The organism is Kitasatospora sp. NPDC101108, from assembly GCF_055584725.1.
Genome location: NZ_JBVJLM010000017.1, coordinates 1 through 54,857, shown reverse-complemented (window position 1 = coordinate 54,857; position 54,857 = coordinate 1). Strand labels below are relative to the sequence as shown.

Annotated in this window: 49 protein-coding genes and 2 pseudogenes (1 of these 51 running past the window's edge); 21 read left to right on the top strand and 30 right to left on the bottom strand. The window is 72.7% G+C overall.

What is annotated here, in order from left to right; translation table 11 throughout:
* On the bottom strand, window positions 1-212 hold the start of the coding sequence (locus tag ACZ6Z8_RS29210; protein WP_465613016.1) for an HIT family protein. The gene continues 214 nt to the left of window position 1, outside the view; the window shows 212 of its 426 coding nt (coding positions 1-212); the start codon lies at window positions 210-212; the stop codon falls past the left edge of the window.
* Window positions 213-498: 286 nt separating this feature from the next.
* On the opposite strand from ACZ6Z8_RS29210, the gene ACZ6Z8_RS29205 reads away from it, so the two are divergent.
* Window positions 499-1,035 (top strand): hypothetical protein, encoded by a 537-nt coding sequence (locus ACZ6Z8_RS29205; protein ID WP_465613015.1) that lies wholly within the window; start codon window positions 499-501, stop codon window positions 1,033-1,035.
* Between the two features lie 76 nt (window positions 1,036-1,111).
* Here the strand turns inward: ACZ6Z8_RS29205 and ACZ6Z8_RS29200 are convergent, their stop codons facing one another.
* The 4 genes from ACZ6Z8_RS29200 to ACZ6Z8_RS29185 all read right to left on the bottom strand — a co-directional run bounded on the left by ACZ6Z8_RS29200 (window position 1,112) and on the right by ACZ6Z8_RS29185 (window position 5,790).
* Window positions 1,112-1,516, bottom strand: a complete 405-nt coding sequence (locus ACZ6Z8_RS29200; protein ID WP_030556097.1) for a DUF6009 family protein — start codon at window positions 1,514-1,516, stop codon at window positions 1,112-1,114.
* The gene (locus tag ACZ6Z8_RS29195; RefSeq protein WP_465613014.1) at window positions 1,513-3,213 is read right to left on the bottom strand and encodes a DNA primase family protein; all 1,701 of its coding nucleotides are present in this window, start codon (window positions 3,211-3,213) and stop codon (window positions 1,513-1,515) included. The genes ACZ6Z8_RS29200 and ACZ6Z8_RS29195 overlap by 4 nt, the downstream gene beginning before the upstream one ends.
* Complete coding sequence (locus ACZ6Z8_RS29190) at window positions 3,210-4,313, bottom strand: bifunctional DNA primase/polymerase (protein ID WP_465613013.1); 1,104 nt, start codon at window positions 4,311-4,313, stop codon at window positions 3,210-3,212. Before ACZ6Z8_RS29190 ends, ACZ6Z8_RS29195 begins: the two co-directional genes overlap by 4 nt.
* An 889-nt stretch (window positions 4,314-5,202) precedes the next feature.
* Window positions 5,203-5,790 carry an SMI1/KNR4 family protein gene (locus ACZ6Z8_RS29185; protein WP_465613012.1) on the bottom strand — a complete coding sequence of 196 codons (588 nt, stop codon included), beginning with the start codon at window positions 5,788-5,790 and terminating at the stop codon, window positions 5,203-5,205.
* A gap of 221 nt (window positions 5,791-6,011) precedes the next feature.
* Here ACZ6Z8_RS29185 and ACZ6Z8_RS29180 point away from each other — a divergent pair, with 221 nt between their 5' ends.
* Both ACZ6Z8_RS29180 and ACZ6Z8_RS29175 read left to right on the top strand, forming a co-directional pair.
* Window positions 6,012-6,164 carry a hypothetical protein gene (locus ACZ6Z8_RS29180; protein WP_465613011.1) on the top strand — a complete coding sequence of 51 codons (153 nt, stop codon included), beginning with the start codon at window positions 6,012-6,014 and terminating at the stop codon, window positions 6,162-6,164.
* Window positions 6,161-6,532, top strand: coding sequence for a fic family toxin-antitoxin system, toxin component (locus tag ACZ6Z8_RS29175; RefSeq protein ID WP_465613010.1), 372 nt, complete (start codon window positions 6,161-6,163; stop codon window positions 6,530-6,532). The genes ACZ6Z8_RS29180 and ACZ6Z8_RS29175 overlap by 4 nt, the downstream gene beginning before the upstream one ends.
* Window positions 6,533-6,543: 11 nt before the next feature.
* On the opposite strand, the gene ACZ6Z8_RS29170 is transcribed toward ACZ6Z8_RS29175, so the two are convergent.
* Window positions 6,544-7,503 (bottom strand): alpha/beta hydrolase, encoded by a 960-nt coding sequence (locus tag ACZ6Z8_RS29170; protein WP_465613009.1) that lies wholly within the window; start codon window positions 7,501-7,503, stop codon window positions 6,544-6,546.
* Window positions 7,504-8,022: 519 nt separating this feature from the next.
* Here ACZ6Z8_RS29170 and ACZ6Z8_RS29165 point away from each other — a divergent pair.
* Together ACZ6Z8_RS29165 and ACZ6Z8_RS29160 are read left to right on the top strand one after the other, a co-directional pair.
* The gene (locus ACZ6Z8_RS29165; RefSeq protein WP_465613008.1) at window positions 8,023-10,464 is read left to right on the top strand and encodes a helicase-associated domain-containing protein; all 2,442 of its coding nucleotides are present in this window, start codon (window positions 8,023-8,025) and stop codon (window positions 10,462-10,464) included.
* Window positions 10,465-10,866: 402 nt separating this feature from the next.
* Window positions 10,867-11,433: a carbonic anhydrase gene (locus ACZ6Z8_RS29160; protein WP_465613007.1), complete on the top strand. Its 567-nt coding sequence runs from the start codon at window positions 10,867-10,869 to the stop codon at window positions 11,431-11,433.
* A 27-nt stretch (window positions 11,434-11,460) separates the two neighbouring features.
* Here the strand turns inward: ACZ6Z8_RS29160 and ACZ6Z8_RS29155 are convergent, their stop codons facing one another.
* Window positions 11,461-12,249: an MBL fold metallo-hydrolase gene (locus ACZ6Z8_RS29155; RefSeq protein WP_465613006.1), complete on the bottom strand. Its 789-nt coding sequence runs from the start codon at window positions 12,247-12,249 to the stop codon at window positions 11,461-11,463.
* Between the two features lie 320 nt (window positions 12,250-12,569).
* On the opposite strand from ACZ6Z8_RS29155, the gene ACZ6Z8_RS29150 reads away from it, so the two are divergent.
* Both ACZ6Z8_RS29150 and ACZ6Z8_RS29145 read left to right on the top strand, forming a co-directional pair.
* Window positions 12,570-13,295, top strand: coding sequence for an SDR family oxidoreductase (locus ACZ6Z8_RS29150; RefSeq protein WP_465613005.1), 726 nt, complete (start codon window positions 12,570-12,572; stop codon window positions 13,293-13,295).
* 117 nt (window positions 13,296-13,412) lie between these two features.
* Window positions 13,413-13,703, top strand: coding sequence for a hypothetical protein (locus tag ACZ6Z8_RS29145; protein ID WP_465613004.1), 291 nt, complete (start codon window positions 13,413-13,415; stop codon window positions 13,701-13,703).
* A 151-nt stretch (window positions 13,704-13,854) separates the two neighbouring features.
* On the opposite strand, the gene ACZ6Z8_RS29140 is transcribed toward ACZ6Z8_RS29145, so the two are convergent.
* Window positions 13,855-14,706, bottom strand: a complete 852-nt coding sequence (locus ACZ6Z8_RS29140) for a LysR family transcriptional regulator (RefSeq protein ID WP_465613003.1) — start codon at window positions 14,704-14,706, stop codon at window positions 13,855-13,857.
* A gap of 80 nt (window positions 14,707-14,786) precedes the next feature.
* On the opposite strand from ACZ6Z8_RS29140, the gene ACZ6Z8_RS29135 reads away from it, so the two are divergent.
* The 3 genes and pseudogenes from ACZ6Z8_RS29135 to ACZ6Z8_RS29125 all read left to right on the top strand — a co-directional run bounded on the left by ACZ6Z8_RS29135 (window position 14,787) and on the right by ACZ6Z8_RS29125 (window position 16,281).
* Window positions 14,787-15,281, top strand: coding sequence for a cupin domain-containing protein (locus ACZ6Z8_RS29135; RefSeq protein WP_465613002.1), 495 nt, complete (start codon window positions 14,787-14,789; stop codon window positions 15,279-15,281).
* A gap of 58 nt (window positions 15,282-15,339) precedes the next feature.
* Window positions 15,340-15,486 (top strand): annotated as a pseudogene (locus ACZ6Z8_RS29130) (DoxX family protein); the annotation flags it as partial.
* A gap of 228 nt (window positions 15,487-15,714) precedes the next feature.
* Window positions 15,715-16,281: a restriction endonuclease gene (locus tag ACZ6Z8_RS29125; RefSeq protein WP_465613001.1), complete on the top strand. Its 567-nt coding sequence runs from the start codon at window positions 15,715-15,717 to the stop codon at window positions 16,279-16,281.
* Between the two features lie 211 nt (window positions 16,282-16,492).
* Here ACZ6Z8_RS29125 and ACZ6Z8_RS29120 read toward each other — a convergent pair whose 3' ends face one another.
* The 4 genes from ACZ6Z8_RS29120 to ACZ6Z8_RS29105 all read right to left on the bottom strand — a co-directional run bounded on the left by ACZ6Z8_RS29120 (window position 16,493) and on the right by ACZ6Z8_RS29105 (window position 20,307).
* Window positions 16,493-17,896 (bottom strand): aldehyde dehydrogenase family protein, encoded by a 1,404-nt coding sequence (locus ACZ6Z8_RS29120; RefSeq protein ID WP_465613111.1) that lies wholly within the window; start codon window positions 17,894-17,896, stop codon window positions 16,493-16,495.
* A gap of 78 nt (window positions 17,897-17,974) precedes the next feature.
* Window positions 17,975-18,988 carry an NADP-dependent oxidoreductase gene (locus ACZ6Z8_RS29115; protein ID WP_465613000.1) on the bottom strand — a complete coding sequence of 338 codons (1,014 nt, stop codon included), beginning with the start codon at window positions 18,986-18,988 and terminating at the stop codon, window positions 17,975-17,977.
* Between the two features lie 42 nt (window positions 18,989-19,030).
* Complete coding sequence (locus tag ACZ6Z8_RS29110; protein WP_465612999.1) at window positions 19,031-19,606, bottom strand: TetR/AcrR family transcriptional regulator; 576 nt, start codon at window positions 19,604-19,606, stop codon at window positions 19,031-19,033.
* 5 nt (window positions 19,607-19,611) lie between these two features.
* Window positions 19,612-20,307 carry a type 1 glutamine amidotransferase domain-containing protein gene (locus ACZ6Z8_RS29105; RefSeq protein ID WP_465612998.1) on the bottom strand — a complete coding sequence of 232 codons (696 nt, stop codon included), beginning with the start codon at window positions 20,305-20,307 and terminating at the stop codon, window positions 19,612-19,614.
* Between the two features lie 196 nt (window positions 20,308-20,503).
* On the opposite strand from ACZ6Z8_RS29105, the gene ACZ6Z8_RS29100 reads away from it, so the two are divergent.
* Window positions 20,504-21,421, top strand: a complete 918-nt coding sequence (locus ACZ6Z8_RS29100) for a LysR family transcriptional regulator (protein ID WP_465612997.1) — start codon at window positions 20,504-20,506, stop codon at window positions 21,419-21,421.
* A 166-nt stretch (window positions 21,422-21,587) separates the two neighbouring features.
* Complete coding sequence (locus ACZ6Z8_RS29095; protein ID WP_465612996.1) at window positions 21,588-22,028, top strand: hypothetical protein; 441 nt, start codon at window positions 21,588-21,590, stop codon at window positions 22,026-22,028.
* Between the two features lie 156 nt (window positions 22,029-22,184).
* On the opposite strand, the gene ACZ6Z8_RS29090 is transcribed toward ACZ6Z8_RS29095, so the two are convergent.
* The 7 genes from ACZ6Z8_RS29090 to ACZ6Z8_RS29060 form a co-directional block, all read right to left on the bottom strand.
* Window positions 22,185-22,787: a GNAT family N-acetyltransferase gene (locus tag ACZ6Z8_RS29090; protein WP_465612995.1), complete on the bottom strand. Its 603-nt coding sequence runs from the start codon at window positions 22,785-22,787 to the stop codon at window positions 22,185-22,187.
* The gene (locus ACZ6Z8_RS29085; protein ID WP_465612994.1) at window positions 22,780-23,397 is read right to left on the bottom strand and encodes a hypothetical protein; all 618 of its coding nucleotides are present in this window, start codon (window positions 23,395-23,397) and stop codon (window positions 22,780-22,782) included. The genes ACZ6Z8_RS29090 and ACZ6Z8_RS29085 overlap by 8 nt, the downstream gene beginning before the upstream one ends.
* Entirely contained in the window at window positions 23,387-24,019 is a 633-nt protein-coding gene (locus ACZ6Z8_RS29080) for a TetR/AcrR family transcriptional regulator (protein WP_465612993.1), read from the bottom strand. Before ACZ6Z8_RS29080 ends, ACZ6Z8_RS29085 begins: the two co-directional genes overlap by 11 nt.
* Window positions 24,020-24,253: 234 nt before the next feature.
* Window positions 24,254-25,456 (bottom strand): ParB/RepB/Spo0J family partition protein, encoded by a 1,203-nt coding sequence (locus ACZ6Z8_RS29075; RefSeq protein ID WP_465612992.1) that lies wholly within the window; start codon window positions 25,454-25,456, stop codon window positions 24,254-24,256.
* Entirely contained in the window at window positions 25,453-26,607 is a 1,155-nt protein-coding gene (locus tag ACZ6Z8_RS29070; RefSeq protein ID WP_465612991.1) for a ParA family protein, read from the bottom strand. Before ACZ6Z8_RS29070 ends, ACZ6Z8_RS29075 begins: the two co-directional genes overlap by 4 nt.
* A gap of 234 nt (window positions 26,608-26,841) precedes the next feature.
* Complete coding sequence (locus tag ACZ6Z8_RS29065; protein WP_465612990.1) at window positions 26,842-28,299, bottom strand: hypothetical protein; 1,458 nt, start codon at window positions 28,297-28,299, stop codon at window positions 26,842-26,844.
* 917 nt (window positions 28,300-29,216) lie between these two features.
* Window positions 29,217-29,939 (bottom strand): hypothetical protein, encoded by a 723-nt coding sequence (locus tag ACZ6Z8_RS29060; protein ID WP_465612989.1) that lies wholly within the window; start codon window positions 29,937-29,939, stop codon window positions 29,217-29,219.
* Between the two features lie 56 nt (window positions 29,940-29,995).
* On the opposite strand from ACZ6Z8_RS29060, the gene ACZ6Z8_RS29055 reads away from it, so the two are divergent.
* Entirely contained in the window at window positions 29,996-30,229 is a 234-nt protein-coding gene (locus tag ACZ6Z8_RS29055; protein WP_465612988.1) for a hypothetical protein, read from the top strand.
* A gap of 216 nt (window positions 30,230-30,445) precedes the next feature.
* On the opposite strand, the gene ACZ6Z8_RS29050 is transcribed toward ACZ6Z8_RS29055, so the two are convergent.
* From ACZ6Z8_RS29050 to ACZ6Z8_RS29030, 5 genes are all read right to left on the bottom strand, one after another.
* A complete protein-coding gene (locus tag ACZ6Z8_RS29050; RefSeq protein ID WP_465612987.1) occupies window positions 30,446-32,380 on the bottom strand; it encodes an ABC transporter ATP-binding protein in 1,935 nt (644 codons plus the stop codon).
* 667 nt (window positions 32,381-33,047) lie between these two features.
* Entirely contained in the window at window positions 33,048-34,145 is a 1,098-nt protein-coding gene (locus ACZ6Z8_RS29045) for a CU044_5270 family protein (RefSeq protein ID WP_465612985.1), read from the bottom strand.
* The gene (locus tag ACZ6Z8_RS29040; RefSeq protein ID WP_465612984.1) at window positions 34,142-34,780 is read right to left on the bottom strand and encodes an RNA polymerase sigma factor; all 639 of its coding nucleotides are present in this window, start codon (window positions 34,778-34,780) and stop codon (window positions 34,142-34,144) included. Before ACZ6Z8_RS29040 ends, ACZ6Z8_RS29045 begins: the two co-directional genes overlap by 4 nt.
* 351 nt (window positions 34,781-35,131) lie before the next feature.
* On the bottom strand, window positions 35,132-37,801 hold the full coding sequence (locus ACZ6Z8_RS29035; RefSeq protein ID WP_465612983.1) for an RICIN domain-containing protein: 2,670 nt from the start codon (window positions 37,799-37,801) through the stop codon (window positions 35,132-35,134).
* Window positions 37,802-38,176: 375 nt separating this feature from the next.
* Window positions 38,177-39,343 carry a sensor histidine kinase gene (locus ACZ6Z8_RS29030; protein WP_465612982.1) on the bottom strand — a complete coding sequence of 389 codons (1,167 nt, stop codon included), beginning with the start codon at window positions 39,341-39,343 and terminating at the stop codon, window positions 38,177-38,179.
* Window positions 39,344-39,613: 270 nt separating this feature from the next.
* On the opposite strand from ACZ6Z8_RS29030, the gene ACZ6Z8_RS29025 reads away from it, so the two are divergent.
* From ACZ6Z8_RS29025 to ACZ6Z8_RS29015, 3 genes are all read left to right on the top strand, one after another.
* Complete coding sequence (locus ACZ6Z8_RS29025; protein WP_465612981.1) at window positions 39,614-41,845, top strand: MMPL family transporter; 2,232 nt, start codon at window positions 39,614-39,616, stop codon at window positions 41,843-41,845.
* 142 nt (window positions 41,846-41,987) lie between these two features.
* A complete protein-coding gene (locus ACZ6Z8_RS29020; protein WP_465612980.1) occupies window positions 41,988-42,728 on the top strand; it encodes a response regulator transcription factor in 741 nt (246 codons plus the stop codon).
* The gene (locus tag ACZ6Z8_RS29015; RefSeq protein WP_465612979.1) at window positions 42,728-43,447 is read left to right on the top strand and encodes a rhomboid-like protein; all 720 of its coding nucleotides are present in this window, start codon (window positions 42,728-42,730) and stop codon (window positions 43,445-43,447) included. Before ACZ6Z8_RS29020 ends, ACZ6Z8_RS29015 begins: the two co-directional genes overlap by 1 nt.
* Window positions 43,448-43,504: 57 nt before the next feature.
* Here ACZ6Z8_RS29015 and ACZ6Z8_RS29010 read toward each other — a convergent pair whose 3' ends face one another.
* Complete coding sequence (locus ACZ6Z8_RS29010) at window positions 43,505-44,002, bottom strand: phosphoribosyltransferase (RefSeq protein ID WP_465612978.1); 498 nt, start codon at window positions 44,000-44,002, stop codon at window positions 43,505-43,507.
* Between the two features lie 255 nt (window positions 44,003-44,257).
* Between ACZ6Z8_RS29010 and ACZ6Z8_RS29005 the strand changes: the two genes are divergently transcribed.
* Both ACZ6Z8_RS29005 and ACZ6Z8_RS29000 read left to right on the top strand, forming a co-directional pair.
* Window positions 44,258-45,004, top strand: coding sequence for a hypothetical protein (locus tag ACZ6Z8_RS29005; RefSeq protein WP_465612977.1), 747 nt, complete (start codon window positions 44,258-44,260; stop codon window positions 45,002-45,004).
* Window positions 45,001-46,371 carry a nucleotidyl transferase AbiEii/AbiGii toxin family protein gene (locus tag ACZ6Z8_RS29000; RefSeq protein WP_465612976.1) on the top strand — a complete coding sequence of 457 codons (1,371 nt, stop codon included), beginning with the start codon at window positions 45,001-45,003 and terminating at the stop codon, window positions 46,369-46,371. Before ACZ6Z8_RS29005 ends, ACZ6Z8_RS29000 begins: the two co-directional genes overlap by 4 nt.
* 89 nt (window positions 46,372-46,460) lie before the next feature.
* Here the strand turns inward: ACZ6Z8_RS29000 and ACZ6Z8_RS28995 are convergent, their stop codons facing one another.
* A complete protein-coding gene (locus ACZ6Z8_RS28995; RefSeq protein ID WP_465612975.1) occupies window positions 46,461-47,288 on the bottom strand; it encodes a helix-turn-helix transcriptional regulator in 828 nt (275 codons plus the stop codon).
* A 280-nt stretch (window positions 47,289-47,568) separates the two neighbouring features.
* Here ACZ6Z8_RS28995 and ACZ6Z8_RS28990 point away from each other — a divergent pair, with 280 nt between their 5' ends.
* The gene (locus ACZ6Z8_RS28990; protein WP_465612974.1) at window positions 47,569-48,426 is read left to right on the top strand and encodes a polysaccharide deacetylase family protein; all 858 of its coding nucleotides are present in this window, start codon (window positions 47,569-47,571) and stop codon (window positions 48,424-48,426) included.
* A gap of 430 nt (window positions 48,427-48,856) precedes the next feature.
* On the opposite strand, the gene ACZ6Z8_RS28985 is transcribed toward ACZ6Z8_RS28990, so the two are convergent.
* Complete coding sequence (locus ACZ6Z8_RS28985) at window positions 48,857-49,528, bottom strand: hypothetical protein (RefSeq protein ID WP_465612973.1); 672 nt, start codon at window positions 49,526-49,528, stop codon at window positions 48,857-48,859.
* 145 nt (window positions 49,529-49,673) lie between these two features.
* Between ACZ6Z8_RS28985 and ACZ6Z8_RS28980 the strand changes: the two genes are divergently transcribed.
* Window positions 49,674-50,816 carry a hypothetical protein gene (locus tag ACZ6Z8_RS28980; protein WP_465612972.1) on the top strand — a complete coding sequence of 381 codons (1,143 nt, stop codon included), beginning with the start codon at window positions 49,674-49,676 and terminating at the stop codon, window positions 50,814-50,816.
* A gap of 101 nt (window positions 50,817-50,917) precedes the next feature.
* On the opposite strand, the gene ACZ6Z8_RS28975 is transcribed toward ACZ6Z8_RS28980, so the two are convergent.
* The 3 genes from ACZ6Z8_RS28975 to ACZ6Z8_RS28965 form a co-directional block, all read right to left on the bottom strand.
* A complete protein-coding gene (locus tag ACZ6Z8_RS28975; RefSeq protein ID WP_465612971.1) occupies window positions 50,918-52,126 on the bottom strand; it encodes a ParB/RepB/Spo0J family partition protein in 1,209 nt (402 codons plus the stop codon).
* On the bottom strand, window positions 52,126-52,692 hold the full coding sequence (locus ACZ6Z8_RS28970) for a ParA family protein (protein ID WP_380421610.1): 567 nt from the start codon (window positions 52,690-52,692) through the stop codon (window positions 52,126-52,128). Before ACZ6Z8_RS28970 ends, ACZ6Z8_RS28975 begins: the two co-directional genes overlap by 1 nt.
* A 352-nt stretch (window positions 52,693-53,044) precedes the next feature.
* Window positions 53,045-54,070, bottom strand: a complete 1,026-nt coding sequence (locus ACZ6Z8_RS28965) for a saccharopine dehydrogenase family protein (protein ID WP_465612970.1) — start codon at window positions 54,068-54,070, stop codon at window positions 53,045-53,047.
* A gap of 104 nt (window positions 54,071-54,174) precedes the next feature.
* Here ACZ6Z8_RS28965 and ACZ6Z8_RS28960 point away from each other — a divergent pair.
* Window positions 54,175-54,780, top strand: a pseudogene (locus ACZ6Z8_RS28960) (DJ-1/PfpI family protein); the annotation flags it as partial.
* Window positions 54,781-54,857: the final 77 nt, after the last annotated feature.

The window sequence follows — 54,857 nt, the reverse complement described above, 5'->3', positions numbered from 1 at the left end:
CGCATGGCGCCTGCCACGCGCTGAACCAGGTCGACGGTCTCGGCCAGCACGTCGGTGGGGGTGTCGAAGACATCGGCGTGGTGAGCCGTCGGCACCACCAGGGTGTGCCCTGGGGCGAGCGGGTCGAGAGGGGTGAACGCGCAGGTGGACGGTCCCCGGGCCACCCAGTGGGCGGTGTCCTCTCGGATGATCCGGCAGAAGGGGCACGACATCCGGATGACTCTGCCACAGGTGGAGAACGCGACTGCCGGGCGCCCGGGAAGGGGCTGGCGACCTACGGTTCTGCGGACAACGAAGCGGCCGGGGCTGACCAGTGCCCGGCGTTCCAGTCCGGGGCACAGCTCAGGACGTTCACGGCCTGTTGGCTTCGCCGGACGGTGCGGCGGTTCCTCGTCGGCGACGCGGAGGTACCGGACGGCCGTGGGGCCGGGGGAGGGGCCCGGATAGGCTGGAACAGCACGTCAGAGGGCTGTGAACGGCCGGGGAGGGTCCTGGAGCATGGGGAAGAAGAGCGAGTTGGACGACCTGCGGGCGCGCCTGGAGACGCTGGAGGCGGAGGTCCGTCGGCTTCGCGGTGCGGCTGCGCCGACGGGTACGGCGGTGGGTACTGCGGTGGGTACGACGCCGGGCACGGCGGCAGCAGTGACGGTCGAGGAGCAGCCCGGGCAGCCCCAGTCGATGACCCGTATCGCCGATGCCCTCGGTGTCATGGTCTCGGGCCGGGCCGAGGCACGGCCCGAGGAGCATCCCAAGGAACGGACCGAGGAACGGACCGAGAGGCGGGCGGAGGAACGGACCGAAGCGCGGACCCAGGTCCTGCGGACCCGCCCCGAGCCCTCGCAGCCCTCGCAGCCCTCGCAGCCCTCGAAGCCCTCGCAGCCCTCGAAGCCCTCGCAGCCCTCGCAGCCCTCGAAGCCCTCGAAGCCCTCGCAGCCCTCGAAGCCCTCGAAGCCCCGGAGCGTCCCCGTCCCCGAGCGCAGCGGCGGCCAGTTCCTGGAGAGCCTCCTGTCCGGCCGACCGGCACTCCAGAAGTAGCCGCGCCGCCGACGACGGGGCACCTGTGCGGGGGCGACCAGGACTCCCTGGTCGCCCCTGCACGGTTCCGGGGCCCTCAGGCCTTCGGCAGCGTTATCCCCAGTTCGAGCATGGCCGGTGAGGCCGGCCCGCCCTCCGAGCGCTCGGTCTTGTAGCCCTTGACGCCCGGGGCGACGGTGCGCGGGTCCACGGCCTCGGAGGGGGCGCCGGTGGTGTAGAGGCCGTCCGGGTCCTGGTCACGGTCGTGGGGCAGCAGCCAGAAGACGCGGCGGCGGAAGGTGCCGGAGGCGCGGGAGGACTTGGCGTCGGGGCCGAGGATCGCGTAGCCGACCATGCGGCCGTCGCGGTGGTAGGCCGGGCGGCCGCGCCGGGTGGTGAGACGGTCGAGCGACTGGCGCACGTAGTCGAGGTCGGTGGTGTCCTCAAGCCAGACGAGGTCGGTTTCGTGGGCGAGCTCGGCCGGGTCGATCAGCGCGCTCACGCGTTCTGCTCCTCTGTGTCGTCGGTGATCAGGCCGATGCCCGGGTAGTACTTGCGGCTGTTGGACAGGACCATCTCCTTGGGAGAGGTCATACCCAGTGTCTCGCGGACTCGTGCGGCGAACGCGCGGCCGGATACGGGATTGGCTCCCTCGAAGCCGCACCAACGGGTGTAGGCGCCGAAGAGCTGGGACTGTTCGGCACGCATGCCCTCCCCGGTGACGCAGGCCTCCTTGAGGAAGCGGCCGACGTGGTCCTCGGTCTCGGCGTACGCCGTGGTGGCGGTCTGAACGGCCTGGGGCCCGGCCAGGTCCTTCTCACCGGCGAAGTAGCGGCGGGCGCCGTCGATGAGCCAGGCGAGGATACCGGGGCCCTCCTCGGCGACGAGGACGTGGGCCAGGTTGTCGATCTTGCGTTCCTCGGGGACGACCCGTTCGAACGGGATCAGGCGCATGCGGCGCCAGAAGGCGAAGCCGCCGGTGCCGACCTCGGGGCGGTGGTTGCCGAGCAGCCAGAGCTTGTGGGTGGGCTCGAAGGAGAAGAAGTCCTGGCGCATCCGGCGGGCCTTGATCTTGTCGCCGCCGGTGAGGAGCTTGACCCGGGCCTCGTCGAAGCGGTCGCCGGGCTTGAGCTCGGAGCAGACGATGATGCGCCGGCCGTGGAGTTCGGCGAGGTCGGTGGGGTGGCCGTCGAAGGTCTTGGCCATCAGGAAGCCGGGCGGGGCCGCGTCCGCATAGTCGCCGAGCAGCTGGATCATGACGTCCAGGAGGACGGACTTGCCGTTCTTTCCCTGGCCGTAGAGGAAGGGCATGACCTGGGCGCCGACGTCGCCGCTGATCGAGTAGCCGAGCAGCAGGTGGAGGAAGTCGCGGGTCTGGCGGCCTTCCTTGTCGTCGCCGAAGGTGTCGGTGAGGAAGCGGTCCCAGCGCGGGGTGGGCATCCGGGCGGGGGCGAGCGTGGTGGAGCGCGAGTGGTGGTGGACCTTGGGGTCGGGCGGGACGATGGCGCCGGTGCGCAGGTCGACGACGCCGCCGGGGGTGCACAGGGCGTAGGCGTCGGCGTCGAGCAGAGCGGCGTTGAGCACCATGCCGGGGGCGGACTTGGCCTGGGCGAGCATGGCGTTCATGCCGGAGGTGGACAGGGCGCGGCGGCGGTGCCGGCGCAGGTCGGTGTTGGTGTAGAAGCCGCGGGCGTCGTGGGTGGCGATGCTCTCGGCCATCTCGCCGGCGGCCCACAGGACGGTGTCGTCCTCGTCGAGCTGCCAGCGGTGGGTGGCCCAGCGGTACCAGCCGATGCCGGGGACGTGGCGGTAGTCGCGCCCGTAGAGGTGGACGAAGAGCTTGGCGTTGCCACGGTCGGAGAGGGAGTCGGGCAGGAGGCCGTGCTGGCTCGCCTGTGGGCCGGCTTTGGAGCCCGCCTGGACCGGAGCGGTCAGCGGTTCCTGGGCGCCGCCGTGGAACGGCTGGACCGGCCCCTGCGGAGCCAGGCCGGGGCCCGCGCCGGGACCGGGACCCACGCCAGGACCGGGACCGGGGGCAGCGGCGGGGGAGGGCGCGACGGGCGCGTCGAGGAGGCTCTCCTGGACGGCCGTACCGTGCCAGGGAGCCTGCGCGGGCCCGGGGACGGGCGGGTACTCCAGGATCTGCTGGGCAGCGGCCACGGGATCGAAGACCGTCCTCTTGCGGGGGCTGTCGCTCATCCTCGCGCCCTCCCGATGTGCAGGGGCTGCCGGCCCCCGGCGGCGAGGCCTGAGCGGATGACGGCGGAGTTCTGCCGGTCCTGGGAGGGACGGGCGGTGCGGGCGGCGTCGGTCAGCAGCTGCTCGGCGGCGGCGTGGGTGAGGTGTCCGGCGGAGACGAGGCCGCCGACGGTGTAGGCGGCGCGGTTGAGCTTGCCGGTGAACCCGGCTCCCTCGGGGGTGGTGGCGCAGTCGGTGACGTCCTGGAGGACGGTGTCGAGGACCTTCTCGGCGCCGCGCCGCCCGCCGCCCGCCGCGACCACGGCCTGACGGGCCCGGTCGGGGACGGCCGGCAGCGGGCTGCCGGACTGCTGGGGGCGGTCCTTGAGGTGGCCGGTGCGGACGAGTTCCTCGGCGAGCCACCGGGGGAGCGGGGCCGGGACGGTGGCACCGGGCAGCGGCGTGTAGGTGCCGCTGGTGGTGACGGTGCTGGGCGCGACGATGTAGCCGCCGTGGGCGCGGACGTCGACCTGCCAGGCGAGGGCCCGGCCGGTGGAGGAGCCGGTGGAGCAGGTGAAGCGGTGGTGGGCGTCGTCGCGGTACCAGATGTGCAGACCACCGGAGGGGGTGCGCACACGCAGGGTTCCGGTGTCCGTGCAGGGGTCGGGGGCCTTGCGCAGGGCGGCCAGCAGGGCGAGCGTGTGGTAGCCGTTCTCCAGGCCGTCGAGGTCGACCCGGTCGTGGATCGGGATCCCGGGCAGGATCCGGTCCCGGGCGGGGACGTCGGCCGGGTGGCTGTCCACGTCGATGACCACCAGGCCGGCCGGGCCGCAGGCGACTCCGGTGCCGAAGCCGGGGTTGACCCGCCACCAGGCGCCGATGACGTCCTGGTCGGTGGTGGCGGCGTGGAAGCCGTGGCACCAGCGACCGACCCGGGGGCACGGGCAGTCGGCGGGGGAGTGGGGGAAGTCCTGGCAGGGCTGGCAGTTCGCCGGCGGGGTCTTACGCCCGGGTGCCAGCGGATGGACGGGCCACCCCTGGGCGGCACACCAGCGCGCGACCGCAAGCGCGTCCGGCTGACGCTCCGTTCGGTCGCTCCCCACGGCCTTCGGCGCCGTCACGCTGGTCCCTTCCCCTTAGTTCGGTAGCTGCTGCAGCTCCCACTCAGCTTCTTCGGTAGCTGAGTAGCTGCCCGGATTCGAGTCGCTCGTTCAGTCGCTGACGGCAAAAAGCCAGGTCAGGGCACTGGAGGGTGCCAGATCAGCGACTGAAGCGACCGAAGTCCAGAAGATAGCTCACACAGACTAGCCGAGCGAGCACATACGGTCCCGGACTGCCGGTACTTGCGGGGAAACTGAGCGACCGAACGCCACGGCAGCGACCGAGTCGCTTCGGTCGCTGTTTTCGGTCCAGCGGCGTTTCCCCAGGTCGGAGCCGATTTTCCCAGCAAACAGCGACTGAAGCGACTGAAGCCCGGGTCTATAACGCGCACACGCACACGGGAATGTCTTCATATACCCGACCTTGAGTCGCTTGGGTCGCTGTTTGGGTGAGTGCATAGGCTCTGACCTGGGGTTTTGCCCAGCGACTGAAGCCCAGCGACCGAAAGCGACTGAGTCTCTGGGGGCCCGGCCGTCGGCGTGTCGCGCGTGTCAGGGCGGGGTGCATGCCGCTGGTTCGGTCGCTTGGGTCGCTTCGGTCGCTTGGGTCGCTTCAGTCGCTCGGGTCGCTCGGGTCGCTCGGTCGCTGCCCGCCGGACGGGAAGCCGTCCGCGCCTGGAAACCAGGGCGCCGACCCGTAGGACCAGCTACCGAAGCGACCCAAGCGACTCTGGCCCGGACATGAGGTCACCTCCGCCGCCCGGGTCCCAGGACGGTCCCGGCCGGGTCTCCTCGCCTACGGTCGCTCCGGCCCCCGGACCGCCTCGACAGGAGCCCGGCGGAACCGATGGCCGGAGCGACCGTAGGCCCGCCGTTTCACCACGACCTGACGGTGTTGCGGCGACCGGTCCTACCAGTCGACCGTCCCGTCGCCGGGCAGCATCGGCCGGTAGGCCGGCCCGACCCAGCCATGGTCGTCGTGATGAAGCATCGCCTGGGCGACGTGGTGCAGCCATGCGGCGAGGCTCGGCCAGCCGGTGAAGTGGGCGGCCTCGTCGTGGGCGGCCCGGCCGAGGTGGTTGTGCCAGGGGCCGGGGCCTGCGTCGACGAAGTGCTCGTCGCCGTCGCTGCCCGCGAACGGAACCCACAACGCACCCCACCACGGGGAGTCCTGCTGGTCCGGGTCATCGGCGTCCCAGATGCTCATCCGCATGTCGCGGATCTCGGCGATCCGCTCCGTCGAGTACAGCGGGCCGCAGGGCAGGACGGTGAGGTACGAATTGTCACCGTCGTGGCAGAGCAGCGACTCGCGCAGGTCGGCGGGGAGCGGGAGGCCGAGCTGTTCCTCCGCCCGTGCGATGGCCTCGGCCGTCGCGGGCGGGCGCAGGTCAGCCAGGCTGACGGGCGCGAACTCGGCCAGCCAGGCGTCGATGACGCTCCAGGACTCGTTCACCGGGGCGAACACCGGGCTGATGCCGGTACGGGGAAGATCGATCATGAGCCAGAGCCTCCCAGAGCGCTGTGACAGGACGGCGGGCGCGTTTTGCCCCGGCGTACGCCCGCCCCGGGGCGGCAAGGCGTTCCAGGACGGCGGGGGAGAGGGTTCCCGGGTCGCCCGCATCCGCCGCGTCGTCCGGTTGCCCTCCGCGGCTCCCGCCCAACGAGCCGGATTCCACCGCGCTTTGGTAGCACTTGCTACACACCGCTACGCTCGCGCACATGACGCAGCTGACCGCGCGACCGGAGAACGCCGCGCCGGCCCGGAGGACGGTCTTCGAGCCGGAGTCCCGCCCCTGTCCGGCCTGTGCCCCGGCCTGTGCCCAGGCCTCGGTCCCGTTCCCGGCCCGCGACGCCACCGCGGACGCCGCATGATCCTGCGGATCGACCGGGCCTGGCTGCTCGACATCGCCCACCAGTTCGTACCCGGTGACCCGGACGTCACCGACTACGGCACCCTCGCCGCCGCCGTCGCCCGGCACGCCGACGAGGTCATGGGCGTCCCCGTCTACGAGGCCGTGAACCAGCGCGCAGCCGCGTTGATGCACCAGCTGATCCGCGTCCCCGCCCTGGAGTCCGCCAACGAGCACTTCGCCGCCGTGGTCGCCGCCGCCTACCTCAGCGCCTCCGGCGTCATCGTCACCGCCGACCCCCAACAGGCCGTCGACCTCGCCGCCCGCATCCGCGCGGGCCACGCCGACGTCCGGGAGGCCGCTGCCGTCATCCGCACCTGGTACCGCTGACGGCATTCCGCTCAGGCGACGGTGGCGAGCGCGTGGCCGAGGAGCGACATCGCGTCGGGCATCACCCGCCGCCAGAAGCCGTCCGTGTGCTCCCCGTCGGGGAACCGCCCCACCCGCGCCCGCGCCTGCCGCGCGACCTGGCGGGCAGCGGGGCAGAACGGGTCCTCCTGGCCGCACCACACGCCGAGGGCGCCGGTCTGCAGCTGGTCCAGACGGAGCGTCGGCTCGTGGGCCTGCCAGTCCGCCTCGTCGGCGTACCCGCCGGTGGTGCGGGCGTCCGCCCAGGTACGGAAGACGGCCGGGCTGAGCAGCGCCACGGCGTCGAGGTTGCGGCCGGCCTGGGTGCGTCCTACGGCGTACTGCAGGGCGCCCGAGCCGCCCATGGAGATCCCCGTCACGGCGCGCGGCGTGGGCAGTTGGCGGGCGTGCAGCCAGCCGGGGAGCTCCTCGCGGAGCATCGCCTGTGGGTCGTCGCCGCCGGGGGTCTGCCGGTGCCAGTACGTGGCGTCGCCGCCGTCCACCGCGACGACGGCGAACGGCGGCACGCCGCTCCCGACCGCGGCCGCCAGGAACTGCGGAACCCCGAGCGCCACCATGCCCTGCGCGTCGTTGCCGCGGCCGTGCAGCAGGACGCAGACCGGCAGGTTCGTGCTCGCCGCGGCACCGGGCGGGAGCATGGTCACCATCGTGACCTCCCGGCCCCGCGCCGCGGAACGCACCTTCTCGACCCGCACGGGCCCCGGAACCACGTCCGGCACCGTGCCGTCCGTCCCGGTCATTCCCAGCGCCTTCTTCAGCGTCACCCCGCCGGGCAGCCACCCGGCGAGCATTCCGCCCCCGGCGGCGGCCCCGAGCAGGGCGCCGCCGCCCGCGACGCCGGCCCCGATCCGCAGCAGGCGCCGGCGCGACAGCGCGCGGCCGTCGGGATCCGCCGAGGGCGGCTCAGTGGTGCTGCTGGTGTGTGCGGTCATGTGCGTCGGCCTTTCGCCGTTCGGTTCGCCGTTCGGTTTCGTGTGCGCGGCCGAGGACCGGCGGTAGCAGCGGCAACGGCCACGTGGTGGCCTGGCCGGGCGCGCGCGAGGGCGGGCGGGCGGGCGGTGGTCAGGTGTCGGCCCGTTTCCCCCGATTGGCCGGCCCAAGCAAAAACGATCATCGTAGTGGACGGGGGAGCAGACCCACCCGGTTCCGCCGTTCGCACGGACTCCCAGCGGCCGGGGTGAGCGCAGGAAGTGAGCGAAGGGGGCGTGCCGTAGCACCGCCGGCTCGGCGGTGTCCAGGGTGGTCGCGACCACCCCCTGCGGTGGGCCATCCTGGTGTTCCCGGCCGCTCTCGTGGGCGGGTTGCCGTTCGTCCCAACACGGTGAGGTGTCCCCATCGGCGAGAAGAGCGGATCGGCGCTGGCCGTACGGCTGCGCGGTCTGGACGCGTCCGCGCTGGAGCGGGTCCTGGCGGCGCGCCCGGATGCGGTGGCGGCTCCGGAGCCGCGGTCGGTGGGTGAACTGGCGGACCGTCTTCAGCGTCCGGCGTCGGTGGCGTTGGCGCTGCCCCGGCTGACGCTGCCGTGCCTGCAGGTGGCGGAGGCCCTCGCCGCCCTGGAGCCCCGGTCACGGTCCCGGGACGACCTGGCCGGCCTCCTGGACGCGAGGGACGGGGAACGGGCCCGCGGACTGGCCGCCGTGCTGGAGGAGCTGGCCGATCGTGCGCTGGTGTGGCCGGACGGCGAGGGCCTGCTGCACCTGGCGGGGCCGCTGCGGTCGGCCTGGCGCACGCCCCTGGGCCTGGACGCGGCACTGGCCCGACTCGTGGCGCACATCACCTCGGACGAGCTGGCCCGCGTGCTGGTGAAGCTCGGCGTCAAGCCGGCCGCCAACAACAAGCAGCAGCGGCTGGCCGCGCTGGTCGGCCACCACAGCGATCCGGACCGGGTCGCCGCGCTGGTGGCCAAGGCGCCCGCGGCCACCCGGGAACTGCTCCGGCGGCGGGCGCACGAGGCTCCGGAGCGGCTGGACTTCGTGGTGTTCGGGGGACTGCTGGACGCCTCCGAGCCCGGCAGCCGCTGGGCGCTGGAGCGCGGGCTGCTGATCCAGGACCGCCACCGGTACGGGCCCGCCCGCATGCCCGCGGAGGTGGCACTCGCCCTGCGCGGCCCCGACTGGCACGCCCCGTTCACGCCCGGCCCGCCCGGGGTGCGATCGGTGCCCGTGACCGCCCCGGAGGTCGAACGGGAGGCCGCGGCCGCCGCGATGGCCTTCGACGCCCACGCCACCTCCGTCCTCGGGGTCTGCGCCGCCGCTCCGCCGACCCGGCTCAAGTCGGGCGGGATCGGCGCCCGCGAACTGTCCCGGATCGGCAGGGCGGCGCAGTGCGAGGAGCTCCCGGTGCGCCTCGTACTGGAGACGGCGGGCGCGGCCGGGCTGCTGGCCCGGGACGGCGACCGCATCGCGGCGACCGCCGCCTACGACACCTGGGCGGCCCAGGAACCGGCCGACCGGGTCGCCGCGCTGCTCCGGGCGTGGTGGGAGCTCCCGCGGACCCCGGGCACCGGCCGCGACGAGGACGGCAAGGCCGTGCCGGCGCTCGCCGGGACCGAGCCCTGCGGAGGCTGCGTCCAGGCCCGGCACGGGCTGCTCGCGGCCGCGGCGAGGCTTCCGGCCGGCGAGGGCGCGGCGGACCCGGCCGACCTGGGGGCGTTGCTCGGGTGGCTCCGCCCGCTCGCCGACGAACTCCCGCAGGACGCCACGCCGTTCGCCACCCTGATCCGGGAGGCGGAACTGCTCGGTGCGCTCGCCCTCGGGGTCCTGTCCCCGATCGGTGCCGCCCTGAACGCCCTGAACGCCCTGAACGCCCGGGACACCCAGGACGCCCGGGACGCCCGGGACGCCCGGGACACCCTGGACACCCTGGACACCCAGGACGCCCGGGACACCGAGGCGGTGGCCGATGCCTGCCGACGGCTGCTGCCCGCCGCCACCGGGACCGCCCGCTTCGGCAGCGACCTCACGGCCGTGGTCTCCGGCACCCCGTCAGCCGACCTCGCCGCCCTGCTGGACTCCGTCGCGGACCGGGAGAGCGTCGGCGCGGCGTCCGTCTGGCGGTTCAGCCCGGCAAGCGTGCGCCGCGCCCTCGACGCGGGCCTCACCCCGGACGCCCTCACGGCCGACCTGGCTGTCGTCGCCGCGGTCGACCGGCTTCCCCAGCCCCTCTCCTACCTGATCCAGGACACCGCGCGCCGCCACGGCCGGGTGCGCGTCGTCGCCGCCGCCTGCGTGATCCACGGCCAGGAGCCCGCCCTCCTCGCCGAACTGGCCGCCCACCGCAAGCTCGCCCCACTCGGCCTGCGGCAGCTGGCGCCGACGGTGCTGATCAGCCGGACCCCGCCGGACGAGACGCTCGCCGCCCTGCGTGCCGCGGGCTACGCCCCCGTCGCCGAGCAGCCCGACGGGACCGTACGGATCGAACGGTCCCCGCACCACCGCGCGGCGAACCCGGTCCCGTTCCCGCGCCCGTCCCGCGCCAGCTCCCGAGCGCCTCAGACGACCGCGCGTCAGACGACCGCGCGGCCGACGGGCACACGCACCGCGACCGCGGGAACGCCCGTCGACCTGCGCGCCCTCGCCGTCCGGCTCCAGGACGCCCCGCAGGACATCGCGGAGCCCGACCCGTACGACGGCCGCCCGTACGCCAGCGACACCGAGGAGATCATCGCCGGGCACGCGCGCAACCTGACCTTCACCGACGTCCGCCAGCTGGCCCACGCCGTCGACGAGCGGCGGGCCGTCACGATCGAGTACGTCGCCACCTCGGGCGACGCGACGGTCCGCACCCTCAGCGGGCTCGAACTGGACGCCCCCTACCTGAACGCCTGGTGCCACCTGCGCGAGGACGCCCGGGTGTTCACCATCTCCCGCATCCACGGCGTGATGCCCGCCTAGCCGCCGCCGGGCCGCCGCCGGGCCGCCGCCGGATGGCTGGCCGCCGGACGGGCTGACCCCGACGGGTGGCGGGTCCTGTGGGCCGTCCGCAGCAATGTGGCCCGCGCCCGCTTGCGCCTGCCGCCCCGGCGCCCGGACCAGGCCGAACAATCGGCCTGATCCGGACCCCGGACGACGGGTCCGGGTGGCAGTGAGGGGATGGAACCGATGCAGGGAGCCGATCGCCCGAGTCGTCGAGCGCTGCTCGCCGGCGGGCTGGCGAGCGCCGCGGTGGCGCTCGCGGGGTGTACGACGACGAGGGCGGACTCGCCCGCCCCGCCCGGCTCTCCCGCCTCGCCCACGGGCGGCAGCGCTTCGTCGGAAGCCCGGCCGACCACGCCCGCCGCGGCGTTCACGAGGCTGATGGACGGCAACAAGCGCTGGGTCAGCGGTGACCTCAAGCACCCCGACCGCGACCCGAACCGGCGTCAGCTGGTGGCCCAGGAGCAGGAGCCCTTCGGGTCGATCCTGTCGTGCATCGACTCCCGGGTGCCGCCGGAGCCGCTCTTCGACACCGGTCTCGGCGACCTGTACGTGATGCGCACGGGCGGCGAGGCGGTCGGCCCGGTGGTCACCGGTTCCGTCGAGTACGGGCCCATGACGAGCGGCACCCCCCTGATCGTGGTCCTCGGGCACCAGCGCTGCGGCGCCGTCAAGGCGGCCTACGAGTCCTTCCGGGACGGCAAGCCGCTGCCCGGCAACCTGGACGCGATCGCCAAGGCCCTGCGGCCGGCGTACGACCAGACGGTCCGGGAGGGCGGCGCCGACCCGGTCGAGACCATGTCCCGCGCCCAGGTCACGCTGACCGCGGCCGACCTGCGCTCCAACCAGGACCTGGCCCCGCTGGTGGCCAAGGGCTCCCTCGCCGTCGTCGGCGCCTACTACTCGCTGGACACCGGCGCGGTCGAGGTCCTGTCCGGGGCACCCTGACCGCTCGGCGGGGGACCGGGCACCGCCCTACGGCCGGTCCGTCCCGCGCAGGATGCCCAGGTAGCGGGCGGCCGCCGCCTCGACCAGCCGGGCGGCGTCGTGCCGTACGGAGTGGAAGTCGCTGTGGATGCGGTCGTACCGGTACCGGCGCAGGGTGCGCATCATCGCCTCGATCTCGTGCGCCGGGAGCGGCAGGTAGTGGCAGGTGCTGTACATGAGGGCGATGTGCCGCCCGTCCTCCAGCACCTCGATGGTGTCCCCGGTGAGCAGGCATCCCCCGTCGCCGTCGCCGCGGCTCCAGTGCGCGACGGACGAGCCCGGGAAGTGGCCTCCGCAGCGGAGGATCTGCACTCCGCGGAACGGGCTGGTCCGGTCGTGGAAGAACCGCACCGTCTCGGCGGGACGGAAGAGCCAGGGCCGGTCCTCGGCGGCGACGTGGAACGGGACGCCGCCGAGGCGCCGGCTCCATTCCGCGTGGCAGTGGTAGTAGTGCGGGTGGCTGGCCGAGATCGCGTCCACCCCGCCGAGCCGGGCGATCCGCCGCACGGTCTCGTCGTCGACGAACGGCAGCGGGTCCCACAGCAGGTTGCCGTGCGGGGTGCACCGCAGGATCGCCCGGTGCCCCATGGCGAAGCGGGGGGCGACCCGGAGCCCGTGGACCCCCGGCTCGATCTCCTCCCAGACGATGCGGTGGCCCGCGGCGCTCAGCTCGTCGAGGGTGGTCCAGCGCTGTCCGCCCGGTCGCTCGTGCTCGCGGTCGTCCGTGCAGATGCCGCACGCGGCCGGCGGCCCGTCGGTCGACGGCGGGTACTGCACCCCGCACCGTACACAGACGAAAGCCTTCGCCCCGCTCTCCGTGGTCACCCTCTACCTTCAGCACGGCGCGAACGGGCGCGACAGCCCGCGGGCCCGATCGGGGGGCACGCTTGCCCGATCGGGGGCACGCTTGCCCGATCGGGGGCACGCTTGCCCGATCGGGGGAAGGCGGCGCGACTGGGGAAGGCGGGGCCACCGGGGAAGGCTTGCCCGATCGGGTGACGGCGGGTGCGGTGGCGGGGCGGAGGCGTCCGGCCGCGCCCGTCCCGTGCTAGGCAGGGCTCCTGTCGGGGCAGTTCGGGCACCCAGGGAAGTAGCCGATGTCGGTCATGCGCGCACGGACCTACGTCGTCGCCGGCGGAGCCGGAGTGGCGGGCACCTGCGTGACGCGCGCCCTGCTCGGCCAGGGCCACCGGGTCGTGGTCCCGTCCCGCTCGCCCGAACGCCTGCGAGCGCTGCGCGCGGAACTGGCCCCGGAGGACCTGCCCCGGCTGCACACGCTCGTGGGCGACCTCGGCACCCCGGACGGCGTCGGCGAGCTCCGGGACCGGGTGATCGCCGAGGCCGGCCCGCCGGACGGCGTGGTGGCCTCGCTCGGGTGCTGGTGGGAGGGCCTGCCCCTCACCGAGGTGCCGTACGAGACGTGGGAGCGGATCCTGCGCGACAACCTGACCGCGCACTTCCTGACCGCGCAGGCCTTCCTGCCCGTCCTGCACGGGCGCCCCGGGGCGGTCTACCTCGCGTTGAACGGCATCGCCGCGCTCAAGCCGGTGCCGTCGGCGGGTCCCGTCTGCGTCACGGACGCCGCCCAGAGCATGCTGCTGCGCACCTTCGCGGCCGAACTGGGCGACGCGGTGCGCGTCCAGGAGATCGCGATCCTCACCCCGATCGTCACGGCCCGCTGGCCCGCCGACACCCCGGTCGACCTCCGCTGGCTGTCCGGCGAGGCCGTGGGCGCCTACATCGCCCAGGTCGCCGCCCCGGACTTCGCCGAGCAGGCGCAGGAGACGCTCCGCCTGCCCGCCGACTGGGACATCCACGCGTGAACGGCGCCGGCACCAGGGCTTCGGCGGGCCGGCCCGCCGTACCACGGCCGGGGACGCGGCGGCCGTGGCCGTCGGTTTCGTTCGCTGAGGAGCGCGGGACGCCGCTAGCCTCGGCGGATGATCAACCTGCAGGTGCGTGATGACGGCGGGGACGTGGTGGCTCGGGCCGAGACCGGGGTGCAGTGGACGGCCGCCTTCGCCGAGCTGGATCCGGCGCTGTTCCCGATGCTCTTCGCACTGACGCCGTACGGGGACGCGGTCTTCAACCGGAGGCAGGTACCGCTGCTGCTGGCGGAACTCGACCGGCTGCCGGACGCGTGCGGCGGGGACTGGGTCGGGCAGGCCCGGGCGTTGTGCGGGGTGGTCGAGCGGGGGACGCACCGATACCTGTGGTTCGTCGGCGACTGACTGGGGGCCGGTCGTAGGGGGCGACCCTCGCCCACGTCCTGCACGAGAACGTCCTGGCCGCCCCCGACGCCGGCAGCCTGCGCGAGGACGTCCTGACCCTCATGCGGGAGATCGTCGACATGCTCTTCCTGCCGCTGGTGCGCCGAGCCGCTCAGCGGCCGTAGGCGGCCGTCGCGGTCCTGACGAAGGACCGGACCAACCGGTTGGTGTCGCCCTCCCTCCACACCGCCACCACCCGGCTCGGCGGCATGTCGACCAGCGGCACCACGGCCAGTTCCGCGGGCAGTTCGTGCCCGAGCGGGGCCAGGCCGACGGTGCCGTTCCACAGCACGGTCTGCAGGCACTCCTGGACGGCGCGCACCACCGGGCCCTCGCGCGGCTTGCCGCCGTTCCAGTACGACTGCCAGACGGGGTCGGTGCCCGGCGGGAACCGGAACCAGCGGCGGTCGTCCAGCTCGGCCAGGCGCAGCCCGTCACGGCGGGCCAGCGGGTCGTCGGCGCGCAGGACCACGCCGACCGGGTCGGCCCGCAGCGCACGCACCGTCAGGGCGGTCGCGTCGAAGGGCGCCCTGGTCAGCGCGACGTCGACCAGTCCGGCGCGCAGCCCGCAGGTCGGGTCGGTCAGGTCGGTGTCGCGGACGCGGATGTCGACGAGGGGATGGTTCCGGCGGAAGGCGGCGGCCAGCCTGGCCACACCCGGGTCGGTGCCGTCGCCCAGGATGCCGACGGTGATGGTCGCGGAGCCGGCCGCCGCGCTCACCCGCACCCGGACGCGGTCGGCGTGCTCCAGGAGGGCTCGCGCCTCGTCGAGCAGCACCGAGCCCACCGCGGTGAGCGTGACCCCCGTGGGCGAGCGGGTGAACAGCAGGGCCCCGACCTCGGCCTCCAACTGCTGGATCGCCCGGCTCAGCGGCGGCTGGCTGATGTGCAGCCGGGTGGCGGACCGGCCGAAGTGGAGTTCCTCGGCGACGGCCACGAAGTAGCGCAAGGTGCGTAGCTCCACACTGCCACGATACCCACGGGGTATCGGGGGCGCGGAACGGGTCTTGGACGCCGGCGGGCCCGTGGCGGTGGACTCGTGGCATGACCGAAGACACGAAGAGCAGCGAGCCGAAGACCGGTCCCGCCCTGTCGGTGGTGGGCCCCGGCGAGGGCGAGACGATCGTTCTGGGCACCACGCGCATGCGCGTCCTGGAGGACGGCAGCCACACCGGGCACCGCCTCGCGATCGCCGAGTCCGTCCTCGCCCCGCACACCCAGGGACCGCCGCAGCACCGCCACGGCCGGCACGACGAGGGTTTCTACGTCCTCTCCGGCACGGTGCGGTTCACCGTCGGGGAGCAGGACCACGACGCCCCCGCGGGCACGCTGGTGGTGGTCCCGCCCGGCACCCCGCACACCTTCGCCAACCCGACCGACCAGCCCGCCGTGATGCTCAGCACCTTCACCCCCGACCTGTACGTGCAGTACTTCCGGGACCTCCAGGAGGCGCTCGACGGCGGCCGGCCGCTGACCCCCCGGGCCAACCTCGACGCGATGAGCCGCTACGCGACCGAGCCCGCCGACGACCCGGTCTGAGGCCGGGAACCATGGACATCTTCTACTGGACCGTCGCGGGACCGCTCGCGCTCTTCCACTGGCGTCGGCAGCGGCCGCCGGCCTCGTACTCCTGCAGGCCGGCGCGATCGCCGTCCACCTGACGGGCGGGGACCGCCGGATCGCCCTCAACGCCGGGCTGGTCGTCACCGCCGCCGTGACCGTCCGGCTCGCCACCGGGCTGTGACCCCACGCGCGGAGGAGGGGAACGGCGACCGGCGCGGTCCCGGCCGTAGGGGCGCCGGGTTCCGGACAACTCGGCAGGATGGGGCGGCGGTTGGGTGGCGGGGGCTTCTACGCTCGCACGGACACCGGGGTGTGAGGGGGGAATGCCGTGGCTCGCAGGCCTGTTCGGCGGCGTCGGTCGCGCAGTGCCGCCCGCTGGGCGCGGCGGGCCGGGGACAACTTGCTGCTGGTGGGGATCGCCGCGGTGGTCGGGCTCGCGGTGCTGTCGGTGGTGGTGCACTGGCTGGTTCAGCACCTGGTGCTGGTGGCCGGCCTGCTGGCCGTCGGTGCGGGGGCGGGTGTGGCCGTGCTGCGTTCGCGGGTACGGGCGCGGCGGCGGGAGCTGGACGTACGGGCGGCGCAGCTGCGGCACATCGGGCCGTTCCTGACGATGAGCCCGAAGGCGTTCGAGCACGCCCTGGCGGACCTGTGCCGACGGGACGGCTGCACGAAGGTCTCGGTGGTCGGCGGAGCCGGGGACCTGGCGGCGGACGTGCTGGCCACCACCCCCACCGGCCGGCGGATCCTGATCCAGGCCAAGCGGTACGGCCCGCGGACCTTCGTCGGTTCGCAGGACGTCCAGAGGGTCAACGGCACCTACCGCGACGTCCACCGCTGCGACCTGGCCGCCGTGGTGACCACCAGCTCGTTCACCAAGGCCGCGGCCGCCTTCTGCGCCCAGGTCGGCATCAGGGCCGTCGACCGGCGGGCACTCGCCCTGTGGGCGGAGGGCACGGGCGTTCCGCCCTGGTCCTGAACCCGTGCCGAACAGGTCGCGGACGCCTGAGCGCCGGGATGGCGAGCCGCCTTCGACGACAAGGAACGAGGGGCAGCATGTCGAGGAGGCATGGCGGTGCTCCGTGCTCCGTAGGGCGGAGCGCGGGAGGTGGGCGGGGGACCGTCGGGTGAAGGCGGGCGCCCCGCCGTGGAGGTCCACGAGCGGGGCGGTGCGGCGGGAGGTGGTGGGGTCAGGTCAGCGGCACGTCGAGGCGGGCGCGGCGGTGGCTGAACGTGGCGATGGAGTGGGGGCCGTGGTAGCTGCCGAGGCCGGACTCACCGACGCCGCCGAAGGGCAGGTCGGGTACGCGGAGGTGGGCCATGGGCAGGCCGAATCCGAGGCCTCCGGACGAGGTCTCGGCGGCGAGGCGGGCGCGCGTGGTCTCGTTGCCGGTGAAGCCGTACAGGGCCAGCGGCTTGTCGCGGTCGTTGATGAAGGCGATGGCCTCGTCCAGGTCCGCGACCTCGACGATCGGCAGGACGGGACCGAAGATCTCTTCCCGCATGACCGGGTCCTCGGCCTTCACGCCGGTCAGGACGGTGGGGGCGATGTAGAGGTCGTCGCGGTCGGTCGTGCCGCCGAAGGCGAGGGTGCCGGAGTCGAGGAGGGCGGCGACCCGGTCGAAGTGGCGCTGGTTGACGAGGCGTCCGTACGCGTCCGAGGTCTGCGGGTCGCTGCCGAACAGGCGCTCGGTGGCCTCGCCGAGTGCGGCTGCCAGGCGCTGGGCGGTGGCCGGGTCGGTCAGGACGTAGTCGGGGGCGACGCAGGTCTGGCCGGCATTGCGGAACTTGGCTCCGGCCAGGCGGGTCGCGACCGTGTCGATGTCGATGTCGCCGTCGACGAATACCGGGGACTTGCCGCCCAGTTCGAGCGTGACGGGCGTGAGGTGCTCGGCCGCCGCGCGCATGACGATGCGGCCGACGGTGCCGTTGCCCGTGTAGAAGATGTGGTCGAAGCGCTGGGCGAGCAGCTCGGTGGTCTCGGGCACCGCGCCCTCGACGACGGCGACCGCGTCCCGGTCGAGGTACTCCGGTACCAGGCGGGCCATCAACGCCGAGGTGGCGGGGGCGAGTTCGCTCGGCTTGAGGAGGACGGTGTTGCCGGAGGCGAGCGCCCCGGCGACGGGGACGAGCGACAGCTGGACCGGGTAGTTCCAGGGGGCGATGACGAGGACGGTGCCCAGCGGTTCGTAGTGGGTTCCGGCGGTCGTGCCCTCCGGCAGCCCGGCCAGGGACTGGGAGCCGAGCGGCTCGGGGGCCAGCCACTCCTCCAGGTGGGCGAGGGTGTGGTCGATCTCGTGGATCGGGAGGTCGATCTCGGCGGCGTGCGCCTCGGCGCGCGGCTTGCGCAGATCGGCGTACAGGGCGTCGGCGATGGCGTCGCGGTTGTCGGTGAACAGGGCGCGCAGGGCGGTCAGTTGAGCGCGGCGCCAGGCGAGCGGCTTGGTCCTGCCGGAGCGGAACGTGGCCCGCAGCGACGCGACGAGGGCTTCGATGTCAGACATGGCGGTGGTACTCCTGGTGCTGGTCAGCGGGCGCCGGCCGGCAGGTCGGTGCGGTGGTTGACGGACCCGACTCGGCTGAACACGGCGGATCCTCCGGGGGGTCTGTGCCGGACGGGTTCTGTGCCGGACGGGGTCCGTGCCGGACGGGTTCAGGCCGGTCGGGCGAGGTCAGGCCTGCGGGAGGCGGACGAGCATCTTGCCCGTGTTGGCGCCGCGCATCATGGCCTGGAAGGCCTCGAAGGCGTTCTCGATGCCGTCGACGACGGTCTCGTCGGTGACGAGCGAGCCGTCCTTGAGCCAGCCGCCGACCTGCCGGGCGAAGTCCGGCACGAGGTGGAAGTGGTCGCTGACGTTCATGCCGCGCAGGTTGATGCGCTTGCCGATGGCGAGCGGCAGGTGCGGCGGGCCTGCGGGCAGCTCGGTGGCGTTGTACATCGAGATGGCGCCGACCAGGGCGACGCGGCCGCGCAGGTTCATGGTCCGGAGTGCGGCGTCGAGGTGGTCGCCTCCGACGTTGTCGAGGTAGACGTCGATTCCGTCCGGAGCGGCGGCGGCGAGTTGCCCGGCGATGTCGCCCGCGCGGTAGTCCAGACCGACGTCGTAGCCGAAGTCCTCGGTCAGCCGCTTCGCCTTGACCGGGCCGCCGGCCGAGCCGATGACGCGCGAGGCACCGAGCTTGCGGGCGAACTGCCCGGCGACGGAACCGACGGCGCCCGCGGCACCGGAGATGAAGACGACATCGCCCTCCTTGACCGGGGCGACCTCCTTGAGGCTGGCCCAAGCGGTCAGGCCGGTGGTGCCGAGGACACCCAGGTAGGCCTGGGCGGGGGCGAGGTCGGGGTCGACGAGCTGGACGTCGGCGGCACCCAGCAGGGCGTACTCGCGCCAGCCGAGGAAGTGGGTGACGGTCGCGCCGACCGGGACCTCGGGGGCCTGTGAGGCGACGACGGTGCCGACGGCCGAGCCGGTCATGGCCTCGCCCAGCTCGAACGGCGGGATGTAGGACTCGCCTTCGTTCATCCGCCCGCGCATGTAGGGGTCGACGGAGAGGTAGTCGTTGCGGACGACGACCTGGCCGGGGCCCGGGTCGGGCACGGTGGTCGTCTCGAACGCGACGTCCGAGTCCTTGGGCTCGCCGACGGGGCGGGCGACGAGGCGCCATTCACGGCTGGAAGAAGACATGACGATCCTAGGGAGTAGTGCAGGGTGAGGGAGGCGGGGAGGTCAGCTGCCCGCGGCCACGGCGGAGACGGGTACGCCCAGCAGACCGGCCACGAGGGCATCGGATCCCAGGGGCAGCAGGCGGTGCGCGTCCGTCGCGTTCTCCAGGCCGACCACGAGCGCGATGCAGAGGTCCGCGGCCCTGGCGGGCCCGACCCCTTCGACGGTGCCCGCCTCGGCGAAGAGTCCGGTGAGCAGGCGGCGCAGCTCCGCGGTGAAGTCGGAACATATCCCGCCGAAGAGGCGGGCCTTGTCGTCGAGGAGTTCGGCCGTGTGCGGGGAGTCGCCGGACAGGGCGAGGACGAGTTCGAGTTTGGCGGCGAGGACGCCCCGGACGCGGGCGGCGTACGGAAGGCTGGTGTCGGCCGCCGCCCGGCGGGCTCGCACGAGCGCCTGCTCGTGCAGGCGCCCGGCGAGCCGCCGGAAGGCGTCGTCCTTGCTGCGCACGTACTGGTAGACCGCGGACCGGGACACGCCCATGGTGGTGGCGATGTCGTCCATCGTGGTGCGCCGCACGCCGTACCTGGTCAGGCAGTCGTACGTGGCGTCGAGGACCTCGTCGAGCCGGTCGGTGCCCATCGGGGTCAGGCCAGCTTCTTGAGCAGTTCGACGGCCAGCGGGGCGGAGGAGGCCGGGTTCTGGCCGGTGACCAGGTTGCGGTCGACGACCACGTTCGGCGCCCACGGCTCGCCGACCCGGACGTTCACGCCGGCCTCGGTGAGGCGGTCCTGCAGCAGCCACTTCGCCTTGTCGGCGAAGCCGGCCTGGGTCTCCTCGGCGTTGGTGAAGGCGGCGACGTCGTAGCCGGCGAAGGCGTTGCTGCCGTCGGCCCTGACGGCCGCCAGCAGCGCGGCCGGGGCGTGGCAGACCACGCCGAGCGGCTTGCCGGACTCCAGGGCGAGGGTGAGGAGGCGGCCGGAGTCGGCGTTGACCGCGAGGTCCTCCATGGGGCCGTGGCCGCCGGGGTAGAAGACGGCCGCGTAGTCGTCGAGGTTGACGTCTTCGACCTTGATCGGCGACTGCAGCTCGCTGAAGCCGGCCAGGGCGTCGGCGATGCGGTCGGCGTTCTCCTGCCCGCCGTTGACCTCGGGGGCGAGGCTGCCCCGGTCGACGGAGGGAACGACGCCGCCGGGCGTGGCGACCACGATCGCGTGACCGGCCGCCTTGAAGGCCTGGTAGGGAGCGACGGCCTCCTCGGCCCAGAAGCCGGTGGGGTGCTTGGTGCCGTCGGCCAGCGTCCAGTGGTCGGCGCCGGTGACGACGAAGAGGATCTTCGACATGAGGGGTGCTCCGAGCGTGCGGGTCCGTCCCGGAGAGGGGACGGGTACGGGTACGTCGCCGCTGACGTTTCCGAAGCACTGACACTTCGCACTCAGTTCGTCAGTGCGGCGATGTCCTCGAAGGTAGAACCCTTCCCCATCGGAATCCAATAGGCTCGTACATGTGAGAGATAGGGATCCCGATGGACAGCCGGGAATGCCGTCGCCGCAGGGCAGCGGCCTCCTCGATCTGAATCTGCTGCGCACGTTCCTCGCGGTGTACCGCGCCGGCGCCTTCACCGCGGGCGCCCGTGTGCTGGGCCTGTCACAACCGACAGTGACGACGCAGATCCGTTCACTGGAGAGCCAGCTGGGCCGGGAGCTGTTCGAGCGGCTGTCCCGCGGCGTCGCCCCGACCCCGTTCGCCGACGAGCTGGCCGCGCGGGTCATGGAGCCGTTGGACGCCCTCGGCCCGGTCAGCGGCGGCGCCCTCTTCGGCGGGAGCGACGCGGAGCCCGTGCACCTGGCGGGGCCCGCCGAGTACGTCACGCACTGCGTGATGCCGACGCTCGCCCCGCTCGTCGACAAGGGGGTGCGCCTGCGCGTCGCCTTCGGCCTCACCGACGACCTGCTCGACGGACTGCGCGCGGGCCGGCACGACCTGGTGGTGGCCACCCTGCGCCCACGCGGCCGCGCGCTCGCCTCCGTACCGCTGGCCGACGAGGAGTTCGTCCTGGTCGCCGCACCTTCATGGGCCGAACGGATCGGATCGCCCCTTGCCACCGAGGGACCCGCAGCCCTGCACGGAGTGCCGCTCGTCTCGTACGCGGAGGACCTGCCGATCGTCCGCCGCTACTGGCGCCATGTCTTCGGCAGGCGCCTGACCTGCCGCCCGACCGTCACCGTGCCCGACCTGAGGGCGGTCAAGGAGGCCGTCGTCGGCGGCGCCGGATTCAGCGTGCTGCCGCGCTACCTGTGCGCCGCAGACCTGGCCTCAGGCACTCTGGCCCTCCTCAACGACCCGGACGACCCGCCGATCAACACCGGCTTCCTGGTCCAGCGCCCGGGATCGTCCGCGAATCCCCATGTCGCACTGGTCCGCGACCACCTCCTGCGCACCGCCCACGAGGCCTGAGCCCGGCCGCAGCCGATCACGATCCCTCCTCACCTGCGGTGAGCTGATCCGCGATGCGGGATCGCCTCGCCGGTGCGCGGTCCGGGGTGGTGGCCGCTGAGTTCATCTGACACGCGTTTAGCGTGGTTATTTGTGTTCAGCGCCCTGGGCTGCGAAGGTGTCAGCCATGAAGATCACGATCACGGTGGAGGACCCGACCCCCGAGGCCCTTGAGAAGCTGCTCGCCCTCGCCACCATGCCGACCGCCGTCGTGACCACGGTGCCCGACGACCGCTGGACCGCGGAGCGGGCCCGCTCGTACTACGACCGGCTCCCGCCCCGCGCCCAGCAGATCCTGCTCCAGGTCGTCCAGGGCCGAGGCGAGTGCGCCGCAGCGGAGCTGAGGGCGAACGGCCGGAACCTCCGGGGATCGACCGGCGCCTTCCGCCGCGTGCTCACCGAAGGCAAGCGGACCGGCCTCTGGCCCGACGCCCTGCCCGTACCGCTCGTCTCCCACATCGTCGGCGGACAGCTCAAGAAGCTTGAGATGCCGGGCTCCGGCACCGACCGGCACGTGTACCCGGTCTTCGCCGAGGGACTGCACGACGTGCTGCTCGCCGATCGGTAGAGGCCCGGCCGCACGACCGACGGGCGAAGCCGGCCGGGCCGAGGCGACGGACGGTGCCGGCGGTTTCGAGGCGGACGGGTCGGTACGGAAGCACAACGAAGAGTCTGGCCCCGCCGCGAGCGGCGGGGCCAGACTCCCACGATCTTCATCAGTCTTCTAGCTCGGAACCCGGGCCATCGATGTGACGGTCAGCGGTCCCAGCGGGATCTCGCCGAGCGTGGTGAAGCCGAAGTGGCGGTACAGCGGGACGTTGGCCGGGTCCGCCGTGGTCAGGTAGACCGTTCCCGGCGTCGTCGTCAGGACGTGGTCCAGGAGGGTGCGGCCCGCTCCACGGCCGGTGAGCTCCGGGCGGACTCCGACGAACTCCAGGGTCCAGGCCCCTGCGGGGGCCCCGCCCTCGGTGGCGTCCAGATAGCGCAGGGTCCGGCCGAGGGCTTGCGGCCCGCTGCTCAGCACGGTCCGGGCCGCCCAGAGCGCGCGGGCGCCGACGGGTGGGGTCGCGCCCGGCGGGGTCAGGACGGCTGCCGCCAGGAGCCGTTCGTCGGTGTCCACCAGAGCCGCACGGCGGGCCCCGGTGAGGCCGGCGTGGGTGCGCAGGGTGGCGCGGAACCACCGAGCGCGGGCGGAGTGCGCGCCGCCGCAGATCCAGGAGACGGCCGGCTCCCGGCCGAACGCGGCGGCCAGCAGATCGGCGCAGGCGGCCGGGTCGGGGTCGGTGTCGATCCGGAGGGAGGCCGCGGCAGTCAGGTCCTCAGACATCCCGACCCCGCTCCAGGGGCGCCTCGGGCACGAGGTGGCAGACGAGCAGTTTGAGGAAGAACAGGGGCGCGAACCAGGCAAGCGTGGTCGGCACCGGCAGCCAGAACAGGTTGACCAGGACGGCTGCCATCAACGCCGCCATCGCCACGGGCCGTTTGAGGTGGACAGGCACGAACTCCACCGCCACCGCCCCGCCGAGGAGCAGCGCGGCATTCGCCGAGGTCCAGGCGAGGTCGCCGGAGAGGACGTACAGCCCCATCGCGGCGAGGTGGATCAGGTGCGCCGAGACGAACAGCAGCCGGGCGCGCCGCGCCGCCGGGTCGGCCCGGTGGTAATAACGCTTCGCGGCGTTGGTGGCGTTGGTCAGGACCCCGCCGATCAGGTCGAGCCCGGCCACGGCGATCACGGCGAGTTGCCCTGTCGACCAGTCGCGTGCGGCTCCCGAGCTCCACAGTCCGGCGGCCAGCAGCAGGGCACAGCCGAGGAGGCCGATGGTCTCCACCACGGACTCGGAGCGGGACTTGCCCGGACCCATGAACCGTTCCAGGCGGCCGGCGAGGCCGGACGGGGTGGCCGGTATCTCCCAGGAGATCCTCAGGTCAGTGCGCATCGTTCGGCTCCTGTCCGGGGGCCGCGGTCGCCGCTGCGCCCCACAGGCCGCGCAGGAGCCTCCACAGCTGGTCCGGGGGATCACCCTCCGGGAGGCCTTCGAGTGATCCGCTCGTCATCAGGGCCACGGCCCAGGCGTCCGCGGCCCGGACGACGGCGGCGGTCGTCGACGCCATCAGTGCGTGGTCCACATCGGTACGGATCATCCCGAGCCGACGGCCGTCCGTGACCAGGGCGCCGAACCAGTCGAGCCACGGGCTTCCGTCGCTGCGCCCGATGGCAGCGTCGGCGAGGGCCAGGTCCTCGGGGTGGTCCCTCAGGTGGGCGGCGAGGGCGGCGGAGCCAGCGGTGAACCGGGCGCCGAAGTCCTCCTCGTCGCGGGCCGGCTCCCAGGGTCCGAGGGCCTCCAGCAGTCGGTCGAGGACTCCGTCGAGGACCGCGGTGAGCAGGTCCTCCCGGCCGTCGAAGTAGTGGTAGGCGGCGGTCTTGGAGACTCCTGCCGCCTCGATGATCTTGTTGTAGGAGGCGCCTTCGGCGCCGTGCTCGGCGAAGTGCCGACGCGCGACTCTCAGGATGTGCTCCCGGCGTTCGGCGGGCAGGCGGTCGAAACGAGGAAGTGGCATGGCCTCATGATACGCACCAGAGGGGTGTACCGCTAGTACACCCCTCTGGTTCATGGGGCGGGTCGCGGTTCTGGACCGGTGAATGCCGAAGGCCCGGTGCCCCGCTGCACCCTGGTGGTCAGCGGGGCACCGGGCCTCCGGCGCGTTCTACGGTCCGTCGATGCCGACGAGCTTCCGAACGGGTGTTGTCCGCGGACAACATCGAGAGCGGTGCGGGACGACGATCAAGCGGAGTCAGACGTGAGAGTTCAATGCTTCGACCAGGGCGAGGAACCCATCGGTGTCCAGCCCCGCGCGAAGGGTCGCGGCTTGCTCTTCGACGGTCTCTCCGAGCGCTCGTACGAGCTGGTACGCGGTGCGGGAAGGCACCGGGTCCGGGGCGGGCGTCTGCCTCGGCAGCGGGGCCTGCGGAGAGTCGACAGGACCATCGGCGAGCTTCTGTTCAGCAGGCACCAGTGCGCCGGTCTGCCCGTCCGGCGGCGGCACGGGTCGCCTCGTGTTGTCCGCGGACAACATCCTCCGCTCCGATGCGGCCGCCGGTGCCGGGGCTTCTCTCCCTGTCGACGCGCTGACCGGCTCCGTGTTGTCCGCGGACAACACGAAGGCCTGCGGTGACTCGGCAACAGCGGGCTGTGCGAGCGAGGCAGGGGTGTTGTCCGCGGACAACATCTTGAGAGCGTCTCGTGAGGCGATGCGCTTGGCGCGCTCCTCCTCCTTGAGCCGCTCTTCGAGGGCCAGGAGGTCGTCGGTGGTCAGCGACTTGTCGTCCTTGTAGGCCCGGGCCAGGCGCCGGCCGTAGCGCTCGGCCATCTCGCCGCTGGCCAGCCGGTCCTGGATCGCCGAGGGGAGGGTCAGGAGCAGGATCTGGTTGCCCACCCAGGAACGGTCGCGGCCGCGGCGGCGGGCGACCTCGGCGGCGTTGCCGTCGCAGGCCTTGAGGAGCTGTTCGAGGCCCATGGCCCGCTCGATGATGTTGAAGTCCTCGCGGTCCTCGTTCTCGGCCATGAGGTAGTCCATGAAGTCGGCCGGGCTGGTCGCCAGGTCGTCACGGACCACGAAGTCGAGGACATCGAGCCCCACCTGCGCGGCGGAACGGCACCGCCGCTCGCCGTTGAGGAGGACGAACTCGGCTTCCTCACTGATCAGGCGCACATGACTGGGCCACAGGGCGAGGTAGGCGGCGCGGGTCACCGCCACACATGCCGTCGTCTGCTTCTTCGCCAGGCTCTGCCCGAGTGCTTCGCGCTGCTCCTCGGTGCCGTAGTAGCGACGGGGGTTCATCGGGCACAGAGCGACCCTGGCCAAGGGGATCCGCTGGATCTCGTAGTCCGGGATCGACCCCTCGGCCTGGGCCTTGGCCCGACCCCGCTCGCTGCGGGGTGTGCGGCTGATGGCCCCGAACGCGCCTCCGGTCCCGAGTCGGTCGGCTGCCTTCATCGGGCGATCCTCCTCGCGATGTCGCGCATGACGTCGGCCTGGTCACTGTCGGGGGCGTGCACGAGGAGCGGCGTCTTCATCCGCACGGCCTCGCGCTGGTCCTTCAGGTCGTTCACGACAGCGATCACCTCCGGGTGGCCGAGGCTCCTCCAGGCGTCGAGAGAGGAGGTCACGACGTACCCCTTGCGGACGTCGTAGAGGTTGACGACGAATCCCAGGTCGTGGACCTGGATGTCGAGGTCGTCGCAGAGGGAGTCGATCTGCTCGCGCAGGAGGGTGTAGGCGTCGGCGGAGGAGTCCTCGGCCTGCACCGGGATGACGATCCCGGAGCTTCCCTCGGGCTCGCCCTCACGGGTGCGCGCGTAGTAGATCGCGTTGTCCATCGCGTAGCCGAGGCTCGGGGGGCAGTCGACGATCACGAAGTCGAACTCGCGCTCGACGGCGCTGAGGGCCTTCTCAAGTGCGGTCTCCTTGACGCGGATCTCCCGCGAGGAGACGAGCTTGGCATCGAGGAGGAACCCGTCGGTGCAGGCCGGCAGGAGGTGCAGGCGATCTCCGAACGTCTCGCCCGGGATCTCGATGAGCAGGTCGCGCAGGTCCGCCTGGCGTTCGCCGCACATGTTCTTGACGAGGCTGTCGCCCTTGATGGGGAGGTGGTCGTGGCCGAACTGCTTGGTGAGGTGGCCCTGGGGGTCGAAGTCGACCAGGCAGACCCGGTAGCCCATCTCGGCGAGGGCCTGACCGACTCCCGCGGACATGGCCGTCTTGCCGACGCCGCCCTTCTGGTTGCCGAAGGCCACGCGTCGGGCTCCGGTCTGCGGGCGGCTGGGGTGGGGGAGGGGGTTGGCGTCGAGCCACAGCCGAATCGCCTGGGCGAGGCCCTGGTTGTAGGGAAGTCCACGGCCCGAGCAGTCCTCGCGGAAGCCCTTGTACAGCGCCGAGGGCACGTAGGTGGAGAACGAGTCGGAGCGGGCGGTGTCGATCAGGTCGAGCGGGTGGGCGGCCTCCCGCCATGCCTGGATGCCCTGGGTGACAGCGTCCTGGATGGGGATGCCGACGGTGGCGGCGCGGATCTTCAGCTCCCGGCGCAACTGTTGAGGGAGTTTGGTAACTACCTTGTCGCGGTCATCGGGCATGGAGGGTGCGGTCATGGGGGGAGTTTACTAACCTCTGGCCCTATGTCAGCCCCCGTGACACGGGGCAATTCAGACTTTCCATCCGATTCCGTGATCGTCCTGTGCCGTGCCGATGTTGTCCGCGGACAACATTGGTCGCTATCGACCGGATCAACCCGCCGCAGGTGACGCCCGGCGGACATCTGTGTTGTCCGCGGACAACACGAACAGGGACGGAGTCCGACGGATCGGGCGGCCTGGTCGGGTCCTTCAGGGCTGCAGGGTGGGGTCGGCGAGTGCCGGGAAGTTGTACTCCACCTTGGTGATGTCGGAGATCAGGTAGCTGCCATCAGGCTGGCGGTGGAGCTGAAGGCGCGCGGTGACGCCGCCCCGGGGTGTCTGGTGCCAGCCGTTGTCCGCCGCATAGGCACACGTGATGCCGGCTTCCAGTCCGACCAGATCGCCGGCGAGCTCGCGCGGGTCGGTGTGGCCCTCCAGGGGCCTCGCGGTCGCATCCATGACCACCGACCAGCCCCGCCGCACGGACACCTCGGCCGGCCAGGTCGCGCTGTCCCCCGCGCACGCGTTCAATCCTCCGCCGGAGGCAGCCAGCTCGGGCGTCAGATATCTGCGGGCCCTGTTCAGGACTGCCGCCGGTCCGGTGTCGCCGCGGGACACGTCGAAGCTGCCGGAGGTGACCGCCCAGGCGATCGCGACGGACTCCGCGTCGTGCTGGTCCGTCGTCAGCGGCGGCGTCGGGGCGGCAGGGCGCTCCACCGGCGGGGCCGGCGGCTCCGTGGGATCGGCCCCGGGCGCGGACGAGAAGCTGTAGCCGACCGGAGCGGCGGCGACTGCGGTGCCCGGGATCTCCTTCTCGTCCTCGTCGAAGCACGGGTTGCAGCGAATGCGTTCACCGGCGTCCCTGCGGTAGTCGGTTTCCCAGCCCCTCCCGTGGGTGTTCAGCATGGTGCCGCGTTCCATCCGTACGCCGGAGATGTGGAACGGGCGGGCACCGTCCTTCAGCGTCCAGGTGTGGTGCTTGCCGTCGAGGGTGCCCTCGACCGTGAGCACGTAGTCGTAGCTGTGCCGGGTCGCGAGCACGGTCAGGCTGATGATCTCGGGCTTCTGGTTTTCCAGGTAGAGGTACTTGTCGGTGAAGTACGGGGCGAACGACACCGGCCCGGATGCCGCGATCAGCGCGACGGGATTAGTGGCGTCCAGGTCGACGGCCATGTCGATCTTCTTGCCTTCCCCCTGGCCGGTGCAATCCACGAGCGTGCCGGGCAGCGGGTCGTAGGGCTCGCCCACAACGGTCGCCCGCACCTGCTCGATCGCCACGGTGTGGCCGGCGCCGACCATCGAGACCGAGAGCGGCGAGGCACCCACGTCCGTGCCGCCCTGCGCGTGCGACCACGTTCTGGCGGCACCGCAGTCGGTGACGACGGGGAGCTCCGTCGGCGTGACGGTCTTCGGGACGACCGCGGTTGTGTTGGCGTCCCCGCGTTCGGGGTCGTAGCGGGCACTGAGTTCCGGCCCGCTGCCGCCCGTTCCGTGCAGCGCCAAGTACGTCGTGCCCGCGCCCAGGAGTGCCAGTGCGCATGCCACGGCTATCAGCAGGCGAGGGCGAGGGCGCAGGCCCGCCAGCACGGAGACGATGCCGCCCATGAACACGTTGCCGTGGATGGTGCTGTGGCTGATCTCATTCCGCGTGTCACGCTGATCGCCCAATCCACCCACCCCGTCCGCCGGATCCGCACCCACCACAGTGCAGCCCCTGCTGGGCAAAGGGAAGACCCCCTGGGGCGTTGGTGTTGTCCGCGGACAACACCAACGTCGCGAGGCCGGAGTACCAGGTGATCCGATCAGCGACCTCCGGCAGGAAGTGCCTCGGCCGGGCGCTGTCGTTAAGTAGGTCCACCAGTTCTGTCCGTTGTCCGCTGCTCGTCGTGGTGGCTGCGTAGGTGACAGCAGAGCGCGCCGTTCCACCTCCGCGCTGTCGGGCACGTCCCATCCCGGGTCACGCACCGAGAGACGCTGGGTGCCGTCATCAGTGGTGAACATGAGGCTGCAGCCCGGGCCGCCGCGGGTGTCGGAGCACCCGCGCCATCTGTCCTGCAGATGGAGCCCGGACCCCGAGACGGGATCTGTCAGCCCGGGTATCCGCTGTCCATCGGATCCGGTTGATCCTCACCACCTCGGCTGACACGATCACCCAACGGTGAGCCCGGATGATGTGGCCGGTCGGCGCATCCAGAAGGTGAAGTGCTCTGCGCTCCACGCCCGCGGTGTCCGCAGCGAGCCAAGCCGAACAAGAGCCGTCAGCCGAGCAAGGGAAGCCTGATGATCGACATCGCCTCGAAGCTGTCCGCGCTGCCCAAGGCGCGGCCGTTCCCAGGGCTTCCGGGTACCTGGGAATGGTCGCCCTCTCCCGCGTTCACGCTGATGGCGATGGTCGGCTCCGATGGTCGACACGTCTTCAGGCTGAACACCAAGGACTCGTACGACGCAGATCTGTGCCGGGCGGTCCTGGAGTTCGTACGAGAGCGGGAGTCCGAGATGGTTGAGCGCGCAGAGCCTCTGATTGCTCTGCCGGGGTTCGGACGGTGCCAGCGATTTCGAAGCGGACGGATCGGTACGGAAGCGGATCAGGAAACGTGTACGGCCAGCCCGCACAGGCCGAGTCCGTCGTCGGCGGCGGCGCGCCAGATGCGCAACGGGCCGTCGAGGACGCACTCGTTCGTGGGCGAGTAGTACAGCCAGTCCTGGGCGTCCGCCGTGGCGCGTTCGTCCTGGGTGAAGGTGAGAGCGCGCTCCACGCCTGGCAGGGTCTGGCGGACCTGGGCGGAGGTGAGGAGGAAGTTGCCGCACCAACCGGGTAGGAGAGCCGCACGGGCCGGGCCGATGGCATGGAAGAAGGATGCGACCGCGTAGTCCTTGGAATTGACGGAGACGAACATCCCCTCCGCCGGCAGGTCCGCCCACACGTCATCGATCACGGAGAAGTCCGGATCGACCAGGCCTGAGCTCAAGTCGTCAACGTGCAGCCCCGGCGCCGTGAGTTTCCGGAACGACTCCACCGCGGCACCGTCCGCCGCCGTGAATCCTGGACTTCTGTACCACGTACGGTAATCAGGCAAGGGGGCCTGCTGCCACAGCGACCACCGTTGTTGCGCGAGAGGCTGGGACCGGTCCGCTTCCATCGCCGGCAGCAGACGGGGAGACAGCTCGCAGATGAAAGAGTCGGGGTGGCTGCTGATCGCCCAAACACTGGTGAAGCCCATGCTGTGGACGCTAGTACCCGCTGCTGACATCGATGGCAACAGCCGGTCGGTGTTCTCCAGGTGATCGGTGTGGTCGAGCTGGGACACGAGTTCCTCCGCGTGGGCCGTTCGGCCGTCGCCGCGGCGAGCAGCGGCAGGTAGTTGTGCATGTACGGCGGGACCTTGAGGCCGAGCACCTCGTCGAAGTCGAAGGGGACGATGCGCACGGCCAGGCCCTCGTCAACGAGCCGCAGGCCGCCCTCGGGACCGTCCCGGACGGCGTGCAGGACGCGGGTGAGCGGAAGGCCGAGATCGTGGTGCGGGTCGGGGAGGGGACGCAGCCCGGTGATCTCGATGCCGGCTTCCTCGCGGATCTGTTCGCCGGACGGGGTAGGTGAGGCGCACACTCGTGCTCGTGCCGGCCCTTGCGGTCGGAAACCAGTCGGACGAGGGCGTGATGGAAGGGTTGTTGCGTCCGGCCACGCCCTTGTCCGGGAGTCAATGGCTGGTGTTGGGTCGACCGATCAGCTGACGGTTGGCAGCCCGTCGGCCTGGAGTTCTTCGGCGCGTTCCTCCAACTGACCGGTGAGGTCGCCCAGCAGGGTCGAAGTCGATCACTGGAGGGGCTCCTGGTTCTTCCGGACCGGTTCGGCCCGCTGGGAGGGCAGGCCGGTGCGCTCGTTCTGCAGGTCCCACAGTTCCCTGAAGCGGCCGCCCTCGTCGGCCACCAGCTCGGCGAAGGTGCCCTGCTGGAGGATCCGGCCGTCTTCCAGGACGACGATCCGGTCGGCGACGGCCACGTTGGTGAGCCGGTGGGTGACCAGGACGACGGCCCGCTCGCGGGCGACGGCGCGCAGGTTCTGGAAGATGCGGTGCTCGGCGCGCGGGTCGAGGGCGGCGGTGGGCTCGTCGAGGACGAGGAGGCCGGCCTCGCGGTGGAACGCCCGGGCGATCGCCAGGCGTTGCCACTGGCCGCCGGACAGTTCCTCGCCGCCCATCCACTCCACCGCCAGCAGGGTGGACAGGCCCCGGCGGAGCTTGGCGACGACGTCGGCCGCCCCGGAGGCGTCGGCGGCGCGCAGCACGGCCGCGTCGCCCTCGGCGGTGGGCTGGCCCAGGGTGATGTTCTCGCGGCAGGTCAGCGGCCAGCGCGCGTAGTCCTGCGGGACCACGGCGACCTGGCGCCACAGCGCCTGTGGGTCCAGGTCGCGGGTGTCGCGGCCGTCCCAGCGCACCGAGCCGGTGTCGGGCAGGTAGAGCCCCGCCAGGAGCTTGGCGAGGGTGGTCTTGCCGGATCCGTTCTCCCCGACCAGGGCGAGGATCTCGCCGCGTTCGACGTGCAGGCTGACCCCGTCCAGCGCCCTGCGGTCGGAGGCGGGGTAGGCGTAGCCGAGGTTCTCGACGGCGATCCGGCGCGGGGGCTCGGGCGTTCCGGTGCCGCGCCGGGGGCGGTGCCCGCCGGCGGTGTCGAGGAAGCTCGACCAGTCGTCCAGGTACATGCCGGTGCGGAAGAGGTCCGCGCCGTAGCCGACGATGCCGTGCAGGCTGGTGCTGACCGCGGTCAGGGCGAACACCGCGGCGCCGCCGCGCGGCAGACTCATCCGGCCGGTGCTGACCAGCCACAGCATCGCGCCCCACACGACCGCGGTGCCGAGACCGGACGCGGCGGCCCCGATCACCGACACCCGGGCGCTCTGCCTCGCCGCCCGCCGCGAGGTGGCGTCCAGGCGCCGGCCGACCTGGTCGTACTTGGCGAGCAGGAACTCGCCCATGGTGTCGGAGCGGACCTGGTCGGCGTTGCGCTTGAGGTGGATGTACCAGCGCAGGTTCGCCATGATCCGGCGGTCGCCGACCGCCGCCCGGTTCGCCAGGAACTGCACCCGGGCGGCGTGCACCGACGCGATCCCCTGCGGCAGCGCCGCCAGGACCAGCAGGGGCAGCAGGGCGGGGTGGAGCACGGTCAGCACACCGGCCGCGCCGACGAGCGAGGCGAGGGCGGCGAGCAGGTTCTGCGCCTCCCCGACGATGTCCACGCAGACCTCGGCGCCGCGGTCGGCGGCCTCCAGTTCGTCGTTGTAGCCGGCGTGGTCGTAGGCGGTCAGCTCGGCCGCCACGGTGGCGCGCAGCACCGCGGCCTCCGCCTCCCGGGAGATGCGCGGGGACAGGTGGATGGTGACGGTCCGGATCGTGATGCCCAGCAGGGAGCGGGCGCCGGCCGCGGCCGCGATCACGAGGATCGACGGCACGGCGTGGGCGAGCTTGTCGTCGAGCCGGCCCGGGCCGAACAGCGCCGAGATCGTGCCGGTCGTCGCGAACAGGCCAGCCGCGCCGAGCACCGCGGACACCGCCTGGCAGGTCAGCAGCAGCGCGACGGAGGCCCGGTCGATGCGCCAGCCGAGGCGGAAGGCGCGGACGACGAGCGCGGGCAGGCGGCGGGCCATCGCGGTGACGCTGATCGCCTCGATCGCCGCGATGCGGCGCCCGTCGGCGAGCCACCGGAGTTCCTCGTCGGGGGAGTCGGCCGGTGCCGTGGTCGTGGTGGCGCTCATGCGTTCGCCCCCTCGCGTGCGGCTGAGGTGCGTGCGGCTGAGATGCGTGCCGCAGTGGTGCGTGCCGCAGAGGTGCGTGCCGCGGAGGTGCGCGGGGCGGGTGGGAGGTGGGTCGCCGGGGCGGCGGGGGGACAGGTCACAGATCCTCCAGACGCAGAGTGCTCCGTGGCCGCGCGGAAGCGCCGGAGCGCCGGATGCCGGAGTGCCGGAGCAGCCGACCGGGCAGCGCAAGTAGGCTTGCCCCAGGGCGAGTTGACGGATTCCGCACGGCCGATGGCGTCCGATGATGGTGCTGTTCGAGCGCGCCGTTCAAGCGGATTACCCTCCGGGCGAGCCCGGGTCGAATGGGGACTTTTCGAGCACCTCCCGGGTGCCGGCAGGGGCGTCCTCCGGCCGGTCGCGCACGAACGCGACGGAGGCCCCGGAACCCAGTGCGCAGGCGGCGAGAGCCTGTTCGATCACGGTCCTCCAGGGCGGGACGGCGCGGTCGCGGACCCCCTGGTGGGCCGGAGGACCGCGCTTCACACGGCCATCACCGGTTTCACCCGATCGGTTGGACGGCTGCCCGATCAGGTTTCGGGCGGCGGACGTGTCCCGGCCCGAGGACCGGAGCTCGGAGGCAACACCCCCGTGGCTGCCTCCGAGCTCCGGTCCTCGGGCCGGGCCGTCACCTGGCGGGTTCGGCCTCCACCTTGTCGACGACGGCCGAGGTGAGGACGGCCGAGGCGTACTCGAAGCCCTTGCCGTCGCCGGCGCCCGGGGACGGGTCGCCCGTGGGCGGGAGGCCGTCGGGGCCGGCCGGCGGGAGGTCGGAGAGGAGCACCTCGCGCACGCCGAGGAAGGCGCCGGTGGTCCTGTCGAAGATCAGGGACACGCGCATGGTGCCGTTGGTGCCGACCACCGCGACGCCGTGCCGGCCGGCCGCGTCCACCTCGTCGGCGACCACGGACGTGCCCGGGATCTTCGCGGCCGTCTCCATGAGCGATCCGGCGACGGCCGGCGGCGCCGCGATGTTCTGGAAGATCATCTGGACGTCCGCGAAGGCGAACTGGTTGTACAGCTTCGGCGTCATCGGCGTCCCCGACACCCGCTTGGAGCGGTCGAAGGAGAGCAGCTGCTTCAGCAGCTGCTGCGGGTCGGTGGGCAGCGAGGCGACGAATTCGTAGGTGGGGGAGTCGAAGCCCGCCGTGCGCGGGGCGCCGGAGGCGGTCGACAGCGTGGCGGGCCAGGGGGTGCGCCCGTTGCCCATCGTCGGGTCCAGGATCAGGCCGTCGGACCGGCCGTCGACCGCGAACCACGACCTGCGCTCGTGCCTGGTCTCGCGGGCGCCGTCCTGGAGCTCCCGCCGGTAGACGAACTGGGTGCCCTTGGCCCCGGGGTCGGGGCTGCTCGCGACGGCCTTCGCGGCGCGGGCGAGCAGACCCGCGGGGTCGGTCGGCTCGGGCAGCGGGGTGGCGGACGAGCTGGGCGACGCGGACGAGGTGGACGACGCGGACGAGGTGGGCGACGCGGAGGAGGCGGACGAGGCCGGCGCCGCCGGGGCGGCGCCGTCGTGGCCGCGGTCCGGGACGGCCACCACGGTGACGGCCGCCAGCGCGCCGACCGCCAGCGGGGCGGCGACCAGCCACACCATCCTGCGCCGCGATCGCGATCGCGATCGCGCAAGCGGCCGCGATGCGTTCGTCCCGGCGGCGATCTCACTCATCAGGTGCTCCTTCAGGAACCGTTGGCGGTCGGCGGGGAGCATCTCGGGCGAGTTGTTCATCGGGTCTCCTCCTGCAGCGACCGGGCGGCCTCGAAGCCGCCACCCCGTACCTGTCCGACGGCGGGAACGGGTTCCCGCCGTCCCGCCGCCCCGTGCAGCTCGTCGTCGGCGAGCGTGCGCAGCCGGGCCCGCGCCCGGGACAGGCGCGAGCGCACGGTGCCCACCGGGATGCCGAGCGCCTCGGCCGCCGACGCGTAGTCGAGCCCCACCCACACGCAGAGCCGGAACACCTCGCGCTCGGAACGGCGCAGACGCGTCAACGCGCGCTGCACGGCGGCCAGTTGGACGCCGTCGTCGATCCGGGAGACCAGTTCGTCGGCGAAGTCCGGTACGGGCTCGCGCTCGGCCAGGCGCGCCATCGCCGCCCGGTGGCGCCGGGTGGCCCGTGCGGTGTTGCGCAGCACGTTGGTGGCGATCCCGAAGACCCAGGGGCGCAGGTCGTCATCGCCCTCGTGCAGTGCGGCGCGCAGGCGCCAGGCCTCCAGGAAGGTGAGCGACACCGCGTCCTCGGCGGCCGCCCAGTTCCCCAGGGTGCGCAGCGCGTATGCGTACACGGCCTGGGCGTGCGTGTCGAAGACCTCGCCGAGCGCGTCCTGGTCCCCGGCGCGCAGGCGCGCCCGTTGTGACAGTTCCATACCTTCCCCTGTCCGCCGGGCGGGTGGAGTTCCGTATGGGCCGCGTCACAGCGCATCGGCCCCCGACGGCGGGTCGTCGCCGGGCCCCCGGTGCGGCTGATCGGCGATCAGGTTACCCACGGCGCATGACGTGGAGGGGATCCGGCACCGCCCCTCCATGGTGAGGCTGTACCTGATCGACCCTGCCACCGGTGCCGGCAGCCGGCGCAAGCTGTCGGTCGCACCCCAGGCGGTCTCAGGACGAATGCCCTGCCGGCGCCCTCGATCGAGGGCGCCGGCAGGGCATCAGTCAGCGCGGCGAAGTGTCGGGGTCAGGAGGGGTTAGGAAGGGTCAGGAGGCGTCAGGAGGGGTCAGGAGGGGTCGCCGTATTGGAGGCCGCGGCCGTTGGTGCCGATGTAGACGCGGCCGTAGGTGTCGGGGTCGCCGGTGATGACGCCGAGGCTGCCGATGGCGCCCCACTGGTGGGCGTCGTCGTTGATGCGGATCCAGGTGGTGCCCTTGTCGGTGGAGCGGAAGACTCCGGTGACGTTGTTGACGGTGCCGATCAGGTAGAGGGCCTGGTAGTCGGTGCCGGGCTTGGCCTTGCCGAAGCCGAGGGCGGAGGCGGACTTCACCGTGGTGAGGGTGGTGAAGGTGCGGCCGCCGTCGGTGGAGTGGAGCAGTCCTCGGTCGCCGCCGGAGATCCAGAGGTCGCCGCTGATGCCGGGGACAGCCACGAGCCGGCCGGAGGGGAGGTTGGTGGTGCGGGTGGTGAAGGTCGCGCCGCCGTCGGTGCTGGCGCTGAGGGTGCCGTTGGTGAGGGAGTAGAAGGTGTTGGCGGTGGAGCGGTCGGCGACGACGACGGCGTCGGCGCCCAGGCCGTTGACCTTGGTCCAGTGGGCTCCCTTGTCGGTGGAGCGGTAGGGGGGCTGGCCGTCCTCGGCCCAGATGATGGTGGAGCCGTCGGCGGAGAGGGCGACGTGGCCCATGTCGGCGCTGGGGACGGGTTCGGCGGTGAAGCCGTTCCAGTGGAGGCCGCCGTCGGTGGAGTAGGCGCCGTCCTGGGCGCCGCCACGGCCGACGCGGACCATCACCGAGGGGTTGGACTCGGCGAAGTCGATGTCGCTGCTGCTGCTCATCAGCGGGTTCGCTATCCGGCCGGAAGGCACCTGGGTGAGGGAGGTGGGGGAGTCGTAGCGGAAGCCGCCCTGGTCGCCCATGGAGGTGATGAGGGTGGCGCCGCCGGGCGGGGCGATCACCTTCGACAGCGAGGTCTCCTCCAGTCCGCGGGCCCCGGAGACCCAGTGGCTGATGGCGCCGGTGTCGGAGGCGTTGGCGTCGTTGCTGCTCCAGATGGCGTTGCCGGTGCCGTAGAGGGCGTGGCCGGAGTTGAAGGGGTCGATGGCCAGCGCGGTCATCCAGTGCCCGGTGTGGGTACCGACGTAAGGGGCGCCGGAGGCGTCGCGCTGCGACTTGTCGGCGAGGGCCTTCCAGGTGGAGCCGCCGTCGGTGGTGCGGTAGATCTCGTCCTCGGGCCACCACCGGTCCAGGGTGGTGACCATCACCGTGCCCGGCTTCTGCGGGTCGACGGCCAGACCGGAGAACCCGTAACTGCCCTGCGGGGGCGAGACGTTCTTCCACCCGCCGCCGGACGGGGTGTACTTCCAGACCGCGCCGGCCGTCGCGTCCATGGGGCCGATGCTGTTGCTGTAGGACAGGTACAGCGACCCGTCACCGGTGACCACACCGTGCTGCGGCATCTGCCCGGTGGGCTGCCCCGCGACCGCCTGCCAACTGCTGCCGCCGTCCGTCGAGCGGTACAGGGGCGTGGAGGTGTCGTTGACACCGACGTAGACGGTGTTGCTGCCGGCCGGGCCGTACGTCACGAAGGAGATACCCGCACCACTGCCCGCCCCGTCCTTCACCGGGAACGACGGGACCTGACGCCACGTCGAACCGTAGTCGGTGCTGCGCCACAGGCCGTTCTTCCGGCTGCCCAGCAGGAGGTTGGCGTGGTTCGTGGGGTCGATGACGAGCCGCTCGCCCGCTCCGCGGCCGGGTTCGTTGCCGCCCAGCTTGAACGGCAGATCGATCCGCTCGAAGGAACGGCCCCGGTCGGTGGAACGCAGGATCGCCCCGTTGTCCGCCCACTCGTTGGTGTAGGTGCCCGTCGCGAGGTAGAGCCGGGCGGGGTCGACGGGATCGGTGGCCAGCGAGTCGATACCCAGCAGGTTCCAGTCCTTCTCACCGAGAAAGTCCGTCAGCGGGATCCACTGCTCCGCCCCGGTGTCCCACCGGTAGGCACCACCCATGTCGGTGCGCGCGTACAGCAGGCCCTTCTCCTTCTGGTTGAACACCAACCCGGTGACGTAACCGCCGCCCACCACCTGCGCGTTCTTCCACACATACGGTCCGGAGCCCTCTGCGCCGCCGGACCCGGACCCGGATCCGGACCCCGTAGTGCCGGTGCCGGGCACCTTCACCAGCTTCCACTGCTGGTTGGCGCCGCTCCAGCTGGGCCACTGGATGATCTGCGTGCCCTGGTCCGTGGAGTTGCCCGTCACGTCCAGGACCTGACCGCTCTTGCGGGAGGTGAAGGTGACCGCGTCGGACCCGCTCACGTTGCCGATCCGCCACTGCTGGGAGGGCGCGGACCGGTCCGTCTGCTGCTCGGTGACGGCGCCCTGGTTCGTCGAGTCGCCCGCGATGCCCAGCACCTTGCCGCTGTTGCGGTTCACCAGCTCGTAGTAGCCGTCCCCCGCGGACTTCAGCTTCCACTGCTGGTTGGCGGTGTTCTGGTCGGTCCACTGCTGGATGCGCGTGCCGTCAGCGGTGGAGAACCCGTTGACGTCCAGCACCTTGCCGCTGCGCACCGACGTCAGCCGGTAGTAGGCGTCGCCGTCGACCACCGCCGCCTGCGAGTCCCCCTGCACGAAGACGAAGTACGAAGCGGTGGCGAGGGGCACACTGACCAGTAGCGCGGTGGCGCTCAGGCGACGGCGGTGACGTCCGCGGCGCCCGCCGTTCGTGGGGTTCCTCATGGTTGGACGTTCTCCTTGCGAACTGGTCACGAGAGAAGGGCAGATCCGGACACCGGAACTGTTCAGATCTGCTCCCCAGTGGTCACAGGCATCGCAAAGGGTTGCCGCCGGTCGGAAGATTTCCGCGAGCCGCTCAGGCGGCCGGCGCCGGGCTCGCCACGGTGGGGAGTTCCCGCAGGCGGCTGACCGGGGGAGGGGCGCGGGAAGCCGGAGCCGTTGCGGGCCGAGCTGGTCGAACTCGCGGACCGCGGCTGGCTGCACGAACGCGGCGACGGGAAGCACCCGAATCACCCGCCCACAACCAGCGTGAGCACCCCGGCGCCGACGCACACCAGGCCCGTGACCAGCCACTTCACGATGCACACAGCTCAGTGGTCATTCGTAGGGAAGGTCGGCGCTCACGGTGAAGCCGCCGTCCGGCTGCGGTTGGGCGCGCAGGTGGCCGCCGACGGACTGGGCGCGTTCGCGCATGCCGATGATGCCGTAGCCGGGTGCCGTCGCTGGGGTGGTGCGGGCGGGGCCGTTGTTGGTGACGGTGATCCGGAGCCTGCTGCCGGTGTAGGCGAGGCGGACGTCTGCGTGCCCGGTGGCGGCGTGCTTGGTGACGTTCGTCAGCGCCTCCTGGATGATCCGGTAGGCGGCGAGGTCCGTGCCGGGGGGCAGAGGGCGGGCGGTGCCGTCGACCGAGACGGTGACGTGGAGCCCTGCGCGGAAGGCTTCGAGGAGCGCGGGGAGCTGGGCGAGGCCGGGGGCGGGCTCGGTGGAGTCGGTGTCGTCCGGTCGGCGCATGAGGGCGACGGTGGCTTTCATCTCGCGCAGTGCCTCCCCGGTGGTGGTGGTGAGCTGCTCGATGAGCCGCTCCGCCTGGGCGGGGTTGCTGTGCAGGAGGCGGGCGGCGGTGCCGGCCTGGGCATTGGCCAGGGCGAGGTGGTGGGCGACGACGTCGTGGAGCTCGCGGGCGATGCGCAGTCGCTCCTCGGCGACGCGCTGGCGTGCCTCCTCCTCGCGGGTGTGCTCCGCGTGTTCGGCGCGGGCGCGTTCCTGTGCCAGGAGGGCGCGCTGGAGGCGGGTGAGGCTGCCGAGGGCGGCCGGGAGCAGGAGCCAGGCGGCGGGGGCCACGGTCTTGAGGACCAGGGGTTCGCGCGCGGGCCCCCCGAGCACGGCGGCGATGACCACGGCGGCCGTGCTGAGGCTTGCGTCGAGGTAGGCGCGCCGGGGCGGGTGGTGGACGGTGACGGTGTAGAGGGCGACGGCGAGGGGAGCGAGCAGCAGGATCGTGGGCAGGTAGCCGAGGACGCTGTCCGCTGCGACGCATGCGGTGGTGACGGCCAGCACAGTGCGGGGTCGGGTGCGCCGCCACAGCAGGGCCCCGCAGCCGGCCACGGCGATGAGTATCCCGGGCCAGGAGGACACCTCGGCGCTGCCTTGTCCGCTGCCTTGGAGGATGGTGCCGGGTCCGGCCAGGACCAGGCACAGCGCGGCCAGGGCCGCGTCCGCGGCGCGGGGGTGGTCGCGCAGGTACTGCCGCCAGCGGATGATCATGTCGCGGGGTCCTGTTCGGGCTCGAACGTCGGGTGGGCTGCGGCTATCGTCTCCGCGCGGCTGCCCGTTCCTCGTCGTGCGCGCGCCGACACTTCGCCGTGTCCGCGCTACTGCGGCTGCCGTACACGCGCAGGTGGGGGCGGCCCTGGGGCGGGCGTGTACGGCGTGCGTAGCAGTGCCAAGTGTCGGCATCTGTACGACGACGCCGGGGGCCCTCGCACCGGACTCTTGCCTGGTACGTCCGAGACGAGAACCGGAGAGCTGGAACCGATGGCTGCATACCTGTATCGACTGGGCCGATGGGCGTTCCGGCGCCGCTGGCTCGTCCCCGTGCTGTGGGTGCTGGTCCTGGTGGGTGCCGGGGCCGGCGCGGTGCTGGCTCCCGCGGCTCCCGACGACGGTTTCTCGATGCCGGGGACCGAGTCGCAGCGAGCCCTCACCCAGATCCAGCAGAACTTCCCCAGCTCCGGCGCGAGCGGAGCCAACGCCCGGATCGTGTTCGTGGCCCCGGCCGGTGGGAAGGTCACCGCGGCCGGCAACGAGGCCGCCGTCGAGCAGGTCGTGTCCCAGGTCGCCGCGGGACCGCAGGTCGCGAGCGCGGCCGACCCGTTCAAGGCCCACACCGTCAGCCGCGACGGCACCACCGCGTACGTGAACGTCAGCTACCAGGTGCCGGCCAAGCAGCTCACCGCGGAGGCGAAGACCACCCTGGAACAGGCCGTGCAGCACGGCCGGGACGCGGGGATGACCGTCGAGGTCGGCGGCAACGCGCTCGCCACGCCCACCTCCTCGGGCGGGGCGACCGAGGGGATCGGGATCATCGCCGCGGCCGTGGTGCTGCTGGTCACCTTCGGCTCCCTGGTCGCGGCCGGGCTGCCGCTGCTGAACGCGATGATCGCCGTGGGCGTCAGCATCGCCGCGATCATGGCGCTGGGAAGCACGCTCGGACTGTCCGCCACGACGACCTCATTGGCCAACATGCTCGGCCTGGCGGTGGGCATCGACTACGCCGTCCTGGTCATATCCCGCTACCGCGAGGAGCGCGCCAAGGGCCACGCGCCGCAGGAAGCCGCTGGCCGCGCGGTCGGCACCGCGGGATCCGCAGTGGTGTTCGCGGGCCTGACCGTCATCATCGGCCTGGCCGGCCTGTCGGTGGTCGGCATCCCCGCACTGACCAAGATGGGCCTGGCCGCGGCCGGAGCCGTCGCGGTCGCCGTCGCCATCTCCCTCACGCTGGTGCCGGCCCTGCTCGGCCTGGCCCCGCGTGCCGTCCTCGCCCGCAAGACCCGCAAACCGCGCCGCACCACCGGGAACGCCGTCGAGACAGCCGAGAACGACGGCGCGGGCACGGCGAACGGCGGCACCCGCTGGGGCCGGTTCGTCCTGCGCCGCCCGCTGCCGATCCTGCTCCTGGGCGTCGTCGGCCTGGGCGTGATCGCCTCCCCCGTCACCAAGCTCCACCTGGGCAGCAGCGGCGACGGATCCAAGCCCACCTCCACCACCGAGCGCCGCGCCTACGACGACCTCGCCACGGCGTTCGGCCCCGGCTTCAACGGCCCGCTGACCATCGTCGTCGACGCCAAGGGCGCCCCCGACCCCCACGCCGCCGTCACCACCGTCGCCGGGAAGATCGCCGCCACACCCGGCGTCGTCTCCCTCTCCCCGGCCCGGTTCGACCCCGCCGGGGACACCGCGATCCTGTCCGCCGTCCCGGCCACCGCACCCACCGACACCAAGACCGCGGACCTGATCCACACCATCCGCGGCGAGCGGACCACCATCACCGAAGGCACCGGCGCGACGTTCGCCGTCAGCGGCACCACCGCCATCAACATCGACAGCGCCCAGAAGGTCCAAGGCGCCCTGATCCCCTACCTCGCAGTCGTCGTCAGCCTCGCGTTCCTGCTGCTGATGGTCGTCTTCCGGTCGGTCCTGGTGCCGCTCAAGGCCGCCGCCGGATTCCTGCTGTCGGTGCTGGCCGCCCTGGGCGCCGTGGTCGCGGTCTTCCAGTGGGGCTGGGGCGCGAGCCTGCTCGGCGTGAACGCCACCGGGCCGATCATGGCCCTGATGCCGATCTTCATGGTGGGCATCGTCTTCGGCCTCGCCATGGACTACGAGGTCTTCCTCGTCTCGCGCATGCGCGAAGCCCACACCCACGGCGAATCCCCCGCCGACGCGATCGTCTCCGGCATGCGCACCAGCGCCCGCGTCGTCGTCGCCGCCGCACTGATCATGATCTCCGTGTTCTCCGGATTCATCGGCGGCAGCGACCCGATGATCAAGATGATCGGCTTCGGCATGGCAGGCGCCGTCCTGTTCGACGCCTTCGTGGTGCGCATGGCGATCGTCCCCGCGGCCCTCGCCCTGCTCGGCCGCCACGCGTGGTGGATGCCCCGCTGGCTCCAGCGGATCCTCCCGCGCGTCGACATCGAAGGCGAAGCCCTCAACGACCCGCCCCACCCGGCGAACCGTCCGGCACCCGCGGCCGTCACCACCGGCTGACCCCACCACCCGCGCGGGGGCAGGGCCGACACACGCATCGTGACGGCCCTGCCCCCGCGCCGGCTCACTCCCCACCACCATGGGCGAAGACAGACCCGCAACCCACCGCTCCCGCTCAACCCGAACAGGAAACCCCGCCGCCATGACCCTGCGCGTCCTGCTCGCCGACGACCAAGCTCTGCTGCGCGCCACCTTCCGCCTGCTCATCGACTCCGACCCCGACCTGGAAGTCGTCGCCGAAGCCGCCGACGGCGCCGAAGCCGTCGAACTCGCCCGCGCCCACCGCCCCGACGTGGTCCTCATGGACATCCGCATGCCCGGCACCGACGGCCTCGCCGCCACGACCGCCATCTGCGCCGACCCGGACCTCGCCGACACCCACGTGCTGATCCTGACCACCTTCGAGATCGACGAGTACGTCGCCCAGGCCCTGCGCGCCGGCGCGGCCGGCTTCCTCGGCAAGGACGTCCAGGCCGACGCACTCCTGAGCGCCATCCACACCGTCGCGTCCGGCGACGCCCTGCTGTCCCCCCACGCGACCCGCTCCCTGATCGCCCGCTTCCTCGCCACCCCACCACCCGCCGAGACGGTCGCCGGGCCCGCCGCGCCCGCCACGCCCGCCACGCCCGCCACGCCCGCCACGCCCGCCGCGCCCGCCACGCCCGTCGGGCTCGACCAGCTCACCGCCCGCGAACGCGAGGTCATGGCCCTGGCCGCCGAAGGCCTGTCCAACACCGAGATCGCCGACCGGCTCGTCGTCAGCCCCCTCACCGTCCGCACCCACATCCACCGCGCCATGACCAAGCTCCAGGCCCGCGACCGCGCCCAACTCGTCGTCATCGCCTACCAGTCCCACCTCGTCCGCCCCAACCCCCACCCCTGATGCCGCCGCGACCGGCCGCGCGGCTCGCCGCCGGTGCCCGCCGCTGCGGCGCCTACCTGCGCCGCGCCCCCGGCACCCACCTGTGGCTGGCCCTGCTCCTGGCCAGCACGGAAGTGGTCCACCACGTCCCACCCGCCACCGCGCACCGGATCCTGGAACTGCACTCCACCAACCTGCACTACCTCCACCACGATGCGATCCGCGTCCTGGTCACCAGCGCCTGGTACCTCGCCGGCGGCAGCTGGCCGCTCTACCTCGCGCTCTACACCCTCTTCCACGCCCCCGTCGAACGCCGGCTGGGCACCACCCGCTGGCTCGCCGTCGTCCTGATCACCCACATCGGCGCCACCTACCTCAGCGAAGGCGCCCTCGCCCACACCATCCACCTCGGGCAAACCCCTCAAAACGCCCGCTACATCCTCGACTACGGCGTCAGCTACGCCCTCGCCGGCACCCAGGCCGCGCTCACCTACCTGATCGCCAGACCATGGCGCTACGCCTACGCCGCGACCCTCGTGCTCATCTACGGCATCACGTGCGCCGTCAGCCGCGACGTCACAGGCCTCGGCCACCTCGACGCCACCCTCCTCGGCTTCGCCTGCTACCCCCTCACCCGCACGAGGACCGGCCACTGGGACCCGAGAACCTGGCTCAGCGCGCAACTCCGGCGCGAGGGACGTGACCGCAGGCCATCGGAGACGGTCAGCCGACCGTGGTAGGAGTCCCCCGGCCCTCAGGCCTGGGAGCGGAGGTCGATGAGCCGCTCGCGGCGCCGGTCAGGCGTCGAGGACCTGGCCGTGGCGCCTGACCACCGGGCCCTGCGCCGACCACGGGAACTCGATCCAGTCGTCGGTCCTCTTCCACACGTACTCGCACTTCACGAGGGAGTGCGACTTCTCGTAGATGACGGCGGAGCGGACCTCGGCGACGTGTTCGAGGCAGAAGTCGTGCACCAGCCTCAGCGTCTTGCCCGTGTCGGCGACGTCGTCGGCGATCAGGACCTTCTTGTCGGTGAAGTCGATCGCGGCGGGGACGGGCGCCAGCATGACGGGCATTTCGAGGGTGGTGCCCACGCCCGTGTAGAACTCGACGTTCACCAGGTGGATGTTCTTGCAGTCCAGCGCGTACGCCAGGCCGCCCGCCACGAACACGCCGCCGCGGGCGATGCTCAGGACGAGGTCGGGCGCGTAGCCGTCGTCGGCGATCGTCTGCGCGAGTTCGCGCACCGCCCGGCCGAAGGTCTGGTAGTCGAGGATCTCGCGTGCATCGGTCACGGCGTTCAGTGTCCCCGGCCGCCGACCGGGCGGCGAGCACCGGCACGCTGGGGGCCGTCGGGCGGGCCGTGCCGTCCGAGGTGCGGAACGGCCCGGCCACGCAGACGAACTCCGGTGCGTCCGGGCGGGGCGCCCGCCCGGCGATCCCGCCGCGGGCGGTGGCGGCGAATCCGGCGGCGGGGGTGGCCGGGGTGGGTTCCGCTCCGCGCGGCAGGACGTGAGCGGTTGTCAGAGGCGCTTGGCAGGATGCCTCCCATGCTCGCCACCCATCCTGACCAGCGCCAGGACGACCGTCCCGGCCGACTCGACCGGCCCGCGCGGCCCGTTCCCCCCGACGTCCGGGGTGCCTTCGAGGTGCACCTGACCGTGGGGCCCGGTGCCGCCGAGGCGCTGGCCGCGTGGGCCGACGGCCACGGCCTGAAGTTCACCCACATCCTGCTGGAGCGCGGCGCGTCGCCCTCGCAGCCGATGCTCACCCTGCGGGCCGACGGCACGCTCGCGGAGGTCGCCGCCCTGACCGACCGGGTCGGGGGCCGGCTGGGGCGGGCCGGGTTCACCGTCCTGCGGGCGAAGATCGAGGCCACGCCGTGGGCGGAGGGCGTTCCGGCCTCGGACGAGGACGCCGTGCCGCACGGGGCCGGCCGCTACTTCGAGCACCACGTCAAGCTGCTGCTGCCGGCCCCGGCCGGCGCACCCGACACCGCCCGCCTCACCGAGCTGGCCGTCCGGCACGACGCGCACCTGTCGCGCAACCCGCGCCGGGTGCGCGAGGACGGCCGGCGCGAGTGGTTCGTGACCCAGCGGTGCCGCCTGGTCGGCCTGGACACCGCGGGCCGTCGGCTGGAGGCGTTGCTGCGGGACCTCGCCGCCGACGGCCACGAGGTGGTCTCGGCGGAACGCGAGTTCGTCGTCGTGGACAGCCACGAAGGCCTGGACGCGGGCTGGATAGCCGAGCAGCACGGGCACACCGCCCGGCCCTACGGAGAGGGAGAGTCGATATGACCCAGGAGCAGGAGCAGGAGCAGGAGCAGGAGCAGGAGCAGGAGCAGGAGCAGGGCCAGGGCCAGGGCCAGGAGCAGGGCCGGCCCCCGTCTCCCGTGGCGTGGGAGGAACTGCGGTACGGGCCGTGGCGCGGCGTCGTGCTGCCCAGGCAGCCGCCGTCCGAGGACGTCCGTGAGGAGCGGGAGCTGCCCAGGAGCATCCGGCCGGTCGACGACGCGGCGGTGACCCAGCAGCCGGTCTTCGACCCCGCCCTCGCCGGGTACGCCCGGGCCCTGCGGCCCAGCGAGCCCGCCTTCACCGACCCGCGGCTCGCCGAACGCTGGCTCGCCGCGCGCCGCGAGGCGCTCACCACCGTGCTGTCCGCCGTCGCCGGTTCGCGGTGGGCCGAGTACCTGGTGCTGCGCGGGAGCGTCCTGCTGCGCGCCTGGTACGGCGAGCAGGCGCGCGAGCCCGGCGACCTGGACTTCGTGGTCCGCCCGGTCGACTGGGAGCTGGAGGACGAGCGCACCGACCGCATGCTCCGGGACCTCGCCGCCGACGCCGAACGCCTCTCGGGCGCGGTGCGGCTGCACGCGGACCAGGCGGTCGCCGACGAGATCTGGACGTACAGCAGGATTCCCGGGCGCAGGCTCGTCGTGCCGTGGTCGGCACCGGGCGTTCCGGGCGGGACGGTCCAGCTCGACTTCGTCTTCACCGAGCACCTGCCGGTCCCGCCCGAGCCCTACCGGCTCCCCGGCGTCGCCGCGCCGCTGCTCGGCGCCACGCCCCAGCTCTCCCTCGCGTGGAAGATCCTCTGGCTGGTCTCGGACAACCACCCGCAGGGCAAGGACCTCTACGACGCGATCCTGCTCTCGCGCACCGCCGAGGTGCCCTACGAGCTGCTGCGGCAGGTCTTCAGCCAGTCCGACGAGGGCTGGTCGCAGTGGCCGGTCCTCCCGGAGCAGATCGGCGAACTCGACGTCGACTGGGACGAGTTCGTCAAGGACCACCCGCAGTTCGCCGAACCCGTCGAGGAGTACCCGGCCCAACTGCTCGCCGCGCTCCACCCGACCTTCGCCGGCTGCGGGGAGTACGCACTGCGCGCCCGGTGGCTGGCACCGCTGACCGAGGAACTGCGGGACGTGCTGGCGGGCGAGGGCATGGAGGAGGTCCAGCAGCGGATGTCCCGACGCCACCTGGTCCCGGACAACACCCTGGTGATCACCCGCGAACTGCTGGGCGGCGACCTCGAAGCCGCCCATCGGACCGTCGCCGACCACCTCGGCGCCCCGTCGGACCGCAAGACCCGCAAGCTGGCGGAGGCCGCCGCACGCTACGCCGCCGAACTCGCCGGTGACGGCCCGGAGGGCGGCGGCGCCGACCACTGAGGCCGGGCCGTCGGCCGCTGCTCCCGGCACGGCGGGCCGGGAGCAGCGGCATGTTCGAAAGGGGGTGGGTCCGTGAAGCGGAGCCCCGCTCACTCCCCGGTTTCGGCCTTGCCCCCCGTGCCGCCGTGCGCGGCCGGGCGCAGCTGGACGCAGCACTCCCCGGGCGTGGGTGCGAGGACCGCCTCGACCCCCGAGACCTCCAGCCCCTGGAGGTAGTTGGCGAGGAAGGCGTGGTTCATGCCGCAGACGAGTCCGGGGGCCTTGGCGGCGAGGGGGTGGAAGGGGCAGTTGCGCAGCCGTACCTCGGTCGGGGTCTCGCGGACGGGCTCGAACCCGTAGGCGTCCAGCATCCGCTCGCACATCGTCAGGCCGCGTTCCGGGCCGAGGCGTCCGGGGCGGCTGACCTCGCGTTCGACCTCGCCGAGTTCCCGTCCGCGCCGGCCCGCGGCCTCCACGGCGGCGTCGGCCGCGCTGCCGCCGGTGCCGCCGGTGCCGCTGCTGCCGCCGCTGCCGCCGCTGCCGCCGCCCGCGCTCTGCGCCAGGACGGCGTCCAGGAGCAGGCCGGCCAGCAGTTCGTGGCGGCGTTCGGGGATCGACACGGTGATCTGGACGTCGGTCGGCTCGTACACCTTGGGCTGGCGGCCCACCTTCCGTACGGCCCCGGGCGCGCCGTACTGGGCCCGCAGGAGTCCGGCGTCGACGAGCTTGTCGAGGTGGAAGGCGGCGAGCTTGCGCGAGATGCCGACGCTCTCGGCGGCCTCGTCGCGGGTCACCGGGCGGCCGGCCCGCCGGATGAAGGCGAACATCCGGCGCCGGGACTCCTCGCCGAGCACGCTCACCGACTGGATCCGGTCCGCCGGGGCCGTTCCGATGTTCGCGGCGTTCGCGGTGTTCGCGGTGCTCTCGTCACTAGTCACTCCGCCACGATAACTCCCACAGGTGAAGAAAGGCTCGCACGATCAGCTCTGCTACCTGCACATCTTGGCTGGAGGCCCGAATAACAACGAGATCTGCTGGTGAAATGGCCAGGAGGGGGAGGCGACGACGCCGGCTCCCGCGCCGAGTTCCCCCACGTGAAAGTTCTCGGGTTCGTCACCGCCCGGCTACGCGCGTGGAACCGGGGAACCCCTCCACCCCCGCCGACGTCATGGACCTCAGAGAGCAGGGCAGGAGCAGGTTCGGGGGGAGTGGTCGTTGATGGAGTTCAAGGCGCGCACGGGGAACGAGCGCAAGCGTTCATGGGTGGCCGTCGCCGCGGCGGTCGTCGTCACGGTGGCGGCCGCCTGGGCGATCCCGACCGTCACCGCGTCGGTCGCCGCCCCCCATTCCACCGCCGCGCAGGGGCGGGACGCGAGCGCCGACGGCGGCCACAACGGCCAGGACGGCGCCCAGGGCAGCGGTGGCGCCGGTGGCGGAGGCACGCAGCAGGGGGCCGGGGCCGTCCCCGAGGGCATAGCCCACGCCTCCGAAGCCGGAGGCAACGCCGTCAACATCACCATCGACGACGGCCCCGACCCCGTCTGGACCCCGAAGGTCCTCGACGTCCTCAAGCAGTACGGCGTGAAGGCCACGTTCTGCATGATCGGACCGCAGGCCAAGGCCCACCCCGAGCTGGTCAAGCAGGTCATCGCGGCCGGCCACCGGCTCTGCGACCACACCGTGGACCACGACACCACCATGGACAAGAAGCCCGTCGCCTACCAGGAGAAGGAGATCCTGGACGCGAAGAAGATGATCGAGGAGGCCGCGGGCGGCGCCGCTCAGGTCCAGTACTACCGGGCCCCCGGCGGCTCCTTCACCCCGGACAGCCGGCGCATCGCCGCCGCCAACGGCATGCGCCCGCTCGGCTGGAACGTCGACTCCAAGGACTTCACCAGGCCCGGCACGGCCGCCATCGTCGACACCGTCAAGAAGGAGATCGGCAACGGCCCGACCATCCTCTTCCACGACGGCGGCGGCGACCGCCAGCAGACCGTCGAGGCCCTCGGGCAGGTGCTCACCTGGCTGAAGGCCCAGGGCCGCCCGACCGGCTTCCCCGTCCGCACCACCTCGTGACCACCCGTCCCCCGTGCTCCCCACCGTTCCGCGGACCCGCCTGCGCCCCGGCGACCAGCCGGCCGTCGACACACCGTTCGGCCCGCTGCACTTCACCACCACCGTCGGGGCCACGGCGCTCCCGCCACGGCCCGACGAGCAGTTCGCGCTGCCGGGCGGCAGCACGGTCGCCCGCTGGACCCTCCCCGCGGCCCGCGTCGAACTGCTGCTGACCCCGTACGATCCGGAGCTCGACCCCGGGACCTGGGGCCCGCTGACCGACTGCCACGCGGCGCTCCGGCGCATCGACGCCCACGCGCCGCTCGACCGGGTGCGGTTCACGGCCGCCCTGCCGGACCGCCTCCCCGACAACGCCGACGGGGACAGGCCGCCACCCGCGCCCAGGGCTGCTCCTGACGGTTCCGCCGGCGGCCCGCGGCGTCGGCGGTCCTCAGGTAAGCGGCGTGGGACCGGACGCGGGGCCCTGGCCGACGAGGTGGATCCGGTTGCGGAGCTCCGCCTCGGCCCAGTCCAGGTCGGCGCGCAGGTCGAACCAGACCCGGTCCTTGCGGCCGTCCGGCTGGTCGAGCCCGACGGCGACCCAGGAGAAGACGCCCTGAAGAATCTCCCGCCGGCGCCCGGGGGAGGTCACGGACAGGGCGAACGCCACGGCGAGGCCGGCCCGGGTGACGAGCAGGTGGCTCGGGTCGTCCTGCCGCGGGCGGCCCGCGGTGAGGTAGCGCGGGGAGTCGGTGATCTTCAGCCACTCCAGGACCGCGTCCGACACCTGCTCACGCAGGATTCCCGAGATGGAGTCGCGCACGGCGACCGCAGGCTCCTCGGCCAGCCAGCCGAGCCAGTGCCCGGACTCCGCGAGCTCGGTGAAGTCGTCCTTGGGCGGGCCGTAGTCCGGGTTCTCCACGAACTCCCCGGTCAGCTTCCCGTCCTCGCCGACCCGCCACACGCCCTGGACGGCTTCGCCCGGAACGTAGCCGTTGGGGTCGCCGATGAGATCGGGGTCGATCGCGGCGACCGACCCGCCGGGATTCGCGGCAGCCTCCGCGACCAGCTCCGGCGGAGGCGACTGCAGGATGCGGCGCCGCTCGGCCGATATGTCCCCCATGGTGCAAACCCTTCGTCCGGCGCGATCCCGAGGATCCGCCTCGTGCAATGCCGAGTCATGGTCCCACGCGTGCGGTCGGACGGGCTTTCAGGGGCCCGGAGGAGCACGCTCGTCCACGGTCGTACCGAGCCACTACGCTGCCCGAATGGTCCATCCATCACCCCCGCTCGCGCCACTGACCCTCGAAGCCGCCAGGGAACTCCAGCTGTTGCTCCCCGCCGAGATCGGGCCGGGCCTCAGCGAGCGGGAGCTCGACGAGGTCGAGGCCCGATTCGGCTTCCGGTTCGCGGCCGACCACCGGGTGTTCCTGGCCGCCGGGCTCCCGCACGGTTCCCGGGGCTGGCCGGATTGGCGGGACGGTGACCCCGATGACCTGCGGGGACGGCTGTCAGGGCCGGTCGAGGGGGTGCTGTTCGACGTCGAGCACAACGGCTTCTGGCACCCGACGTGGGGGCCGCGGCCGGAAGCGGTACCGGACGCGGTCCGGGCGGCGCAGGCCGAACTGGCGACCGTCCCGCAGCTGGTCCCGGTCCACGGCCACCGCTACCTGCCGGGCACCCAGGGTGAGTTCGGCCATCCGGTGCTCTCGGTTCACCAGACCGACCTCGTCTACTACGGGAACGACCTCGCCGACTACCTGCGGCACGAGTTCACCGGCGGCCCGAGCGGGCCCTTCCACGCGCGTGCGACCGTCGACTTCTGGTCCCACCTCGTCGAGGGCTGCCCCGAGACCGCGTTCACCACGCCGCACGACCCCTACGCCACCACCGCGCAGGAGGCGGTCGAGCATCTGCGGATGCTCGCCCTGGAACGACTGATCGGCCGCCAGGTGCACGACGACCAGTTGGCTCGGGCCGGGCTGACGGCGATGGCACTCGGCGTGGAGGCGCCGTCCCTGCCGCTGCTCGCCGGGCTGTCGCGCGAGGAGTACGGCCGGGCCTGCGCGCTCTTCGACCAGGTGCTCGGCGAACTGGGCCTCGCCGCCGGCCTGCCCACCGACGACACCGACCTCCCGGGGGAGTCGGCCCGCTGGGAGCTGGTCCGCTGGTGGCTGCGGCTGATCGTGAACGGAAGCACGGCACCCGCGACCGGCGGCGACGTCATCGCGTTCGACGGCTGGGGCAAGCTGGGCAGGCCCCGGGCACTGTGGCCCCTGGTGAGCCTGGTCATCGACCACCACGACGGCCACGGGAGGCGGCTCCGCGCACCGGAGGAGCCGGCCGGAGCGATCGTGGCCGAGGCCGAACGACTGCTCGCCGGCCCCTGGCCGCCCCGCGGGCCGTGGTGACGGGAGAACGCCCGGTGCCCTCACCGCCCGGGAGGCGATGAGGGCACCGGGGACTGTCGTCACCAGCCGACTGTCACCAGCCGACTGGCAGCTGCCGGCCGTCAGCTGCTGGTCGTCAGCAGCCGGTTGGCCAGGGCGTCGGCGAGGCGGTAGGCCTCGTCGGCCGAGAGGGTGCGGCAGATGGCGTCCGCCAGTTCCTCGACGTTGTGCCAGTCGACGTTGCCGAGGCCCGTCTGCGGGGCGGCCGGCGTCGGCTCCTCGTCCACCGGGGCGACGGCGCGCTGCTCCGGCATCGGGAGGGGCTCGGAATTTTCCGCGGAAAATCGCTCGGAGCCCGGAGCCGGTTCGGGGCTCGCCGGCTGCGGGCCGCGGGGCGCGGGCTCGGACCGGTCGGCCGAAGGCACCGGAGCCGGGGCCGGCGTCGGAGCCGGCGTCGATGCCGGAGCCGGCGTCGAAGCCGGAGCCGGCGTCGAAGCCGGAACGGGCGTCGAAGTCGGCGTCACCACGGGTGCAGCAGGCTGCGGAGCCGCAGCCTCGGCGGGGGCGGGGGCCTGCGCCGTCGCCCTGGCCGCCAGCTTCGCCGCCCGCCTGGCCGCCACGGCGTCGGCGTCGGCCTGGAGCAGCTGCTCCAGCTCCGCCGTCTGCTCGGCCAGGGACATCTCCTCGATGCCCTTCACCGACCCGAGCCGCCGTGCGACGTTGATCGAGACGCCCTCCTCGCCGCGCGCCTTGGCCCGCACCTGGCGCTGCAGCTCGGGGTGGAGCTTCAGCAGGTTCTTGCGGTGCGAGATCCAGCTCTGGGACCAGCCCTCCGCCTCGGCGGCCTCCTTGGCGGTCGGGTACTGCGCCACGATGAGCAGGACCGCGTTGGCCTCCTCGATCGGGTCGAAGTCCTTGCGCGCCATGTTCTCGTCGAGCGCCGCCCGCAGCAGGGTCGCCTTGGACTCCGCCACCGAGTCGTCGACGACGACCAGCAGCTGCTCGCGCCCGTACAGCTGCGCGGCGGCCCGTCGGCGGTTGCCGTTGACGACGACGACGTCGTCCGGGCCCGCGCCCAGCGCCTGCCGGTCCTCCGGCCACAGCCGGAGGTAGGCGGCCGGGGTGACGGCGAGGCAGCTCTGCAGCTGGCGGTCCTTGATGCTCGCCAGGTCGGAGAGGTCGCCGAGCTCGTCGCGCGGGTTGCGCGGGTTGGGCAGGCAGTTGGCGGTGCGGATCCACCGCGCCGGGGTGTCGCTCGCGCTGTCCACCCCGGGGGCGTCGACGACCGGGTCGGCGGCCATCGAGGCGAAGGAGACGCGACGGCCAGCCATCAGCGACCCCCGTAACCGAGTTCGAGGGACAGCCGGAAGAAGTCCTCGCGGGCGCGGTAGGCGGTGCCGCTCTCCTTGTACTGGGTGACGACCGTTCCCTCGGCCACCGCCCGGGAGTGGATCTTGTACCGGCGCAGGACGGTCTTGGCACGCGGCCATCCCCGCGCGGCGATGTACGCCTCGGTGTCCTCCAGGTCGGCGCGGCCGTCCCGGGGGTCCCAGTTGTTGACGACGACCCGGTACGGGATGTCCATCGGCTCGATGACCTTCTGGATGGTGCGCGCCGTGGGGTCGAAGCACAGCGGCTCGGTGATCATCGGGACGAGGACGTCGTCGGCGATCTCCAGCGCGCGGCGCAGGATCTCCTCGTCGGCCAGGGTGCCCGGCGTGTCGATGAAGATGTGCTCGTACTCGTCCTTCGCGCCGAGGACGTCGAAGGTGCACGCCGCCAGGTTGACCGTGGTGGTGGTCTTGCCGACGCCGCCCTTCTGGTTGGCGATCACGTGGATCTTCGCGCCGGTCTTCTTGAGGTGGACCAGCTGCTCGGCCTGGTCGTGCGCCGCCATGAAGTCGAAGGGCAGGTTGTCCCCGACCCGTTCGGCCCAGACGACCGCCGACCCCTGGGGGTCGGTGGACACGACAAGCACAGATGGCTTCATGATGTTCCGTTCTTTCCGTGGGCTTCCCGGGCGGCTCGCCCGGTACTGCGGATGCCCGCCGCTCAAAGCCGTGGCGGCGGACCGGAACAGCATTCCAGATGATCGACTCGGAATCCGACACGACCCGCCTGTGGCGGAGCACGACGGCCCTGATCCGCGAGGAGGGGGCGGTGAGCACCGCCACTCCGGGCGGTCACCGGCCGGTCCCGCTCGCAGCCGGCCGGGTCGTCAGCCGACGGGGCCGCAGTCGGCCGGGTCGTCAGTCGGTCAGGTCCACGGCCAGGTGACCGGAGAGCGCCCGCAGGAAGTCGACGGCGTCGAACGCCTCGCCCGCGGCGACGACCCCGACCGCCCGGCTCTGCCCGGCGAGGACGCGGCGCACCGCCTCCACCGCCAGGGGCGCCGAGACGGCGTAGATGTCCCGGCCCCGGGCCACCGCCCGGCGCTGCCCGCCGCCGGAGCGCACCACCACGTCGACCAGGAAGGTCTGGTCCGAGCGGCCCTGCTCGTCGGCCGCGACCGGCGCGGGCGTCTGCGGGGCGGCGAGGTCCCGGACCGCCTCCACGGTCATGTAACTGTGCAGATCGGTGACGGACAGGTGGCTCGGCACGGTCACGATGTCCGCCATGGCGAAGTCGCCGATGACCGGGCGCGCGCCCAACGGCTCGGGGAAGGTCCAGTCCAGCGTGGGCAGTTCGTCCTGGTGGTACGTCAGCCGGCCGCCGGTGTGGCGCAGCCGCCGGTCACCGCGCCGCTCCCGCGAGACGGCGCCCGACAGCCGGGTGCCCGGGGTGGGGTGCCAGCTGCTCAGCCCGTAGGCGATGTGCACCTCGTCGGCCGCCGTCCAGTCGCCCATCGCGGCGGTGGCCAGCAGGTCGCCGAGACCGCCGTAGAAGGCCATCGCGGGGACCACCACGGTGCCCGCGGCCCGGGCGCGGTCGGCGAACCGGTCGAAGGTGTCCAGGTTGGCCTCGATCTCCGCCGCCACGTCCACGTACGGGATCCCGGCGCGCAGTGCCGCCTCGATCACGGGGGCGACGGTACCGGCGAACGGCCCCGCGCAGTTGATCACCGCGTCGGTGCCGGCCAGCGCGCTGTCCAGTGAGTCCGGGTCCTCGACCGAGGCCGGCCGCGCCTCGCTCCCGGGGTGCTCGGCCGCCAGCGCCGCCAGCTTGCCGGCGTCCCGGCCGACCAGCACCGGGCGGAAGCCCCGCTCCCGCAGGTGCGCCACCACGAACCGCCCGGTGTGCCCGTACGCCCCGACCACCGCGACCGTCTGACCCATGGTTCTCCGCCTCTTCCCCGCTCGTTCGCCGTTGCCACCATCCTGGCGGCGCGACCCCCCGGGCGGTGAGTGTCCGGAACGACAGCACTCGTACAATTCCGGACATGGCTTCCGTCGCCCTGGCCGTCACCGACGGCATGCTGCACTTCGAACTTTCCCTGGCGCACGAGGTCTTCGGCTCGCGCCCGGCCGCCGTCACCGGCCCCTGGTACGACCTGGCCGTCTGCGCGCCGGGTCCGGTCCGGGTCGAACGGTTCCGGCTGGAGCCCGACCACGGGCTCGACCGGCTGGCGGCCGCCGACACGGTGATCGTCCCGGGCTGGGCCGACGTGGACGTCGACCCGCCCGCCGAGCTGGTGGACGCCGTGCGCGCGGCCCACCGGGCGGGCGCGCGGGTGGCCTCGCTCTGCACCGGCGCGTTCGTGCTGGCCGCCGCCGGACTGCTGGACGGTTGGCGGGCCACCACCCACTGGGCCCACACCGGCGCGCTGGCCGCCCGCTACCCGCGGGTGACGGTGGATCCGGACGTGCTCTACGTGGACAACGGCAGCGTGCTCACCTCCGCGGGCAAGGCCGCCGCCATGGACCTGTGCCTGCACCTGGTCCGCCTCGACCACGGCGCCGCGGTTGCCAACACCGTGGCCCGCCGGCTGGTGGTGCCCCCGCACCGCGACGGTGGCCAGTCCCAGTTCTTGACGTCCTCCCGGCCCTAAAGGACCGGGATTCCTGCCACGGTCGTCTGACCGTCTCGGTGGGTTCCTGCTTCACGGCGCTGTGCCGGGACGAG

What these genes read in the sequence shown, in the direction of transcription:
- ACZ6Z8_RS29205 (WP_465613015.1), top strand. Translation starts at nt 499, where the DNA reads ATGGGGAAGAAGAGCGAGTTGGACGACCTGCGGGCGCGCCTGGAGACG.
- ACZ6Z8_RS29195 (WP_465613014.1), bottom strand. Translation starts at nt 3,213, where the DNA reads ATGAGCGACAGCCCCCGCAAGAGGACGGTCTTCGATCCCGTGGCCGCT.
- ACZ6Z8_RS29185 (WP_465613012.1), bottom strand. Translation starts at nt 5,790, where the DNA reads ATGATCGATCTTCCCCGTACCGGCATCAGCCCGGTGTTCGCCCCGGTG.
- ACZ6Z8_RS29180 (WP_465613011.1), top strand. Translation starts at nt 6,012, where the DNA reads ATGACGCAGCTGACCGCGCGACCGGAGAACGCCGCGCCGGCCCGGAGG.
- ACZ6Z8_RS29175 (WP_465613010.1), top strand. Translation starts at nt 6,161, where the DNA reads ATGATCCTGCGGATCGACCGGGCCTGGCTGCTCGACATCGCCCACCAG.
- ACZ6Z8_RS29170 (WP_465613009.1), bottom strand. Translation starts at nt 7,503, where the DNA reads ATGACCGCACACACCAGCAGCACCACTGAGCCGCCCTCGGCGGATCCC.
- ACZ6Z8_RS29160 (WP_465613007.1), top strand. Translation starts at nt 10,867, where the DNA reads ATGGACGGCAACAAGCGCTGGGTCAGCGGTGACCTCAAGCACCCCGAC.
- ACZ6Z8_RS29150 (WP_465613005.1), top strand. Translation starts at nt 12,570, where the DNA reads ATGTCGGTCATGCGCGCACGGACCTACGTCGTCGCCGGCGGAGCCGGA.
- ACZ6Z8_RS29145 (WP_465613004.1), top strand. Translation starts at nt 13,413, where the DNA reads ATGATCAACCTGCAGGTGCGTGATGACGGCGGGGACGTGGTGGCTCGG.
- ACZ6Z8_RS29135 (WP_465613002.1), top strand. Translation starts at nt 14,787, where the DNA reads ATGACCGAAGACACGAAGAGCAGCGAGCCGAAGACCGGTCCCGCCCTG.
- ACZ6Z8_RS29115 (WP_465613000.1), bottom strand. Translation starts at nt 18,988, where the DNA reads ATGTCTTCTTCCAGCCGTGAATGGCGCCTCGTCGCCCGCCCCGTCGGC.
- ACZ6Z8_RS29110 (WP_465612999.1), bottom strand. Translation starts at nt 19,606, where the DNA reads ATGGGCACCGACCGGCTCGACGAGGTCCTCGACGCCACGTACGACTGC.
- ACZ6Z8_RS29105 (WP_465612998.1), bottom strand. Translation starts at nt 20,307, where the DNA reads ATGTCGAAGATCCTCTTCGTCGTCACCGGCGCCGACCACTGGACGCTG.
- ACZ6Z8_RS29100 (WP_465612997.1), top strand. Translation starts at nt 20,504, where the DNA reads ATGCCGTCGCCGCAGGGCAGCGGCCTCCTCGATCTGAATCTGCTGCGC.
- ACZ6Z8_RS29095 (WP_465612996.1), top strand. Translation starts at nt 21,588, where the DNA reads ATGAAGATCACGATCACGGTGGAGGACCCGACCCCCGAGGCCCTTGAG.
- ACZ6Z8_RS29090 (WP_465612995.1), bottom strand. Translation starts at nt 22,787, where the DNA reads ATGTCTGAGGACCTGACTGCCGCGGCCTCCCTCCGGATCGACACCGAC.
- ACZ6Z8_RS29085 (WP_465612994.1), bottom strand. Translation starts at nt 23,397, where the DNA reads ATGCGCACTGACCTGAGGATCTCCTGGGAGATACCGGCCACCCCGTCC.
- ACZ6Z8_RS29080 (WP_465612993.1), bottom strand. Translation starts at nt 24,019, where the DNA reads ATGCCACTTCCTCGTTTCGACCGCCTGCCCGCCGAACGCCGGGAGCAC.
- ACZ6Z8_RS29075 (WP_465612992.1), bottom strand. Translation starts at nt 25,456, where the DNA reads ATGAAGGCAGCCGACCGACTCGGGACCGGAGGCGCGTTCGGGGCCATC.
- ACZ6Z8_RS29070 (WP_465612991.1), bottom strand. Translation starts at nt 26,607, where the DNA reads ATGACCGCACCCTCCATGCCCGATGACCGCGACAAGGTAGTTACCAAA.
- ACZ6Z8_RS29050 (WP_465612987.1), bottom strand. Translation starts at nt 32,380, where the DNA reads ATGAGCGCCACCACGACCACGGCACCGGCCGACTCCCCCGACGAGGAA.
- ACZ6Z8_RS29045 (WP_465612985.1), bottom strand. Translation starts at nt 34,145, where the DNA reads ATGAACAACTCGCCCGAGATGCTCCCCGCCGACCGCCAACGGTTCCTG.
- ACZ6Z8_RS29040 (WP_465612984.1), bottom strand. Translation starts at nt 34,780, where the DNA reads ATGGAACTGTCACAACGGGCGCGCCTGCGCGCCGGGGACCAGGACGCG.
- ACZ6Z8_RS29035 (WP_465612983.1), bottom strand. Translation starts at nt 37,801, where the DNA reads ATGAGGAACCCCACGAACGGCGGGCGCCGCGGACGTCACCGCCGTCGC.
- ACZ6Z8_RS29030 (WP_465612982.1), bottom strand. Translation starts at nt 39,343, where the DNA reads ATGATCATCCGCTGGCGGCAGTACCTGCGCGACCACCCCCGCGCCGCG.
- ACZ6Z8_RS29025 (WP_465612981.1), top strand. Translation starts at nt 39,614, where the DNA reads ATGGCTGCATACCTGTATCGACTGGGCCGATGGGCGTTCCGGCGCCGC.
- ACZ6Z8_RS29020 (WP_465612980.1), top strand. Translation starts at nt 41,988, where the DNA reads ATGACCCTGCGCGTCCTGCTCGCCGACGACCAAGCTCTGCTGCGCGCC.
- ACZ6Z8_RS29015 (WP_465612979.1), top strand. Translation starts at nt 42,728, where the DNA reads ATGCCGCCGCGACCGGCCGCGCGGCTCGCCGCCGGTGCCCGCCGCTGC.
- ACZ6Z8_RS29005 (WP_465612977.1), top strand. Translation starts at nt 44,258, where the DNA reads ATGCTCGCCACCCATCCTGACCAGCGCCAGGACGACCGTCCCGGCCGA.
- ACZ6Z8_RS29000 (WP_465612976.1), top strand. Translation starts at nt 45,001, where the DNA reads ATGACCCAGGAGCAGGAGCAGGAGCAGGAGCAGGAGCAGGAGCAGGAG.
- ACZ6Z8_RS28990 (WP_465612974.1), top strand. Translation starts at nt 47,569, where the DNA reads ATGGAGTTCAAGGCGCGCACGGGGAACGAGCGCAAGCGTTCATGGGTG.
- ACZ6Z8_RS28985 (WP_465612973.1), bottom strand. Translation starts at nt 49,528, where the DNA reads ATGGGGGACATATCGGCCGAGCGGCGCCGCATCCTGCAGTCGCCTCCG.
- ACZ6Z8_RS28980 (WP_465612972.1), top strand. Translation starts at nt 49,674, where the DNA reads ATGGTCCATCCATCACCCCCGCTCGCGCCACTGACCCTCGAAGCCGCC.
- ACZ6Z8_RS28975 (WP_465612971.1), bottom strand. Translation starts at nt 52,126, where the DNA reads ATGGCTGGCCGTCGCGTCTCCTTCGCCTCGATGGCCGCCGACCCGGTC.
- ACZ6Z8_RS28970 (WP_380421610.1), bottom strand. Translation starts at nt 52,692, where the DNA reads ATGGCGGCGCACGACCAGGCCGAGCAGCTGGTCCACCTCAAGAAGACC.
- ACZ6Z8_RS28965 (WP_465612970.1), bottom strand. Translation starts at nt 54,070, where the DNA reads ATGGGTCAGACGGTCGCGGTGGTCGGGGCGTACGGGCACACCGGGCGG.